Consider the following 57671-nt stretch of genomic DNA (forward strand, 5'->3'; position numbering starts at 1 on the left):
CGCACGATAAAGCGCCGCGTCGGCCTGGGCGAGCAGGACGTCCGGCGCTGCCAACTCGCTGTTCAGCGTGGTGGCGATACCCACCGACACCGTCACCCGGCCGGCCGGCGTAAACGGCGCCGCCACGCCTCGCTGCACCACCGCCACACGCAATCGTTCCGCCAGTTGGCTCGCCATCTGCGCGCCGCAATCCGGCAGCACCACGACGAACTCCTCCCCGCCGAAACGCGCGATGAAATCGCCGCTGCGTCGCAAGCTCGATTGCAATACGGTGGCCACGGCGGTCAGCGTGTCGTCGCCGCGCAGGTGGCCCAGGGTGTCGTTGAAGCGTTTGAAGTGGTCGATGTCCACCATCATCAGCGAAAGCGGGTACGCGGACGCCTGGGCGCGCGCGAGCGCTTCGGGATAACGCTCGTCGAAATAGCGGCGGTTGTACAGACCGGTGAGGCCGTCGCGCGCGGCGAATTCGCTCAGCCGCGCGTTGGCGGTGTGCAATTCGCGGTACAGGTGGCTGATTTCCCAGATCAGCACGCCGAGCACGGTGCTCGACGCCAGCACCGACGCGACCCGCGCGACATACCAGCCGATGCTGAAGCGCGAATTCGCCGCCAGCGTGATGACGATATCGCCGAGACCGGCCAGCATCGCGACGCCGAGCCACAGGTCGAGCATGGTGCGCAGGCGTGTCGTGGCGACGAGGCAAAGCAGCGCCGCCGCGCTGACGAGCGCGATGCCGATCCCGGACGGACTATGCGGTAGCCGCGTATACAATGTTTCGATGTTTCGCTGACCAGAGCGGGCAGCGCGTCCGCGTGGCGGATCGCGACGTAGCAGGCCAGCATCGACAGTAGTAGCGGTCCGCCGAAGAGCAGGCCGCCCGCCCGAGCGGCCGCGCCCGGTGCGACCAGCGGTGTCGGAAAACGCCGCCGTACCCCCAGCGCAACCACCACCAGCAGCGGCGAACCGCCGTGCCAGAACGCCCAGATCCAGACCGCGCTTTGCGGACTCGCGCCGAGCAGGCCGGTGGCCGAGAACACGCCCGGAAACGCCAGCAACTGCACGGCGACGGTGAAGGCCGTGTACAGATAGGCGCCGGCCAGCGCAGCCAGAAAGGCTGCCCGCGTAATCATGAACTGCGTCCACAGCAGATAGGCGGTGAGGCCTTCCGTCGCGATGACGGCCATCGTGAAGAGTGGCAGGAACGGTGCGATCGTCGTGGCCGGCAGACGCGCGACCGGCAGCACCGCGAGCACCGTGCCCAGAATCAATCCGGAAACCGCGAGCGCAGCAAGACGGTGGCGGCGGTTGACCGCCAGGCTCATGATGCTGCTTTTCATGCGACGAATAGGGTGGGGTGAAAGGACTGCGAAAGGGTTTGAGCGGTCAGGCCGGACCGCCGTCTTTCATGCAAGGGCGCATTTTATCGGCTGATCGCGAGTTGGTCATGGAGAAATATGAACCGTGACGTCGGCGCTGGTATGAAGATTGATACCGATCAGCGCGGATTTTAGGGGGAATTCGACGGAAAAGGCGCCTGCGCGGGGAAGCTAGGATCGCTAACTTTTCTTCAGCCTATTGCGGATTGTTGGGTGCTCAACCTGGCGCCGCGTCTGACTCGACTGCCGGCTCGACTTCCCGCTTCCCGCTCAACGCCGCCCGCCCGCGAGCCGCCGCGCGTCAGGCAAGCCCCGCAGACGCAGCATCGCGACACAGCCGAGCAGCGGACCGATCGCCAGCATGCTGAACGCACCGCGCCAACCGGCGAGCGCGACCACGTCCGGCACCAGATGGATGCTGACTAGCGTCAGCAGAAACCCCGCGCAGGTTTGCGCGGTGAGCAGCGTGCCGATCGACGCCGGCTCCGCCAGTTCCGCGATACTCGCCGAAAATTGCGCCGAATCGGCGATCACCGAGACTCCCCAGCAAAGCGCGACCGCTGCGATCAGCCACACCGGCGCGCCGGGCAGCCAGCCCATCAGCGCCGCGCAGGCGCCGCTGATCGCCATGGCGCCAATTGTCAGCGTGGTGCGGCCGAGGCGATCCGCCAGCACGCCACCGAGCCATGCGCCGAGCGCGCCGGCCGCGACCGCGCCGAAGGTCAGCCATTCGGCGGCCACGCGCGGCTGTTGCAGGCCGGCCGCCGCGAAGCTCGCCTGCAGGAACACGGCGAGCCAGGCCCACATTGCATAAAGCTCCCACATGTGGCCGAGATAGCCGAGATTCGCGAGCCGCAGCGCGGGATTGCGCCACGCGGCGGCGAGCGCGGTCCAGTCGATGCGCACCGCGCGCGCCATGCCCGGCCCGACGCCGCACAACAGAATCGCGACGCCGGCCAGCAATGCACAGCCCGCCGAGATGCCGTAAATCGCGCGCCAGTTCGAGCCGCCGAGCGCCGCTAGCAGGTGTGGGCTCGCCGAACCGAAGGTAAGGGCGCCGACCAGCAGCCCGATCAGCAGGCCGAGATCGCCTTTCGCCCAGGTGGCGGCGAGCCGCATGCCGACCGGATAAACACCCGCCATGCAGATGCCCGTGACAAAGCGCAGCAGAATCGCGAGCGGACTCGCCGGCGCGATGAACGCGAGCGACGCCGTGACCCCGCCCGCCGTCAACGCGCTGGCCATGAAGAGTCGTCGCGGATCGAAGCGGTCGGCGAGCGACAGCAGCGCGCTCGTCACCGTGCCCGCGACGAAGCCGGCCTGCACCGCGCTGGTCAACAAGGTGGCTTGCAGCGCGGAGAGCCCTTGCGCCTGTTTGACGATCGCCACGACGGCCGACGACGAAAACCACACGCTCATCGCGCCGACCTGGCAGAGCAGGAGGATGACAAGCGAACGTGTTTTGCCCGCCATCGCGGCGAGCGGCGGGGACGGGCTTGCCGGTGCGTTTTTCATGCGGATCGAGGGCCGGGTGGCATGATTCTGAGCGCTGTGTCGTGGCGCTTTCGCGGGGCTTCGTTCATGCCGCCGGAGCCGTATTCAACATTCAGCGGCATGCGCTGCATGAACCGAGCGCGCGCCGACCCGATGGTAACGGCGGCCGTAATAGATCAGCGCATCGCCGGCGTCTTGCGTCCGCGCGGCCTTCACCGCGCAAAAGAATACGGTGTGCGTACCGATCTCCGTCACCGATTCGATCTCGCAGTCCAGCGACGCGAGCGCGCCATTCAGCACCGGCGCGCCGGTCGCGAGCGTATTCCATTGCGCGGCGGCGAAGCGTGCCTCGACCGGCAACGCGCTGCTGGCGAAATGCGCCGCGAGCGTCTGCTGTTCGGCGCTCAGCACGTTGACGCAAAGTTTGCCGTTGGCACGAAACGCCGCGTTGTTACGGCTGCTGCGATTGATGCAGACCAGCAGCGTGGGCGGCTCGTCCGTCACGCCGCACACCGCCGACGCGGTGCAGCCGGCGCGACCCGCCGCGCCGTCGCTGGTGACGATGTTGACGGCCGTGCCGAGTCCGGCCATGGCGTCGCGGAAACCGAGCTTGTCAAGCATGAGCGCCTCCCTCGGAGACCGGCTGCGCCACCGCGCAGGCCGGCGAGCGAAAGCGCGCCGCTGTGTGCGTGGCGGGCAAACGCGCGTGACCGAACAGCTTCTCACGCAACGTGCCGTTGCGATACGCGCGCTTATACGCCCCCCGTTCCTGCAATATCGGCACGACCAGTTCGATGAAATCCTCGAAGCATTCCGGCGCGACCGTGCGCGATAGATTGAAGCCGTCCACGCCGGTTTCCTCGGTCCACGCGATCAGTTCGTCGGCGATCCGTTCGGCCGAGCCGACCAGCGGCGCCTGGCGGCTGCCCAGCACCATCTGTTCGAGCAGCTTGCGTTTGGTCCATTGCGGCCCGGCGGCGCGCGTCATCGCTTCAACGTTCGAGACGATCGCCTGGCTCTTGCCGGTCTCGATCGGTTCGTCGAGGTCGTAGCGCGCGAAGTCGATGCCGAGCGACGCCGCCGCATGCACGAGTGCGGCTTCCGAACTGACGTAAAGCCGATAGTCCGCGTACTTGTCCTGCGCGTCGCGGTCCGTGCGACCCGTGATGATGGTTTGCCCGAGCAGCACCTTGATATCGTCCGCGCGGCGGCCGGCGGCCACGGCATGCGCGCGGATGTCGTCGACGATCGCCTTCACCGCGGGCTTCGCCTGGCCGTTGACGAACACGCATTCCGCGTGCGCCGCGGCGAACTGCTTGCCGCGCGTGGAGGAGCCCGCCTGATACAGCACGGGCGTGCGCTGCGGCGAGGGTTCGCAGAGATGCATCGCGTCCACCCGGTACTGCTTGCCGTGATGATGGATCACATGCACTTTCGACGCGTCCGCATACAGGCGTTGCTCGCGGTCGCGCAGCACGGCGTCGTCTTCCCAGCTGCATTCCCACAGTTTGTAGACCAGTTCCATATATTCGTCGGCGAGGTCGTAGCGGTCGTCGTGCGCCATCTGGCCGGTCAGGCCGATGGCGCGCGAAGCGCTGTCCAGATAGCCGGTGACGATGTTCCAGCCGACCCGGCCGCGCGTCAGATGATCGAGCGTCGACATGCGGCGCGCGAACAGATAGGGCTGCTCGACCGAGAGATTCGACGTGACGCCGAACGACAGATGCTGCGTGACCGCTGCCATGGCCGGGATCAGCAGCGTCGGATCGTTGACCGGCACTTGCACCGCGCCGCGAATGGCCGCCTCGGGATTGCCGCCGTAGACGTCGTAGACGCCCGCCACGTCGGCGAAAAAGATGCCGTCGAACAGGCCGGCTTCCAGCGTGCGGGCATAGTCGGTCCAGTATTGCAGGTCGAGATAGCGGGTGGACTGATCGCGCGGATGCGTCCACAGGCCTTGCTGGATGTGTCCGACGCAGTTCATGTCGAATGCGTTGAGTACGATTTCCTTCGGCATGGTGTCTTCCGGTTCGGGGGACGGGAATGCGGGCGGGTGCAATGCTTCGTTTAATATAGTGGACGAAAAATCACTATGCAAGACAATCATTCCGGGCTTTAATTGAGCCCGATGCGTGGCAATGCGAGTGGCCCATATGGCGCTTCACGCCCACGCCTGAATGCTGCAAAACACGTCGCTATAATCCGCCGGTGCTCACTTTGTCGAACTCTTCGCTGCCATGTCCGAATCCGTTGCCGTCGATCTGACCCAAGCGATCTCGTCGCGCGTGAAGACCGAGCGCGAGGCGCGTAACTGGTCGTTGAGCGAACTGGCGGAGCGCTCCGGCGTCTCGAAGGCGATGATCAGCAAGATCGAGCGCGGCGAGGCGAGTCCCACCGCAACGGTGCTCGGGCGGTTGTCGGGCGCGTTCGGTTTGACCTTGTCGACCTTGCTCGCGCTTGCCGAGCAGACCGGCGAGCGGCTCGCACGCCGCGCGCTGCAACCGGTCTGGCAAGATCCGGAAACGGGTTATATCCGGCGGCGCATATCGCCGCCCACCGGCGGCGTGCTCGAGTTGCTGGAGATCGAATTGCCCGTGGGCGTGAAAGTCCCGTATCCGTCGGATGCGTTTGTGTTTCAGCATCAGCAGATCTGGGTCACGCAGGGCGTGTTGACGTTTCGGGAGGGCCGCCAGATTTACCGGCTCGAAGCGGGGGACTGCCTGCAACTCGGCGCGCCGGCCGAGTGCGAATTCTTCAATGCGGGCGACGAGGTGTGCCGCTACCTCGTCGGCCTCGTTCGACGTTAGTACCTCGGCTAGCGCCCCGGCGTTTAACCGCCGCCGCCGCCTTGCGTGCCAATGGTGAGTTTGTTGTTCACCGACTTCACGCCCGCCACCCCCTTGGCGACTTCTTCCGCTTGCGGAATCTGCGCGCCGTCAGGCACCGATCCAGTCAACGTCACCGCACCGCCGCGAGCCCGCACGAACACGTTCGAGATGTCGAAGCCCTGGGCTTTGGCCAGTGCCTTGCGCACTTGCAGGCCCAGCGTGCGGTCCGTCTTCTTCATGGATTTTGCACTCGGCGCCGCCATGCCCATATCGCCGGACGCCATCGCATCGCTTGCCTGGGCGTAGGCGCTGGACGCGGTCGCCACACACAATGCAATGCCGAGCGCCTTCAAAAGATTGACTGTTTTCACGTTTTCTCCATCCTCGAAAAGTTGATGTCGCTTCGTTGCATGCAAAAAACCTCGCGCTTGCGAGCACGTTTCCGCCCACGAGGAGCACCCTGTCTTGTAGAAGAGTGATGCCGCGGCGCTCCCGGCGCGCTTAAACAATACTCCAGCCAACGCGCTCATGCTGGAAAAACTGGCCTCGGTGTGGCGTGTTTCAATGCGCCCGCCGCGCTGCTTCCGACGTGCCAGGGCAACCGTTCAGAGCGCTCAAAGTTTCAGACTATAATTCCGCGACCCGGATCGCCGACGATCCCTGGGCGCGGTTTGTCCTTCAAATACAGCCGTTTCGCGGGAGCGCGTTCCGTTTTGAGCAAAACCCATCACAGCCCGGCCGAGCGTCCTGCCGACAGTCACGATGCCGCCGATCCTGCGCGCGCGTCGGCGGCCTCCGTCGGCGCTCAGGCGCCGCTCGCCAGCCGCACCGCGCACGAAGCGCATAAGGACGATCGGCACTTCGTCACGGCGCTCGCGCGCGGACTCGAAGTGCTCGCGTGTTTTCGTTCAGGCGACAAGTCGCTGAGCAATCAGGAGCTCGCGTTGCGTTGCCGGCTGCCGAAGTCCACCGTCTCGCGGCTGACCCATACGCTCACGTTGCTCGGTTATCTGATCCATCTGAAAGAGAGCGGTAAATACCGGCTCGGTACGGCTTCGCTGGCATTGGGCAGCGCGATGCTGGCGCGTCTCGACGTGCGCAAGATCGCGCGGCCGGTCATGCAGGAGCTGGCCGACATCTCCGGCGCGACGGTGTCGCTGGGCACGCGCGATAGGCTCTCAATGATCTACGTGGAGAACTGCCGGGGCTCGGTCGCGCTCACATTGACGCTCGAAGTCGGCTCGCGCATTCCGGTCGCCACCTCCGCGATCGGGCGTGCCTGGCTGGCGGCGATTCCCGAGCACGATCGTTTGAGCTTCATGGAGCAGGTGCGCGAACTCGATCATGTCGCGTGGCCTAAAACCCGCCGTGGCATTGAAAAAGCGCTCGACGATTACAGCACGCTCGGCGTGACGACGTCGTTCGGCGACTGGCAGAAAGACGTGAACGGCATCGCGCGCGCATTCCAGCCGGGCGGCGAGCTGCCCATCATGGCGATCAATGTGGGCGGCCCGTCGTTCAAGCTCTCCAAAGAGTTTCTGCTCGAAGAAGTGCGGCCGCGCCTGATCGATGTCGTGACGCAACTGGAAACGGCGCTGTCGCATTGAGCGGCAGCTTGTCGGGGCACATCTGCATCAGAACCACTGCGGCGCCATGCTGAGCGTGGTGTCGTCCAGACCGCGCAACGTGGTGAGCATCAGCGAGACACGCGGCAATTCCCAACGGAAGAACCATTGGCACGCATGCAGCTTGCCGCGATAGAAGTCCATGTCCGCCGTGTTGTTCGCCTTCGGCAGCGCGGCACTCGCAACGACCGCCTGCCGCAACCACGTCCACGCCATCACGATATGGCCGAATGCTTCGAGAAAAGCATTCGCATTGGCGAGCGCGCGTTCGCTTTCGTGAGCGAGCGTGGGCAGTAAGGCTTCCACTGTGCCAGTCAATTCGCGCCATGCTTCGCCCAATGCGTCCGCATGGGCTTGCAGCGGCGCGTGAGCGTGCGCGGCCTTCAGTGTGCTTTGAATCTCGCGTTCCAGTTGCTTGAGCGCGGCGCCCTGTTTCATCACCACTTTGCGGCCCAGCAGATCGATGGCCTGAATGCCGTGCGTGCCCTCGTGAATCATGTTCAGACGGTTGTCGCGATAGAACTGCTCGACCGGATATTCCCGCGTATAACCGTAGCCGCCGTGAATCTGGATCGCGAGGCTATTCGCTTCGAGACACCATTGCGACGGCCAGGATTTCACCACCGGTGTCAGCAGATCGAGCAGCAGGCCCGCTTCGGCGCGTGCGCTTTCGCTCTCGCCGGTGTTCTGTTCGTCGACCAGACGCGCCGCATACAGACACAGCGCATACGCGCCTTCCACATAGGCTTTCTGCGCCAGCAGCATGCGGCGCACGTCCGCATGCTCGATCAGGGGCAGTTGCGGATCGAGCGGATTCTTGTTGTCCGGGCGACGTCCTTGCGGCCGCTCGCGCGCATAGTCGAGCGACGCCAGATAGCCGCGATAGCCGAGCATCACCGCGCCGAGTCCGACGCCGATACGCGCCTCGTTCATCATGTGGAACATATAAGCGAGACCGTGATGCGGTTCGCCCACCAGTTCGCCGATGCACGCGCCACGCTCGCCAAACGACAGCAGGGTCGAGGTCGTGCCACGCCAGCCCATCTTGTGAATCAGCCCGGCCAGCGCGACGTCGTTGCGCGCGCCGCGGCTGCCGTCTTCATTGACGTGGTACTTCGGCACCGTGAAGAGCGAAATGCCCTTGACGCCCGGCGGCCCGCCGGGAATGCGCGCGAGCACGAGATGCACGATGTTCTCGCTCAACTCGTGGTCGCCGCCCGATATGAAAATTTTGTTGCCGCGAATCGAATAGGTGCCGTCCGCGTTGAGCGTGGCGCTGGTGACGAGATCGGACAGGCTTGAGCCGGCTTGCGGTTCGGTGAGCGCCATGGTGCCGAACGCGCGGCCTTCGAAGAGCGCCTGCAGGTACTTGCGTTGCTGCACCGCGCTACCGAAACGCTCGATGACATTCGCATTCGCCGTGGTCAGCATTGCGTAAGACGCGGTGGCGATGTTGGCGCTCTTGAAAAGCGACAGGCAGGCAAATGAAATCACCGAGGGCAATTGCATGCCGCCCCATTCGTAGTCTTTACCCGCGGCGAGAAAACCGGTGGCGCGCAATGCGTCCAGCGCCTCTTTCACTTCGTTCGGCACGCTGACCCGCTCACCGTCGAATTGCGGTTCGTGTTCGTCGGACAGCCGGTTGTGGGTGGCGAACTTTTCGGCGGCGACCGCGTGCGCGGTGTCGAGCGCCGCGTTGAAGGTTTCGCGGCTGTGGTCCGCGTGCCGCGCGCGACGTGTGAGCGTCTCGGCCTCGAGCACCTCGAACAGCTGGAACGCCAGATCTCGCGAGTTGATGATAAGCGCTTCTTGCATGAAAGAAGACCCGTTCGAAGATAAGCCGCTATGCAGAACAGCTAGACATGGCGTGCGAAAAACACACCTTAAACCATCCGCACAGCGCGATGGAAAAGCGCGGTATTCGGGTAAGTCCCGATCCTCCGCCGATCAAAGATCGCATGCCAGTCTATAACAAAAGTGAATGGGCGTGCTTTTATTTACAGGCCGAATTCCGGCACGTATGATGGTCGAAAAAAACTGGAATTCAAATCTGCATTGCAGAACAAATGGAGGAGCACCGCATGTCTGTGAAAGACCTGTTTCAACTGGACGGCAAGGTTGCACTGATCACCGGCGGTTCGCGTGGACTCGGTTTGCAAATGGCCGAAGCGCTCGGCGAAATGGGCTGCCGTGTGGCCATCACCGCGCGCAAGACGGATGAGTTGGCGGAAGCGAAAACCCATCTGCAAAGCCGCGGTATCGAAGTAAAAACGGTGGTCAACGATCTGCAGCGTTTCGAGGGCATTCCGGGGCTGGTCGATGAAGTACTAGGGGTGCATGGCCGCATCGATATTCTGGTGAACAACGCGGGCGCCACGTGGGGCGCACCCGCCGAAGACTATCCCGACGAAGCGTGGCACAAGGTGATGAACCTGAACGTCAACGCGCCGTTTTTCCTCGCGCGCGAAGTCGGCAAACGCAGCATGATTCCGCGGCGCGCGGGCAAGGTCGTCAATATCGCTTCGGTGGCGGGATTGAAGGGGTCGCCGCCGGGCATGAATACGATTGCGTACAACACGTCGAAGGCCGCGGCGATCAATTTCACGCGAGCGCTCGCGGCGGAATGGGGCAAGTACAACATCAACGTCAACGCGATCTGCCCGGGATTTTTCCCGTCGAAGATGTCGGCGGGATTGCTCGATCAACTCGAGGACACCATCGTCTCGCGCACGCCGTTGCAGCGTCTGGGTGGCGACGAAGATCTCAAGGGCCCGATTGTGTTCCTCGCGAGTGAAGCGTCGCGTCATATCACCGGCCAGTATTTCGCGGTGGATGGTGGGTCTATCGTCGTTTGAACGCGGGTTCGCCAGGAGAGGTCATGAATCAGCTTCATCATCCGCATTGGCCGCCGCAAGTGCCGTTGCATCTGACGCTGCCGGAAACCAATCTGTTCTATAACGCCGAGGTATCGGCGGCGCGCTTTCCCGACAAGCCGTTCATCATTTTCTACGACACCCCGATCACGTTCGCCGAGTTCAAGGACGAGGCCGAACGGGTCGCGGGTTTTCTGCAGCACGAGTGCCATGTCGAGGCGGGCGATCGCGTGTTGCTGTATATGCAGAACAGTCCGCAATGGATCGTCGCGTATTACGGCATTCTGCGGGCGAATGCCGTCGTGGTGCCGGTCAACCCGATGAACCTGAGCGCCGAGCTGGCGCATTACGTCGAGGACAGCGGCGCGACCACCCTCATCGCGCCGCAGTGTCTGTTTCCGAATGTCGAGCCGTTGATCGGCAACGGGCCGGGGCAGGGCATCGAGCACGCTATCGTCGCGACGTATAGCGATTATCTGAAGCGGCCGTCGCCGATTGCCGTGCCGGAATTCGTCGCGGCGCCGCGCAAGACGTTCACCACGCTCGGCGTCACAGCCTGGCAGGACGTACTCGATCGACGCCTGACGCCCGGGCCGCTCACGAGCCGCGCCGACGATCTGTGCGTGATGCCGTACACGTCCGGCACGACAGGCAAACCGAAGGGCTGCATGCATACGCATCGCAGCGTGATGAGCACGCTGCTGGGCGGCTGCGTGTGGTTCGCGTCGCCGTCGGATGGGGTGTATCTGTCCGTGTTGCCGCTGTTCCATGTGACCGGCATGCAGGGCGGCATGAACGCCGCGATTTATTCCGGCGCCACCATCGTGCTGATGCCGCGCTGGGATCGCGAAGCCGCCGCACAATGCATGCAGCGCTATCGCGTGACTGCGTGGCAATCGATCTCCACGATGATGGTCGACTTTCTGTCGAACCCGAAACTCGGGGACTACGATCTGTCGAGCCTGAGCGGCGCGCGCGGCGGCGGCGCGGCCATGCCCGACGCGATCGCGAGGAAACTCAAGGCGCTGACCGGGCTCGATTACGTCGAAGGCTACGGCATGACCGAAACGATTGCGGGCACGCACATCAATCCGCCGCATCGTCCAAAAGCGCAATGCCTCGGTATTCCCGTGTTCGACGTGGATTCGCGCGTGATCGATCCGGCTTCGCTGCAGGAATTGCCGCAAGGCGAAACCGGCGAGATCGTCGTGAATGCGCCGCAGGTCATGCAAGGCTATTGGCGCAATCCGAAGGCCACCGACGAAGCGTTCGTCGAACTCGACGGCAAGCGCTTTCTGCGCACCGGCGACCTGGGTCATATCGACGAAGACGGTTACTTCTTCATGACCGACCGCCTGAAGCGGATGATCAACGCGTCCGGCTACAAGGTGTGGCCGGCGGAAGTGGAGGCGCTGATGTACCGGCATCCGGCGATTCACGAGGTGTGCGTGATCGGCGTGAAAGACGAGAAACGCGGCGAGACGGTCAAGGCGTTGGTGGTCCCCGACGAAGCGCACGCGGGCACGCTCACCGAGCAGGAAATCATCGACTGGTCGCATGAGCAGATGGCGCCGTACAAAGCGCCGCGTATCGTCGAATTCGTGACGTCGTTGCCGAAATCCGGTAGCGGCAAGATTCTGTGGCGCAAGTTGCAGGAAGAAGACGCGGCGCGTACGGCGGCGGCCCGTGGTGACAACGGTGACGGTCATGGAGGCGCGTCGCAATGACATGGCGCGATGCGTTACTCGATGAACCGCTCGTCTGCGTCACGGATTGGCGGCGCCGTTTCGCACGCTAGCGCGTCGGTGAATTGCGCGGCGGCTGTTTCTCCACGCCGACGTGAAGCGCCCACGAAAAAGCGGCGTTTGAATGAACTTCAAACGTCGCCTTTCTTTTCGCGCGGGCCCAGCGCTTCATTATTTCGCCGCCGTCAGCGTGCTTAATGTCGCCGACTTCAACCGTCCGCCCTGAACCACTACCGCGAGCGGATTGCCGATCACGAAACCGCCGTGATCGTCGACACCGGTCACGCTCTGCGGATTGTTCCGTGGCGGTGCAGTCCTGTTGGTTCAGAGGGGCCGCCGATAAACATCACGTCCGGTTTCTGTTGCTGTCCGCCTGGCGGCTCCGGCCCGCGCCTCGCCGCCACGCTAGAACATATGGCGGATACCGACGTTCACGCCGGCCGCGGTGCCTGTCGCTTCGTTCAAGGCGTTGTTGACGGAAATCCCCGTGTGCATCGCGCCGTGATTGGTCACGAAGCCGACCTGGCCGTACACCGCAGTCGCCTTGGAGAGCGAGTATTCGAGCCCGCTCGACGCCAGAATCGAATTGTTCGCCGAACTGTTGCCGTCGCGCGTGACGTACACGCCGGCGTCGATGTTGAGCGCCGGGGTGATGTGGTAACTGGCGCCGCCCGAATACACGCGATCGTTGAACGAGCCGGCGATCTTGTACTGCACGTACGACGCCTTGACGATCAGATTGTTGAACGTGTAACTCGCGCCGAGCGCGCGGCCGTTGAATTCGACCACGCTGGGAATCGCGATCGACGCGGCGCTGCCGCCCGCATTGCCGCTGTACAGCGCGGCGTCGACTGTCAGCGAACCGAGGTGATAGCGCAGACTCGCCGAATACTGTCGGCCCGCCTGAAAGTCGCCCGCGCTGCCGCCCAGGGCCATCATCGCGCTCGCCTGCAGACCGGCGATTTCTGGCGACGTGTACGACACCGCATTCGGATTGAACAGACCGGTCACGTAGACGTTGTTCAGATAGGTCACCAGACCGCTGCCGAAATACGACATCTGACGCGGATCGAAGTCGTACACCGCAAGAAAGAACGGCGAGAACTGCAGGCCGGCCTTGATCGTGCCGAAGCTGCCGTCCATGCCGACCCACGCCTGGCGGCCGAATTCGTTGCCGTTGGAATTGTTGAGCGAGCCGTTCGCGATGCTGATACCGCTTTCGATTTCGAAAATCGCCCGTGTGTTGCCGCCCAGATCTTCCGTGCCGCGCATGCCGAAGCGCGAACCGGACAGGCCGCTGTCGGTGAACGAGTATTGATGACCGGCGCTTTGCCCGGTCGCCGGGTTGAGCGTTTTGCTGGTGTAAAGAAGCGAGCCGTCGACGATGCCGTACAACGTGACGCTGCTTTGAGCCCGCGCGCACGGGATCGATCCCAGCGCGCAGGCACCCATGATGCCGAGAACGACTCCAACTCGATTGCGATGATGTGCCGGCATGCTTCGTGTCTCCCTGGTTTTGGAATCGAGTGAACTGGCGAAGTAATGCTTGTATTGCAACGTGCGGGCGATCTGCGGCGCGAATCGTTTTCAACAGGCGACAGCGAGCCCTCCCAGGCTCATCAGGGATGCGAACTATCGACTTGGCTGGTCAGCGCCTCGGGTGAGCTTGCCTGACGTCCTGGCGCTGGCTCCGTTGTGCGGGCCGGCGTGGCGGGGGGCTCACCGATTACGTGTTTCCGTGCAGGATGCAGGCGCAATTTCGCACGACCGTTCGTGCGATGTCAACGAGGGATTTTGCTGGTTGGACTGCAATGCAGGCCTAAATAGGGAAAACACCTGGCGCAAGGCTCACGCTTGATTTTCCCTGTAATACATTGTGAGCAATGGCTCGGGCGGCTTTATCCCGTTTGAATCCGTGCATCTACCACCATTCCGTTAGTTCTGCATTGCAGAACTAAAATCGGCTGCGTACGGTAGCCGCCTACTTCGACTCGCGCGCGCCGAGCGTCTCGACCAGCATGTCGACGAACGCCTTGACGCGCGCGGTCATCTGCAACTGCTGCGGGTACACCGCGTAGATATCCGCGCCGGGCGTGCGGTAGTCGGGCAGCACGTGAACAAGCCGGCCGTCGGCGAGATAGTCGGCGATATCCCACTCCGCGCGCATCAGAATGCCCTGGCCGTCGAGCGCCCATTTCACGGCGATTTCGCCGTCGTTGGTGGTGAGGTTGCCGCGCACGCGCACCGTTTCGGTTTTCTCCGTCGCGCCGCGTCCGCTGGTAAGCCGCCACAGGCCGTAGCCGTCGTCGCCCTGACGGATGCCGATGCAGTTGTGCTGCGCCAGTTCGGCCGGGCTGCGCGGCGCGCGCCGCTCGGCCAGATAAGCGGGCGAAGCACACAGCAGACGACGATTGCGCGCCACCTTGCGCGCGATCACGCGCGCGTCGGGCGGTTCGCCGAAACGCACGCAGACATCGAACGCGTCTTCGCTTATAGGCGGCGGGTCGACCGACAGTTGCAGCTGCACGTCCACTTGCGGAAAACGCCGCACGAAACGCGAGATCAGCGGCGCGACGTGGCTGCGGCCGAAACCGAGCGTCGCGTTCACGCGCAGCAGACCCTTGGGCGCCGCCTGCGAGCCGCCGAGCAACTGCGCGAGGTCGTCCATTTCGCTGAGAATGCGCCGCGCGCGGGTCAGGTACAGCTCGCCTTCAGGCGTGAGGCTCATGCGCCGCGTGGTGCGGTTCACCAGCGAGACGCCCGCGCGCAGTTCCATTTGCGCCAGATGCTTGCTGACGGCCGCCGTGCTCAGGCCGAGTTCGCGTGCCGCCGCGGTTAGACTGCCGCTGGCGGCCAGCGTGGAGAAGAAGGCGAGGTCGTCCGGTTGTATCGAGGCGGTCATACGCTGCGACCCATTATTAACCTGAAGTTAAGGATGCTTTGAGTCTAGCAGCGTTTGCACGGACCGTCGCCGATCTACGATGCGGCTCATACCCTCACAACAGACGGAGACGCTCATGAAAACCTATCGCATCGCCACCATTCCCGGCGACGGCATTGGCAAGGAAGTCGTGCCTGCGGGGCAACGCGTGCTCGAGGCGATCGCCGCGCGTAGCGACACGTTCGGCTTCGCATTCGAGAATTTCGACTGGGGCGGTGACTACTACCGTGAGCATGGCGTGATGATGCCGGCCGACGGACTCGACGCGTTGCGCGACAAGGACGCGATCCTGTTCGGTTCGGCGGGCGATCCGCATATTCCCGATCACATCACGCTGTGGGGGTTGCGCCTGAAGATCTGCCAGGGCTTCGATCAATACGCGAACGTGCGTCCGACGCGAATCCTGCCCGGCATCGACGCGCCGTTGAAACGCTGCGCGCCGCAAGACCTCGACTGGGTCATCGTCCGCGAGAATTCGGAAGGGGAGTACGCGGGCGTCGGCGGCCGGGCGCATCAGGGGCATCCGATCGAAGTCGCCACCGACGTGTCGATGATGACGCGCGCCGGCGTCGAACGGATTCTGCGGTTCGCGTTCCGGCTCGCGCAGTCACGGCCGCGCAAGCTGCTGACGGTGATCACCAAGAGCAATGCGCAGCGCCACGCCATGGTCATGTGGGACGAGATCGCCGTGCAGATCTCACAGGAGTTTCCGGACGTGCGCTGGGACAAGGAACTGGTCGACGCGGCCACCGCGCGCATGGTCAACCGTCCCGCCACGCTCGACACGATCGTCGCGACCAATCTGCACGCGGACATTCTGAGCGACCTCGCCGCCGCGCTGGCCGGCAGCCTCGGCATTGCGCCGACCGCCAACCTCGATCCCGAGCGGCGTTATCCGTCGATGTTCGAGCCGATCCACGGTTCCGCGTTCGACATCATGGGCAAAGGGCTCGCCAATCCGGTCGGCACGTTCTGGTCGGTGGTGATGATGCTCGAGCATCTCGGCGAAGACGCCGCCGCGCGGCAATTGATGGCCGCGATCGAACGCATCACAGCGGACCCGTCGCTGCATACCGGCGACCTGGGCGGCAGCGCGACCACGGCGCAGGTAACGGACGCGGTGTGTGCCTTGCTGGCGTCGGAGGCGGCGGGCAAGACGACGGCCGCCGACGTCAAGGCCGCCTGAAGCAGCGGCAACGTCGGCAGCACCTGAAGCACCGCGCGCCTCCGGGCGCGCGATACGAGAACATAACGCCCGGGCGCGGCCCGTCACGGGCGATCTCGCTGCACCCTGCAGAGATAGAGCGGAGACAGAGACATGAACACCGAATTGCAAGCCCGTGTGGTTCGCAAGCTCACCTGGCGCATTTTGCCTTTCGTGATGCTGCTGTACTTTGTGAGCTTCCTCGACCGCGTCAACGTCGGCTTTGCGGCGATCACGATGAACAAGGACCTCGGCCTCACGCCGACCATGTTCGGCCTCGGCGGCGGCATCTTCTTTCTCGGCTACTTTCTGTGCGAAGTGCCGTCGAACCTGATTCTGAACAAGGTCGGCGCGCGTCTGTGGATTGCCCGTGTCATGGTGACGTGGGGACTGGTGTCGGCGGCGTCGGCGTTCGTGAGCGGCCCGACTTCCTTCTATACGCTGCGCTTTCTGCTCGGTGTCGCGGAGGCCGGTTTCTTTCCCGGCATCATTCTCTATCTGAGCCAGTGGTTTCCGGCCCGTCAGCGTGCGGTGGCCGCGGCCGCGTTCATGGCTGCCGCGCCGTTGTCGACGGCGATCGGTTCGCCGATTTCCGGCGCGATCATGCAGATGCCCGCGTTGTTGGGTCTGAAGGACTGGCAGTGGCTGTTCATCATCGAAGCGATTCCCGCAATCGTGCTCGGCTTCGTGGTGCTGAAAGCGCTCACCGATTCGCCGGACAAAGCCAGCTGGCTCGCCGACGATGAAAAAGCCTGGCTGATCGGCACGCTGCGCGATGAGCGCATGGGTCGCGAATCGCAGGCCGGCCATGCGGCCGGCGCGCTCGCGGCACTGCGCGACGGCCGTGTGTGGATCATGGCGATGATTTATTTCGGCACCTCGGCGGGCTTGTACACGCTCGGTTTGTGGGCGCCGTTGATCATCCGCCAGTTCGGTTTCAGTGCGTTGGGCACCGGAGCGTTGAACGCGATTCCGAGCGTGCTGGCGGTGCTCGGCATGGTCGGGTGGGCGCGGCATTCCGACCGGCGTGGCGAGCGGACCTGGCACGTGGTGATTCCGTGCGTCGCGGCGGCCATTGGACTGGCGTGGGCCGGCGTCGCGGACACGGCGGTGGCGGTGGTGCTGGCGCTGGTTCTCGTGAATGTCGGGATTAGCGCGGCGAAGGCGCCGTTGTGGGCGATGCCGAGTACGTTTCTGTCCGGTGCGGGCGCCGCCGCCGGGATTGCGATGATCAACTCGATCGGCAATCTGGGCGGGTTTGTCGGGCCGTTCGCGATTGGTTGGTTGAAAAGCGTGACGGGGGGTTATGCGGCGGGGTTGTACGTCGTCGCGGCGAGTCTCGCGGTGTCGGCATTGCTCGCGTTGGTGGTGGGACGGCGCGGTTTTCGGGCGGCGCACGCGCCGCAGTGATGGCGTTGCGAGGCGGCCCGTTGCTGGACAACGGACGGGTTCCGCGCGCGCCATGAGTTACCGTACCTGTCTGCGCGTTCCGCGCGCGGAACCCGACGACTCGCGACATACGGCTTGCTTGCCGCGCGCGAGTCCGCGGCATTCGGGCGCACGCCGTCAATGATTGAACACTGGCGAGTGCTTGCCGATGAAAGGCGTGGCCGACGGCACCGACGATTGCGTCGATCCTGCCGTCGACGAGCCGTAGCCGGTGTTGTCGCCATACTCCGAGCCGTTGCGCAACGCCTGTTGCGACGTGGATGCCGTCGCGGGCTGATTGGCGTGCGTAGCGAACCCCGAGACGGCCGGCAGGTTTGCGCCGGTATGGCCTTGCGCGTCCACAGGCTGCGCGAACGACAAGGTCGGGAGGATGGCGATCGACGCGACGATCATGAGTTGCTTCAGCGATTTCATGGTGATTCTCCGGGAGTGGGGTGGCGTTGCGCTGATCGGGTTGATCGGCGCGCACAAACAGAATAAGCAGCCGCTCCTTAAGTCCGCCTTAGCCGGGCGACCGTGCGCCGTGCGCGGAAAGTAGTAGCGCCGCTGCGTGCCCTCGTCCGTGCTGCATCGCCGCAACCCGCACGGCGCATCCGCCCGACTGCGGGTTTTTTCGCATTCGGCGCCATCACTTGCTCTGGCGCGACACGCCGCCCGATCCCTCCAGACCCTCGTCAAACCCTTATCCAGCAGGGCTCCGGCCGTCCAGCGCCGACTCTCGCGCGAGCTGGGTGTCGCATTTCCACATGTGCCTGTCGCAAATAGTCGGCAACGCGTACTTTTTTCTGGCAACTATGTATGCACAGCGCGGACGGACGTCCGCCACTGCAGCAATAGGAGAGGAGAGCATTCAATGAATTCCCCCAAGGTCGTGGTCGAAGGGCTGTGCAAGGTGTTCGGCACGAACCCGAAACAGGCACTCAACATGCTGGCCGGCGGCGCGACGAAAGAAGACGTGTTCGCGCAAACCGGTCAGATCGTCGGCGTGCATAACGTGTCGTTCGAGGTTAAGGAAGGCGAGATCTTCGTGCTGATGGGGCTGTCCGGCTCCGGCAAGTCGACGCTGATCCGCCTGATCAACCGGCTCGTCGAGCCGAGCGCCGGCAAGGTGCTGATCGACGGTCGCGACGTGGCCGCCGTGCCGCGCGCCGAATTGACGGCGCTGCGCCGCAAGGACATGAGCATGGTGTTCCAGTCCTTCGCGCTGATGCCGCAGCGCACCGTGCTGTCCAACGCGGCCTTCGGCCTCGAAGTGGCGGGTGTGAGCCGCAAGGAGCGTGAACAGCGCGCCATGACCGTGCTGGAACAGGTCGGCCTCGCGCCGTTCGCGGAGAAGTTGCCCGCGCAACTGTCGGGCGGCATGCAGCAGCGCGTGGGGCTGGCGCGTGCGCTGGCGGTCAACCCGTCGCTGATGATCATGGACGAGGCGTTCTCCGCGCTCGATCCGCTCAAGCGCAAGGAAATGCAGAACGTGCTGCTCGATCTGCAGCGCGAGCAGCAACGCACCATCCTGTTCGTGTCGCACGATCTGGAAGAGGCGATGCGCATCGGCACCCGCATCGCGATCATGGAGGGCGGCAAGGTCGTGCAGGTCGGCACGCCGCAGCAAATCATCACCAACCCCGCCGACGACTACGTGCGGGCGTTCTTCGAAGGCATCGACACCAGCCGCTATCTGACGGCCGGCGACCTGATGCAGACCGACGCCGTGCCGCTGATGCAGCACTCGCAACCGATCGACGCGTCGAGCGTGGCCGCCACGCTGAACGGCAGCGCCGACTACGCGTTCGTGCTCGACGGCGAGCGCAAGTTTCGCGGCTTCGTGTGCCGCGATGCGATGGGCAGCGCGTCGCCGCAACTCAATCACATCGAATGCATCCGCCGCACCACGCCGCTCGACGACGTGGTCGAACGCGTGGTGGCGAGTCGCGCGCCGCTGCCGGTCGTCGAGGCGGACGGCTCCTATTGCGGTTCGGTCAACAAGACGAACGTGCTGAACGTTCTCACGCGTCATCGAGGTTCCCATGTCTGAAGTCATTCCACTTGGCGCCTGGGTCGATCACGGCGTTCACTACCTGCTCGATCACGACGCCAAAACGTTCGATTCCATCGGCAAGGTGATCGAGAGCTTCGCCGCGCTGGTCGAACACGGCCTGCAGGCCGTGCCGATGTGGGCGCTGATGGCGTTTTTCGTGGGCATCGGTTTGTGGCGGGTCGGCTGGCGTTTCGCCACGTTCACGCTGCTCGCGTTGCTGCTGATCTACGGCACCGGCTTCTGGGATCAGATGGTGATCACGCTCGGGCTGACGTTGTCGTCGACCTTGATCAGTCTGCTGCTCGGCGTGCCGCTCGGCATCTGGACCGCGAAAAGCCGCACCGTCGAAATGATCGTGCGCCCCGTGCTCGATCTGATGCAGACCATGCCGGCCTTCGTCTACCTGATTCCGGCCGCGATGCTGTTCGGCCTCGGCCGTGTGCCGGGGATTCTCTCCACGGTGATCTTCGCGATGCCGCCGGCGGTGCGCCTTACGTCGCTCGGCATCAAGCACGTGAACCGCGAAATCGTCGAAGCCGGGCAGGCGTTCGGCTGCACGCCGTGGCAACTGCTCTACAAGGTGCAGTTTCCGAACGCGCTGCCGTCCATCATGACCGGTGTGAACCAGACCATCATGATGGCGCTCTCCATGGTGATCATTGCGTCGATGGTGGGCGCGGGCGGTCTCGGCAACGACGTGCTGGCGAGTATTCAACGGCTCGACATTGGGCTCGGTTTCGAAAGCGGGCTTTCCGTGGTGATGCTCGCGATCATTCTCGACCGGATTACCGAAAGCTTCGGCCGTGCGCCGGGCATGGCGCGCGCACCGCTGCTTTCAGGCTTGCGCGGTCTGATGAAAGTGCGCCGCGAGCCGGCGGCGCAACACGGCTGAGCCGCCGATGAAGCGCGACGCGATCACGCCGGTTGACGCCCCCGCCGATTCGCCGTTGTCCGGGCTCGCGCACGTCGGCTTTCTGACGCTGCCGAACTTTTCGATGATCGCGTTCACCAGCGCGGTCGAGGTGCTGCGCATGGCCAACTACGTGGGCCGCGCGGAGCACTACCGCTGGTCGGTGATCACGCCGGACGGCGAGCCGGCGCGCGCCAGCAACGGCATTACCGTGAAGCCCACCACGACGCTGGCCGAAGCCGGCCTGCCGGATGTGCTGTTCGTGTGCGCCGGCTGGCACGTGCGCGAATACGTGGACGAGACGGTGATCGCGCTGCTGCGCGATGTCGCCGCCAAAGGCATTCCGCTCGGCGGCATTTGCACCGGGCCGTATGCGCTGCTGGCGGCGGGCCTGCTCGACGGTTATCGCGCCACCGTGCATTGGGAGGACATGTCGCCGCTGAACAAAAGTTATCCGCACGTGCGTTTCGCCGACGAACTGTTCGTGATCGATCGCGACCGGATGACCTGCACCGGCGGCACGGCGCCGCTCGATCTGATGCTGAACCTCGTCGGCATGCGGCTGGGACACGCGGTGGCGGCGCAGGTGTCGGAGCAGTTTATCGTCGAGCGGATTCGCGGTTCGACCGACTACCAGCACATTCCGGTCGACGCACGGGTCGGATTTTCGCGCGCGGAATTGATCGAAGTGGTGCGGCTGATGGAAGCGAACATCGAGGAGCCGCTTTCGCTCGACGAACTCGCGCGGCTCGTGCATCTGTCGCAACGTCATTTGCAGCGCATGTTCAAGATGTTCCTGAGTGTGTCGCCCACGCATTACTACCTGACGCTGCGGCTGCGTCGCGCGCGCGAGTTGCTGCGCAATACGGACGCATCGATCGGACGTGTCACCGCGGTCTGCGGGTTTCATTCGCCGTGCCATTTCAGCAAGGCGTATCGCGCGCAGTTCGGGCATGCGCCGAGTGTCGAGCGGCGACTTTCCGCGTGAAAACGTCGGCATGAAAACGCCGGCTTCCACAAAGTCTCACTGACAGAATCCGTTTAATAAAACCAGTCGAGCATCAACTACTCTGAGGGAATGCCATGAAACGTTTGTGGGCTGCGTCGTTGTGTGCGCTGTCTGTGTCGTCTGTGTTCGCTGCGGATCCCGCCACCTGCCGCGACGTGCGGTTCGCCGACGTCGGCTGGACCGATATCGCGGCCACCACCGGGTTGGCGTCGACGGTGCTCGAAGGGCTCGGCTACAAGCCGACCAGGACGATCGCCTCGGTGCCGATCACGTTCGCCGGCGTGAAGAGCAAACAGATCGACGTGTTCCTCGGCTACTGGTCGCCCACCATGGACCCGATGATCGATCCGTTCAGGAAGGCCGGTCAGCTCACCGTGCTGCCCGCGCCGAACCTGACCGGCGCGAAATACACGCTGGCGGTGCCGGATTACGAGTATCAGGCGGGCATCAAGAACTTTAGCGACATCGCGAAGAACTACGACAAGCTCGACGGCAAGATCTACGGGATCGAGCCGGGCAACGACGGCAATGCGCTGATCAAGAAGATGATAGACAGCAACCAGTACGGGCTGGGTAAATTCAAACTGGTGGAATCGAGCGAAGCCGGCATGCTGGTCGAGGTGAATCGCGCGATTCGCGAGAAGAAGCCGATCGTGTTCCTCGGCTGGGAACCGCATCCGATGAACGTGCAGATGAAGATCGATTATCTGTCCGGCGGCGACGACGTATTCGGTCCGAACTACGGTGAAGCGCGCGTGTTGACGGTGGTGCCGAACGATTACTCGACGCGTTGCCCGAACGTCGCGAAGCTGGTGTCGAATCTGCACTTCACGACCGATATCGAGAACCACGTGATGCTGCCGATCATGAACAAGACCGACCCGAACAAGGCCGCGAAGGATTGGCTGAAGGCGAACCCGGCGGTGCTGGACAAGTGGCTCGCGGGCGTGAAGACGTTTGACGGCAAGGATGGACTGCCGGCGGTGAAGGCTTATGTAGCGGGGCAGTGAAATTGACTTGAACGGCTTTCGCGCCGCATGAGTGGCGCGAAAGCCGTTTTTGCTTTAAATCGCCTGAGCGCGGCCCGGGAACGTTTCGTCGTAACCGGCGCCGTCGTCCACGGCTTCCGCCGTGCCGCGTTGCTCGCGGTACATCATGGGCGGCAAACCGAATTGTTTGCGGAATTCGCGGCCCAGATGCGATGCATCGGAGAAGCCGCAACTCGACGCGATATCGGCGACCGTTTTATCCGAACTGGTCAGCAGCCACGCGGCGGTGCGCAAACGCACCTGCTTCGCGTAGGCCTGCGGCGCCTTGCCGGTTTCGGCCTTGAACAGACGTTCGAGTTGGCGCGGTGAGAGGTCGAGCTTGCCGGCCAGCTCGTCGAGCGATAGCGAGCGGCCTACGTGCTGTTCCATCAGCAGGATGGCGCGTTTTACTTTCGGATGCGTGGCGGGCGCGAGACCAGGGGGATGCGGTTGCGGTGCGTTGCCTTTCTGCATGTCGTCGACCAGCAGGATGCGCAGCGCTTTTTGCACCGTGGCGGTTTCGAAATGACGCAGCAGGATTGCGGCGGCGACGTCGATCGAGGCGCGGCCACCGGAGCAGGTAATGCGTCTGCGGTCGATGACGAAGAGTCTATCGGCGACTAACGTTTTTTCGTCGACGGACGGAAAGCGTTCGATGAAATCCCAGTAGTGGAACCAGCTCACGCAGATGCGATGACCTTCCAGCACGCCTGCGCGCATCAGTGAGAACACGCCGGTGCACATGCCGACCAAGGTGGCGTCGGTTGCGGCGGCGCGGCGGATGAAGGCCAGGGTTGCGTCGTTGGCCGCCGGGCCGGAGTGCAGCAGGCCGCCTACCACGACGACGTAGTCAAAGGGTTCCGCGTTATCGAAGGTTTCCCAAGGGGTGATCTGGATGCCGCAGCTTGCGCGCACGGGGGCCAGCGTTTCGCCTATCACGCTCCATGAGCAACGGACCGGTTTGCTGAAGTCGCCTTCGTCGGCGGATAGGCGTAGCAGGTCGACGAAGCCAGAGAACGCCGTCAGCGTGAAGTTGGGAAGCAGGATGATGCCGAAACGGATGCGTTGTTTGGACGTCGTCTCGGTGGAGGGGAGTGGGTGCATGCGTGCTGCTTTAGGGGTTGCTCTGTTGTGGCTAGCATAGCATCTGGGGGTTTTTGTTCGTGTGCCGAGTTTGAGGTTGCCTGAGCTGCCAACACCTCCGAAACAACCGCCAACTGTCCACCATCCCAAACCCGCCCAAAACCATAAAAAACCCGCCGGGCGCGGCCACGGAAGGCGCCCGCTGACGACCCCATCCCACGCCAATGGCGCTTTTATTCTATCGACCAAAACCAACGTGAGTTGCAATACACCTACCCCAACCGCGCCCGTCTATCAGCGCAAACCAAGGCCCAAAAAATGAACGTCAGCGTCTTCGATCTGTTCAAGATCGGCATAGGCCCGTCGAGCTCCCACACCGTGGGCCCGATGATCGCCGCGTGCCGCTTCGCCTCGCACATCGAAGACGCCAACCTGCTGGCTTTTGTGCGCAGCGTCAAAATCGAACTGTTCGGCTCCCTCGGCGCGACCGGCAAAGGTCACGGCACCGACAAGGCAGTCCTGCTAGGCCTGGAAGGCAACCTCCCCGACCTGATCGACCCGGACCTGATCGAGCCGCGCCTCGCGGCCATCCGCGAAACGAAACAGCTCACGCTACTCGGCAAACACCCCGTCAAATTCGACGAACGCGACCACCTTGGCTTCTTCCGCAAGCTGATGCCGGGCGCGCCGGGCTCAGGCATCGTGCATCCGAACGGCATGCGTTTCCAGGCCTTCGACGAAAACGCGCAACTGCTCGTCGAGAAAGAGTATTACTCGATCGGCGGCGGCTTCGTGGTGAATCGCGAAGGCGATCGCGTCAACGGACTGCGCGCCGGATCGGACGTCCCGCATCCGTTTCGCACCGGCGACGACCTGATGCGCGTGTGCCGCGAAACCGGTCTGTCGATCGCCCAGATCACGCTGCGCAACGAATCCGCGTCGCGCCCCGAACACGAAGTGCGCGAAGGCCTGCTGGCGATCTGGCGCACCATGTCCGCCTGCGTCGAACGCGGCTGCAAGGTGCGCGGCGAATTGCCCGGTCCGATGCACGTGAAGCGCCGCGCCGCCGACCTGTGCGCGCAATTGCGCGCGCGTTCGGAAGAATCGTTGCGCGATCCCCTTTCCATGCTCGACTGGGTCAATCTGTACGCCATGGCCGTCAACGAGGAAAACGCAGCGGGCGGCCGGGTCGTCACGGCGCCGACCAACGGCGCGGCCGGCGTGATTCCCGCGGTACTGCATTACTACGTGAAGTTCATGCACGCATCGAACGACGCGGGCATCGTCGACTTCCTGCTGACGGCCGCCGCGATCGGCATCATCTACAAGGAAACCGCCTCGATCTCCGGCGCCGAAGTGGGCTGTCAGGGCGAGGTCGGCGTGGCCTGTTCGATGGCCGCCGCGGCGCTCGCCGCCGTGATGGGCGGCACGCCCACGCAGGTCGAAAACGCCGCCGAAATCGGCATGGAACACAACCTCGGCATGACCTGCGATCCGGTCGGCGGTCTCGTGCAGATTCCGTGCATCGAACGTAACGCGATGGGGGCGATCAAGGCGCTCAACGCGGCGCGCATGGCGATGAAGGGCGACGGCCAGCATTACGTGTCGCTCGACAACGTGATCAAGACCATGCGCGAAACCGGCGCGGATATGAAGACCAAATACAAGGAGACGTCGCGCGGCGGCCTGGCCGTGAACGTCATCGAATGTTGAAGCATGCACCGAAGCACGCATTGAAAGACAGCACCCACAAGGATCAACGATGAGCCGCTATTCGATATTCAGCCTCTTGCGCAACGGGATGTCGTATCACGAGAACTGGGAGCGTCAGTGGAAGAGCCCCGAGCCAAAACGTGAATACGACGTGGTGATCGTCGGCGGCGGCGGGCATGGTCTCGCCACGGCGTACTACCTCGCGAAGGAGCACGGCGTGCGCAATATCGCCGTGCTGGAAAAAGGCTGGATCGGCGGCGGCAACACGGCGCGCAACACGACGATCGTGCGTTCCAACTACCTGTGGGACGAATCCGCCGCGCTCTACGAAAAAGCAATGAAACTGTGGGAAGGGCTCTCGCAAGACCTGAACTACAACGTGATGTTCAGCCAGCGCGGCGTGATGAATCTCGCGCACACGTTGCAGGACGTGCGCGACACGGAGCGTCGTGTGAATGCGAACCGGCTGAACGGCGTGGACGCCGAATTCCTCACGCCGGCGCAGATCAAGGAAATCGAGCCGACCATCAATCTGAATAGCCGCTATCCGGTGCTCGGCGCGTCGATCCAGCGGCGCGGCGGCGTGGCGCGTCACGATGCGGTCGCGTGGGGTTTCGCGCGAGGCGCGGATCAGGCCGGTGTGGATATCGTGCAGAACTGTCAGGTGACGGGCATTCGCCGCGACGGCAGCCAGGTGACGGGCGTGGATACCACCAAGGGCTTCATCAAGGCGAAGAAAGTCGCGGTGGTGGCGGCGGGCAATACGTCGACGCTCGCGGATATGGCCGGCATACGTCTGCCGCTGGAAAGCCATCCGCTGCAGGCGTTGGTGTCCGAGCCGATCAAGCCGGTGGTCAACACCGTGGTGATGTCGAACGCGGTGCACGCGTATATCAGTCAGTCCGACAAGGGCGATCTGGTGATCGGCGCGGGCGTGGATCAATACACCGGGTTCGGTCAGCGCGGCAGCTTCCAGATCATCGAAGGCACGCTCGAAGCGATCGTGGAAATGTTCCCGGTGTTCTCGCGAGTGCGGATGAATCGCCAGTGGGGCGGCATCGTGGATGTGTCGCCGGACGCGTGCCCGATTATCAGCAAGACCGACGTGAAGGGCCTGTACTTCAATTGCGGCTGGGGCACCGGCGGCTTCAAGGCGACGCCCGGTTCGGGCTGGGCGTATGCGCACACCATCGCGCGCGACGAACCGCATCCTTTGAATGCGCCGTTCTCGCTGGACCGCTTTTATACCGGCCATCTGATCGACGAGCACGGCGCCGCCGCCGTCGCCCACTAACCGACATTGGAGAGAATCAGATGCTACTGATCGAATGCCCATGGTGCGGGCCGCGCGCCGAAACCGAATTTTCCTGCGGCGGCGAGGCGGACATTGCCCGTCCGCTCGACACCGAAAAACTCACCGACAAGGAATGGGGCGACTACCTGTTCATGCGTAAAAACCCGCGCGGCGTGCATCGCGAACAATGGATGCATGCGCAAGGATGCCGCCGCTGGTTCATGGCGCAACGCGATACGGTGAGCTACGAGATCCAGGGCTACGACACGTTCGAACGTCCGCTGCTCGCGCTGGATAGCAATGAAGGCAAGGCACAAGAGGGTAAGACGCAATGAGCCAGACAGACCGACTCCCCAACGGCGGCCGCATCAATCGCGCCATGCCGCTGACGTTCACGTTCAACGGCCGCCAGTATCAGGGCTATCAGGGCGACACGCTGGCCTCGGCGCTGCTCGCCAACGGCGTGCATTTCGTGGCGCGCAGCTGGAAATACCATCGGCCGCGCGGCATCGTGACGGCGGGCGTGGAAGAGCCGAACGCGGTCGTGCAACTGGAAACCGGCGCCTACACGGTGCCGAATGCTCGCGCCACCGAAGTCGAGTTGTATCAGGGGCTCGTCGCCAGCAGCGTCAACGCGAAGCCGAGCATCGAGAAAGATCGCATGGCGGTCAATCAGAAGTTCGCGCGCTTCATTCCGGCCGGCTTCTACTACAAGACCTTCATGTGGCCGCGCAAGTTCTGGCCGAAGTACGAAGAAGTGATTCGCGACGCCGCCGGTCTCGGCAAGGCGCCCGAACACCTCGACGCGGACCGCTACGACAAGTGCTTTGCGCATTGCGACGTGCTGGTGGTGGGCGGCGGCCCGACCGGGCTCGCGGCGGCGCATGCGGCGGCGTTGTCCGGCGCACGCGTGACGCTGATCGACGATCAGCCTGAACTGGGCGGCTCGCTGCTGTCGTGCCGCGCGGAGATCGACGGCAAGCCCGCGCTGCAGTGGGTGCATAAGATCGAAGACGAACTGCGGCAGATGCCCGACGTGAAGATCCTGTCCCGCAGCACCGCATTCGGCTATCAGGACCACAACCTGATCACGGTGACGCAGCGGCTCACCGAACATTTGCCGGTGACGCAACGCAAGGGCACGCGCGAACTGATGTGGAAGATCCGCGCGAAGCGCGTGATTCTCGCGACGGGCGCGCACGAACGGCCGATCGTGTTCGGCAATAACGATCTGCCGGGCGTGATGCTGGCGTCGGCGGTGTCGACCTATCTGCATCGTTACGCGGTACTGCCGGGCCGCAACGCGGTGGTGTTCACGAACAACGACGACGGCTATCAATGCGCGCTCGACCTGAAAGCGGCCGGCGCGCAGGTGACGGTGGTCGATCCGCGCGCGGGCGAATCGAAAGGCACGTTGCCGGCGCTCGCACGGCGCTACGGCGTGAAGGTGATGAACGGCGTCGCGATCACGGCGGCGCACGGCAAATTGCGGGTGGCGTCGGTCGAACTGGCGTCGTATGCGAAGGGCCAGCTCGGCGCTAAACAGGGTGACTTGCCGTGCGATCTGCTGGCCATGTCGGGCGGCTGGAGCCCCGTGCTGCACCTGTTCGCGCAATCGGGCGGCAAGGCGCATTGGCATGACGACAAGGCCTGTTTCGTGCCGGGCAAGGCGATGCAACCGGAAACCAGCGTCGGCGCCTGCGCGGGCGACTTCACGCTGGGCCAGGGCATCCGCTTTGCGATGGATGCGGGTATCGAGGCCGCGCGCGCCGCAGGCTTCATCGTGACGCGGCCGAATCCGGTGCAGGTGGCCGAGATCGCCGAAGCGAAGATGCTGCCGCTGTGGCTGGTCGGCGGTCGTGAGCTGGCCACGCGCGGGCCGAAGCAGTTCATCGATTTCCAGAACGACGTGTCGGCCGCGGATATTTTCCTGGCCGCGCGCGAAGGCTTCGAATCGGTCGAACATGTGAAGCGTTATACGGCAATGGGTTTCGGCACCGACCAGGGCAAGCTCGGCAACATCAATGGGATGGCGATTCTCGCGCAGGCGCTCGGCAAGACGATTCCCGAGACCGGCACGACCACCTTCCGTCCGAACTACACGCCAGTCACGTTCGGCACGTTCGCCGGCCGCGAGCTGGGCGAGTTTCTCGATCCGGTACGCAAGACGGCGGTGCATGAGTGGCATGTGGAAAACGGCGCGGCCTTCGAGGACGTCGGCAACTGGAAGCGTCCGTGGTATTTCCCGAAAGCGGGCGAGGACATGCACACTGCGGTAGCGCGCGAATCGCTCGCGGTGCGCACCAGCGTCGGCATACTCGACGCGTCGACGCTCGGCAAGATCGACATTCAGGGCCCCGATTCGGCGAAGCTGCTGAACTGGGTCTATACCAATCCGTGGAGCAAGCTGGAAGTCGGCAAATGTCGTTACGGCCTGATGCTCGACGAAAACGGCATGATTTTCGACGACGGCGTGACGGTGCGCCTCGCCGACCAGCACTACATGATGACGACCACGACCGGCGGCGCCGCGCGCGTGCTGACGTGGCTCGAAAGCTGGCTGCAGACGGAATGGCCGGATATGCGGGTCAGGCTCGCATCGGTCACCGATCACTGGGCCACCTTCGCCGTGGTCGGTCCGAATAGCCGCAAGGTGTTGCAGAAAGTGTGCGAGGACATCGACTTCGCGAACGCGGCGTTCCCGTTCATGAGCTATCGCGAAGGCACGGTGGCCGGCGCGGCGTCGCGAGTCATGCGCATCAGCTTCTCGGGCGAACTCGCCTATGAAGTGAACGTGCCGGCGAACGTCGGACGCGCGGTGTGGGAAGCGTTGATGGCGGCGGGCGCCGAGTACGACATCACGCCGTACGGCACCGAAACCATGCACGTCCTGCGCGCGGAGAAGGGCTACATCATCGTCGGTCAGGATACGGACGGCTCGATGACGCCGTACGACGTCGGCATGGGTGGGCTGGTCGCGAAGTCGAAAGACTTTCTCGGCAAGCGCTCGCTGACGCGTTCGGACACCGCGAAGGCGGGGCGCAAGCAACTGGTCGGGCTGCTGCCGGACGATCCGTCGTTCGTGATTCCCGAAGGCTCGCAGATCGTCGCCGGGCCGTTCCAGGGCGAGACCGCGGCGATGCTCGGTCACGTCACGTCGAGCTATTACAGCCCGATCCTGAAGCGTTCGATCGCGATGGCGGTCGTCAAGGGCGGTCTCGACAAGATCGGCGAAACGGTCACGATTCCGCTTGCGAGCGGTAAACAGATTGCGGCGAAGATCGCCAGCTCGGTGTTCTATGACAGCGAAGGAGCACGTCAACATGTGGAATGAAACTCGAGGCACGGGCTCGGTCGTGGATCGCGCGGTCGGCAAGCAAACCGGCGTGTGGCAGGAGTCCCCGCTGGTCGGCACGGATGCGTTGCTGAAGAAGCATCTGGCAACGGCCAACGCGGCGTTCAGATTGAACGAGCGGCCGTTTCTGGAATTGGTGAACGTGCGCGGCGATACACGCGACGCGGCCTTCATGCAGGCAATGGAGAGCGTGCTCGGCTGCCGTCCGCCGGAAAAGGCCAACACGATTGCACGCGGCAATGGCTACGACCTGCTGTGGCTCGGCCCGGACGAATGGCTGGTGCGCTCGGCCACCGCGCACGACGCGAGCCGCAGCGCGCCGTTGCAGGCGAAACTCGGCGCTGCGTTCGCGGGCGTGTTCGCGGCGGTGGTGGATATCGGCAGCGGCTATACGGTGCTTGAAATTAGCGGCACACGCACGCGTGAGGTGCTGGCGCGCGGCTGTCCGCTCGATCTGCATCCCAAACTGTTCGGCGAAGGGCAGTGCGCGCAGAGCCACTATTTCAAGGCATCGATGACGCTCGTGCCGACCGGCGCGAACAGCTTCGATATCGTCGTGCGTCGCAGTTTTGCCGATTACTTCGTCAAGATGATGCTCGACGCGGCCGAGCCGCTGATGTCGTAACGCGGCTTCAGTCCGACATGACCGCGACGCGTCTGGCCACCGCGCGTCTCACCGAGCGCGCCTGCCATGAAGGCGATGCGCATGCCGCGCTCGCGCTACTCGATCAGAGCATCATGCTGCGGCACCGGCGCATCGCGCTGATCCGCTATCTGCTCGCGCAGCAGCTCGGCGCGCCGCTGGAGGCGCGTCATCATCAATACGTCGAACGGATTGCCGCGCGGCTGAGCGCGGAGGCGCTTGCGCGCATCGCAGGCGCGGCGCGTGCGCGGCTGCGGGTGTGATGCCGCCGAACGCGATCTGAACGATGCCCCCGGCGGTTCCACGAACGACGCCCCCGTTCCACTCCGATGACGGTTTCTTTCTATGTGGCCGATTTATGTCGGCGTCTACTGAAAAGACACTGAACGGAGTACTCACGCGGCTGCCGCCGCATCAACGAGGGGATGCCATGTCCATCGCTATCCAGTCGCGCGCGAGCGCTGCCGCCCGGCTCGAACGACTGCCGTTTTCCGGTTATCACCGGACCATCTTCATCATCATTGCCGTCGCGTTCTTCTTCGATTCGGTCGATCTCGGCACGATGACCTTCGTGCTCGGTTCGATCAAATCGGAGTTTCATCTATCGACCGCGACGGCGGGGCTGGTCGCGAGCGCGAGTTTCTTCGGCATGGTGATCGGCGCGGCGGTGGCGGGCTTGCTCGCCGATCGTTTCGGCCGCCGTCCGATATTCCAATGGAGCATGGTGTTGTGGGGCGCGGCGTCGTATCTCTGTTCGACCGCGCAGAGTGTCGATGCGCTGATTTTTTATCGCGTGCTGCTCGGCTTCGGCATGGGGATGGAGTTTCCGATCGCGCAGACCTTGTTGTCGGAATTCGTGCCGGCGGCATCGCGCGGACGGCTGATCGCGCTGATGGATGGGTTCTGGCCGCTCGGTTTCATCACGGCGGGCGTGGTGTCGTATTTCGTCCTGCCGACGCTAGGCTGGCGCACGGAGTTTGCGTTGCTGGCGATTCCGGCGGTATTCGTGCTGATCGTGCGACGCGTGGTGCCGGAGTCGCCGCGCTGGCTCGAACATCGCGGACGCGTCGAGGAAGCGGATCGCGTGCTCGCCGACGTCGAGGCGAAGGTGATGAAGGCGACGGGGCTGCGTGACTTGCCCGCGCCGGCGATGCTTGCCGAGCCGGCGGCGCAGCAGGGCATGGGGGCGTTCCGGGAGATCTGGAGCGGCATCTATCGGCGCCGCACGGTGATGGTCTGGACGTTGTGGTTTTTTGCGCTGCTCGGGTTTTACGGATTGACGTCGTGGCTGGGTGCATTGATGCAGCAGGCGGGTTTTGCCGTGACTAAATCGGTGCTGTATACGGTGCTGATTTCGCTCGGGGGAATTCCGGGGTTTATTTGCGCGGCCTGGCTCGTGGAGCGGTGGGGGCGTAAGCCGACTTGCATCGCCTCCCTGTTGGGCAGTGCGGTGATGGCTTATCTCTACGGGCAGACCGCCTTGCATGCGCAGACGCCGACGCTGCTGATCTGTGCCGGGCTCGCGATGCAGTTCTTTCTGTTTGCGATGTGGGCTGTGCTCTATACCTACACGCCGGAGCTTTACGGGACCGGCGCGAGAGCGACGGGGTCGGGATTTGCGTCGGCGATTGGGCGGGTCGGGTCGTTGATCGGGCCTTATGTGGTGGGCGTCGTGCTGCCGGTGTTTGGGCAAGGCGGGGTGTTTTCGCTGGGCGCGGCGTGTTTTGTGGTGGCGGGCGCGGCGGTGTGGGTGCTCGGGGTCGAGACGCGCGGCGTGGTGCTGGAGGCGTTGGTGGAGGCGGGCGACACAGGCGACGCGCGGGGTGTGTTGGGGGTGGCGCAAGAGTGAGCCGACGTGGCGCGCATTCGGGCAAAGGGGTTAAGTCGTGCCGTGAGCCTTTTTTCTTCTTGAATGCGCGCTGTCCGCCACTGCCGTGACGGTTTTGAATTAATAACACGCCCGTTCATATTTCTAATTGTTACAAGCGCGACGTTTAACTTAAACAGACAAATCGGCAAGATTTCCCGCAACTCACTGATTAAGCGCCGCTCCCAATCAAACCTCAATAATCGACGCCCCGCGAAAACTGTCTGCAATCCGGGAAATCCCTTCCCGCAATCTCCTGAATAATCGATTGCACGCTTATTAACAACCCGTTACGATCCGATCCCATACGCATCTCATAAATCCCTGCAAGAGCATCGAGCGCATGACAGCAATGCCGGATCTGGCCGCACCGATCGCGGAATCCGCGGTTTCCCTGCGCGCATCGACGCCCGCCGACCGGGAGTTTCTGAAAAGCGTTTTCGTCAGCACGCGTGCCGCCGAATTTGCCGCCACCGGTTGGACGGCAGGACAGATCGACGCGCTGCTCGCGCAGCAGTTCGATATGCAGGACGTCTATTACCGGCGCCATTATCCGGCTGGCCGCTTCGACGTCGTGATGGCCGGCGATCAGCCCGCGGGCCGCCTGTATCACAACTGGCACCGGGAACGCGGGGTCAACGTGATCGACATCGCCTTGCTGCCGGCGTTTCGCGGCGTGGGTATCGGCACTCGCCTGATGCATGCGGTGGTCGGGAGGGCGGCGCAGGCCGGGTTGCCGATCACGTTGCACGTCGAAGCGAACAATCCGGTGCAATCGCTTTATCGCCGGTTAGGCTTCGCGAAAAGCGGAGAAAATGGCATTTATGAATCGATGCGGCGTGAAATCATGCCGTTCGATTTTTCCGGTGAGCCATTGCGGGGTTTGCAGTCCGGTTTTTGAGTCGCTGTGTCAAAAATGCGGCGCGCATATAAAGCGCTTCGTATAACGACAATATTTTAAAGCCAGGTTTGAAGCGCGCCGTTAACCCTTGCATCGAGCCACATCGAAACAAGGAACGGTGTTTAAAAAGCTGTCCGGTAAATGCGCCGTGCATCGCCATAAAAGGCGGCCGGCCATTATCGGGCGAACGGCGCGCGACCAATTCACTGCCGGGGGGCGGGTTGTCTGCAATTCCTACACATGCCGAGCTGACTGAGTCGCTTGGCGGTCTCTTCACGCTGACGTCGCAACAGGGCACGGCGGTGCAGGCGCGGTTGATCGGCGCGCCCGCCGGCGTTCCGATGGACGACGACTACGTCTGCTACCACGCACTTTTCGAATTGCCGTTGGGCGTGCAACTTCCCCAGGACAACTACCGCGTCGACGCACCGGATGGTCGTGCGTGGATGCTGTTCGCCACGCCGACACGTCCGCAGAAAAACGGCGCCGCGACACTGTGCATCGTGATCCACACCGTGAAACCGGCGGCCCAACAGCCGGTCGAGTCCCCGCAATGACGCCGGCCGTCGTGCTCGCGACCCGGCGTTTCATCCGTCCTCTCTCCAGGAGAAGTTCATGAGCGATCCGTATCTCGGCGAAATTCGTATGGTCGGCTTCAACTTTGCGCCGGTCGGCTGGGCGTTGTGCCAGGGGCAGATCGTGTCGATCGCCCAGAATAATGCGTTGTTCGCGCTGCTCGGCACGACGTTCGGCGGCACCGGCACGACTACCTTCGGTTTGCCGAATTTCAGCGGCCGCGCGCCGGTCGGCATGGGCCAGGGGCCGGGCCTGTCGCCGGTCGTTTGGGGTGAAATCGGCGGCACGGAAACCACCACGATTCTGCAAACGCAGATGCCGATCCACACGCACGTCGCCACCGCCAGCGGCGGCGGCACCGGCAACGTCCAGATCAGCGTGCCGGCGACCACCACGACGACCGGTACCACGGCGACGCCCGCCAGCAATACGGTGCTCGCTCCTGGCGCGTCGGCCGGCCATCCCGCCACGATCTACAGCACGGCGGCGGCGAACACGAGTCTCGCGCCGTTCAGTGCGCCGGTGACGACGACGCCGCCGACCATCGTGAACCAGCCCGCCGGGGGCAGCCAGCCGGTTAGCCTGCGCAATCCGTACCTCGGCACGACCTTCATCATCGCGTTGCAAGGCATTTACCCGACGCGGCAGTAAGACGCGTGGTTCGGCCGCCGCAGCGCGGCGGCCATCGATAGTTACCGGTAGTTATCGGGCGCGGTAAGCGGCGCCCCGCGGAGCGAGTGTCATGAAAATCGTCAAGCAACTTCTGAAGCGTCTGAGCGACACCGGCGACTCGACCGGCGCGCGTGCGCCCGTTGCACCGGCGCCGCTGATCATGGCACTCGAACCGCGCGTCGTGTATGACGCATCGGTCGCGGCGGTTGCGCCGCATCCGCATGGCGCGGAAGGCGACTCGCACGCGAACGCGACCAGCTCGCTGTCTGCCACGCCGAAGCCGGTCGCCGAACACGACGTCAAACCGGATCACGCGGCGAAGTCCGACCCGAACAAGGACAGCACGGCGCCGAAGGCGACGGAGTCCGGCGCGGCCAGCCACGGCGGCGGGGCGGCGCACCAGGTGGTGTTCATCGACCCGAGCGTCGCGAACTACCAGGCGCTGATTGCCGGTTTGCCGGCCGGCACGCAATACGTGGTGCTGAATGCGAACACCGACGGCTTTGAGCAGATCGCGCAGTACCTGCAAACCCACAAGGGCGTCGAATCGATCCATCTGATCTCGCATGGCGCGGACGGCGAGATCCAGGCCGGCTCGAGCTGGCTGAACGCCGGCGACCTGTCGGCCTACAGCGCGGAGCTTGCGCAGATCGGCGCGGAAATGAGGCCGGGCGGCGATTTCCTGATCTACGGTTGCGACGTCGCGCAGAACGCGGACGGCAAGTCGCTAGTACAGAACATCGCGGCGCTCACGCATCTGAACGTGGCCGCCTCGACAGACCCGACCGGCCTCGCCGCGCTCGGCGGCAACTGGACGCTCGAATACACGGTTGGCGACGTGCACACGCCGGTGATCGAATCGGCGGCGGCGCAGGCGCAATACAACGCGCTGCTCGGCGTGACGGTGGAGAGCTACGACAACCACGTGTCGCCGGCCTTCGACACCACGGGCACGAGTTTCACGCTCGACGGCATCACCTACACGACCGATCAGGCCGTCGAGAGCGACGTCTACACGCAGACGACCGACCCGTTCGGCGCGCCGCCGTTGTCCACCAGTTCGACGGACGGCGTGCTGATGGTCAACTTCAACGGCACGCAAATGTCGTCGCTGACCATCACGCTCGCGAGCGGCCAGCATTTCGCGCTGCAAAGCTTCGACATCGACGCGTTCAGCGACGGCTCGATCTACATCATCCCGAACGGCGATACGTCGAAGGAAGTCCTGCTGGTGTCGGGCGGACTGTACTCGGCCACCAAGAGTCTCGCCAGCAATCCGGACTTCCAGAACCTCACGTCGGTCACGATCAAGGACGTCGGCGACGACGGCTACCTGACGCCGACGCTGAACAACTTCACGTACACCGTGCTCGGCACGACGGCCACCGCGAGCGGCGGCAGCGCCGCGTTTACGGCGGGCGACAACGTCACGTCGACGCCGGTCGCGGTGGACAACGGCATCACCCTGTCCGACCCGCAAGCCACTACCGCGCAGAGCGCGACGGTGTCGATCACCGGCAACCTGCATTCGGGCGAAGACGTGCTGGCGTTCGTCAATACCAACACGACGCTCTACGGCAACATCACGGCGACGTACAGCGCGGGCACCGGCATCCTGTCGATGAGTTCGTCGGGCGGCACGGCGACCATCGCGCAATGGCAGAGCGCATTGCGGGCCGTGACCTACACCGACACGGCCATCACGCCGAACTCGGCTACCCGCACCGTTACCTTCAGCGTCAACGACGGCGTGTCCGCCGGCGTCAGCGCGAGCCGTACCGTCACCGTTGCCGACACCGACCAGACGCCGACGCTCACCAGCACCAGCACCGGCGCGTCCTATCTGGCCGGCTCAGCCTCCACGCCGGTGTTCAGCGGCGTCACGATCGGCGATCGCGACAACACTACGATGGCGTCCGCGACCGTGTCGTTCAACAGTGGTTTTCAAGCCGGCGACGTGCTGTCGTTCACCAACGACGGCGCGACGATGGGCAACATCACCGCCCTGTATAACTCGACCACCGGCGTGATGACGATGAGTTCTTCAGGCGCGACCGCGACGCTCGCGCAGTGGGACAACGCGCTCGACGCGGTCCGTTTCGCCGACGCATCGAACGCGCCGCCGGGTGCGCGCACCGTGGCATTCACCGTGAGCGACGGCCCGAAGAGCAGCGCGGCGATCAGCAATACCGTGACCGTGACGTCCGGCCCGAACCTCACGCTGGACAGCGGCTCGGCCGGATTCGTCGCAGGCGACAACGCGGTGTCCACGCCGGTCGCGGTCGACTCCGGGTTGACCGTCTCCGACGCTTCCAGCCCGACGCTGGCGAGCGCCATCGTGTCGATCACCGGCAACTTCCACGGCAGTGAAGACATGCTGCTCTACGTCAACAACCCGGCGACGATGGGCGACATCAGCGGCTCGTACGACTCGGGCACCGGCATCCTGACGCTGACCTCGGCGAGCGGTACGGCGTCGCTCGCGCAATGGCAGTCGGCGTTGCGCTCGATCACGTACACCGACACGGCGGTCACGCCGAACAGCGCGACCCGTACGATCAGCTTCAGCGTCAACGACGGCGCGCACACCAGCGCCACGGCCACGCGCACGGTCACGGTCACCGATACGGATCAGACGCCGACGCTCAGCACGTCCAGCAGCGGCATTGCGTACGTGGCGGGCACGGCCGCCACGCAGGTGTTCAGCGGCGTGAGCATCGCCGATCGCGACAACACGACGATGTCGCAGGCGACCGTCTCGATCGGCAGCGGCTTCGCGACGGGCCAGGACGTGCTGTCGTTCGTCAACGACGGCGCGACGATGGGCAACATCGCCGCCTCGTACAACGCGAGCACCGGGGTGATGATGCTGAGTTCATCGGGCGGTACGGCGACGCTCGCGCAGTGGGACAGCGCGCTCAATGCGGTGCGTTTCTCCGACGCGGCGAACGGCTCGCCGGGCGCGCGCACGATTTCGCTGTCCGTGAGCGACGGCAGCAAGAGCAGCCTCGCCGTCACCAACACGGTGACGGTGACCGCCGTGCCGGTCGTCACAACGGACAGCGGCTCGGCCGCTTTCGTGGCGGCCGACAATGCGCCGTCCACGCCGGTCGTGATCGACTCGGGCTTGACCGTGACCGACGCCGGCAGCCCGACGCTGCAGAGCGCGACCGTTTCGGTCAGCGGCAATTACCATAACGACCAGGACGTGCTGAGTTTCACCAACAACGGCATCACGATGGGCGACATCACGGCCTCGTACAACGCCACGACTGGCGTGATGACGCTGACCTCGGCGAGTGGCACGGCGACGCTCGCGCAGTGGCAGTCGGCGTTGCGCTCGGTCACGTATACCGACACGGCGGTCACGCCGAACAGCGCGACCCGCACGATCAGCTTCACTGTCAACGACGGCGCGCAGGGCAGCGCGATCGCGACGCGCACCGTGACCGTCGCGGATACCGACCAGACGCCGATCATCGCCACGACGGTCGGCTCGACCGCCTTCGTCGCAGGCAACAACACCACGTCGACGCCGGTTGCGATCGACGGCGGCATCACGGTATCGGACCTCGACAATACGACGCTCGCCTCCGCGACCGTGGCGATCACCGGTAATCTGCACAGCGGCGAGGACGTGCTGGGGTTCAATAACACCAGCTCGACGTTGTTTGGCAACATCAGCGGGTCGTACAACAGTCTCACCGGCGTGATGGTCCTGAGCTCGTCCGGCGGGACCGCGACCCTCGCGCAGTGGCAGAACGCGCTGGACGCCGTCACCTACACGAGCACCGCGATCACGCCGAACGCCGCGAATCGCACGATCAGCTTCGTGGTGAACGACGGCACGAAAGACAGCGCGGTGGTCACCAAGGTCGTGACCGTTGCGGACGTCGATCAGACGCCGGTGGTGACGACCAGCGGCGGCAGCGCGGCGTTTACCGCGGGCGACAATGCGCCCTCCGCGCCGGTGGCGGTGGACGGCGGCATCACCGTATCGGACCGCGATAACACCACGCTAGCGTCGGCCACCGTGTCGATCGGCGCGGGTTTTCACGCGGGCGAGGACGTGCTGTCGTTCATCAACAACGGCGCGACGATGGGCAACATCGTTGCCAGCTACAACGCCGCGAACGGCGTGCTGACGCTGAGTTCGCTGGGCGCCTCGGCGACCCTCGCGCAATGGCAGGCGGCGCTGCGTTCGGTCACCTACACCGACACGGCGGTCACGCCGGACAACACGACCCGCACGATCAGCTTCACGGTCAACGACGGCACGCAGAACAGCGCGCTGGCCTCGCGCAACGTCACCGTCGCCGATACCGATCAGACGCCGATCCTCAGCACCAGCGGCGGATCGTCCGCGTTCGTCGCGGGCGACAACGTGACCTCGACGCCGGTGACGGTGGATACGGGCGTCACCGTGTCCGATCTCGACAATGCGACGCTCGCCTCCGCGACCGTGGCGATCACCGGCAACTTCCACAGCGGCGAAGACATCTTGTCGTTCACCAACGACGGCGTGACGATGGGCAACATCGTGGCCACGTACAACGCGTCGACCGGTGTGCTGACGCTGAATTCACTGAGCGCCTCGGCGACGCTCGCGCAATGGCAGGCGGCGCTGCGCGCGGTGACTTATACCGACACGGCGATCACGCCGACCAACTCGACCCGCACGGTGTCGTTCTCCGTCAACGACGGCACCAGGACCAGCGTAGCCGGCACGAAAAACGTCACCGTGACGGATACGGATCAGACGCCCGTTACCTCGATTGGCGGCGGTACGGTCGACTACGTGGCGGGCACCAGCGCACAGACCGTATTTAGCGGCGTGACGGTCAGCGATCGCGACAACCCCACGCTTTCCTCGGGCGTCGTCGCAATCACGTCGGGATTCCAGTCCGGCGACACGCTCTCGTACCTGAACACCAGTTCGACTCAGTTCGGCAACATCACGGCGTCGTATAACGCGGCAACGGGCGTGTTGACGCTGACGTCCTCGGGAGCAACGGCAACCGACGCGCAATGGCAGAACGCAATCGCAGCGGTGACGTTCTCGAACAACCCGGCGTCGCCGCTCGGCAACCGTACGGTGTCGGTCACCGTCAACGACGGCGTGAAGAACAGCGTGGCGGTGTCCAGCACCGTCGACGTGCTGAGCTCGTCGCCGAGCGTGACGCTCAGCGGCAGCGCGCCGGCATTCACGGCGGGCGATAACACGGCGTCGACGCCGGTCACGCTGGACGGGGGCCTGACGATTATCGACCCCGAGGCCGGCACGCTGGCCTCGGCCACCGTATCGATCGGCGCGGGCTTCCATGCCGGCCAAGACGTGCTGAACTACATCAACGACGGCGCGACGATGGGCAACATCGTCGCCACTTACGACGCCGCGACCGGCGTGCTGACGCTAAGTTCGGCCGGGCAGACGGCGACGCTGGCGCAATGGCAGGCGGCGCTGCGGACGGTGTCCTACACCGATACGGCGATCACGCCCGACACGACGTCACGCACGGTCAACTTCCAGATCTACGACGGCATTCAGTCCAGCACGGTGGCCAGCAAAACCGTCACCGTGGCGGACGTCGATCAGACGCCGATCCTGACGACTTCGGGCGGCAGCGCGGCGTTCACGGCGGGCGACAATACGGCTTCGACGCCGGTGGCGGTGGACGCTGGCGTGACGGTGACGGACCTCGACAATACGACGCTGGCCTCGGCGACCGTCTCGATCACAGGCGGCTTCCATGCCGGCCAGGACGTGCTGTCGTTCAATAATGACGGCGCGACGATGGGCAACATCACTGTCACCGGCTACGACGCGTCGACCGGTGTACTGACGCTGACGTCGTCGGGCGCAACCGCGACGCTTGCACAGTGGCAGGCCGCGCTGCAATCAGTGACCTACACCGACACGGCGGTGACGCCGGCCACCGCCACGCGCACGATCAGTTTCACGGTCAACGACGGCACGAAAGACAGCGCCGCGGGCACCAAACAGGTTACGGTTGCGGACGTCGATCAAACGCCGATCCTGACCACTTCGGGCGGCGGCACGGCGTTCACGGCGGGCGACAACACGGCTTCGACGCCGGTGGCGGTGGACGCTGGTGTGACGGTGACGGACCTCGACAACGCGACGCTGGCCTCGGCGACCGTCTCGATCACAGGGGGCTTCCATGCCGGCCAGGACGTGTTGTCGTTCAACAATGACGGCGCGACGATGGGCAACATCACTGTCACCGGCTACGACGCGTCGACCGGCGTGCTGACGCTGACGTCGTCGGGCGCAACCGCGACGCTTGCACAGTGGCAGGCCGCGCTGCAATCAGTGACCTACACCGACACGGCGGTGACGCCGGACAACACGACCCGCACGATCAGTTTCACGGTCAACGACGGCACGAAAGATAGCGCCGCGGGCACCAAACAGGTTACGGTTGCGGACGTCGATCAAACACCGATCCTGACCACGTCGAACGGCAAGACGTCGTTCGTCTCGGGCGACAATACGGCCTCGACGCCGGTGGTGGTGGACGCTGGCGTGACGGTGACAGACCTCGACAATACGACGCTCGCCTCGGCGACCGTCTCGATCACTAGCGGCTTCCATGCCGGCCAGGACGTGCTGTCGTTCAACAACGACGGCGCGACGATGGGTAACATCACCGTCACCGGCTACGACGCGTCGACCGGTGTGCTGACGCTGACGTCGTCGGGCGCAACCGCGACGCTCGCCCAATGGCAGGCTGCGCTGCGTTCCGTGACCTACACCGACACGGCCGTCGTGCCCGATGTCACCCAGCGCACGATCAGCTTCAGCGTCAACGACGGCACCCAGGACAGCGCCGCCGGCACGAAGGCGATCACGATTACCGCCACAGATCAGACACCGATGATCTCGATCGGCAACGACGGCACGCCGACCTTCGCGAGCGGACCGAACGCGAACCCGGTCACGATCGCGCCGCAGATCAACGTGACGGACGCCAACAGCGGCGCCACGCTCGACTCGGCGACGGTCTCGATCACCGGCGGTTTCCAGCCAGATCGCGACGTGCTCGCGTTCCAACCGAGCGCTGCGACGGGCAATATCACCGCGCTTTACAACGCGGCGACCGGCGTGCTGACGTTGAGTTCGTTCAATGACACGGCGACGCTCGCGCAATGGCAAGCCGCGCTCGCCAGCGTCACCTACGCGGACCGCGCGAGCGAAACCAGTGCGACCAGCCGCACGATCAGCTTCTCGGTGAATGACGGCCACAAGACCAGCGAGGCTTCCACGCGCACGGTGAATATCGCCGCCGCGCCCAGAGTGGTGTCGCCGCCGCCCGCGCCGCAGTCGGGCCAACCGGCGCCGGCCACGCCGACCACGCTGCCGCCCAAGGGCAACGGCGTGAGCGTGGCGGTTCCGTCGATCGCGGGCCCCGCCACGCCGAGCGCATTCAACCCACCCGCGCCCGACATCGTCCCCGCGTTCCCGTTCAACCTGACCGACAGCATTTCGAACCCGCTGATCGTGCTCGACGCATTCGCCGACGCGCCGGAAGTCGGCTCGATCCCAGCCACCCACACGGCCACCTTCACCGCCGACGAAATCGGTACGAGCAGCTACGCGAACAGCGGCAGCAGCGACGGCTCGCAGCATCACGGCTCGCTGAGCGACACCTCGGTCGGCCCAATCGAAACGACGCCCGCGCCGACCAGCGCGCCGCTCTCGCTCGATCTGCCCGCGCTCGCGTTGCGTCTGAACGTCGCGCCGGATCAAGCGTTCGTCGTCTCGCTGCCGATCATGCTCGGTTCGAGCGAAGGTTTGCCGGTCGGCGCCGACGCGCACGTCGAACTGCGCCTCGCCGACGGCCGTCCGTTGCCGAACTGGCTGCATTACGACCCGGTGCGCGGCACGCTGAGCGGCAAGGTGCCCGCGAATCAGCGCAGCTTGCAGATCGCGATCATCGCGCACGACGCGCAAGGTCATCAGACGCGCCGCGACGTGGCGATCGAATTCGGCGGTGCGGCCCGCTCCACGCACTCGGGGCAGACCGGACACGACGCACCGCACGGCGCGGCCCGTCCGCCCGCCGCAGGACCGACTGCCACGCCGGTCACGACGCCGCACGCGGCGCTGCCGTTCAATAGTCCGCCGCTCGCCAAACCCTCGCTCGCCGAACAGTTCGTGCGCGCGCATGCGACGCTGCACGTGGCCCGTCCAGTCAACGCGGCCGCCGCCACCGTCGCACCCGAAGCCGTCTCGCGAGGTCACGCATGAGCGTCCGCCGTGTTCCGCATCCTGTCATCTTTAGAAAGAGAGCCGCTGAATTGAACTCCTCGTCCGTAGCGGTGCGTGCACCGCGTCCCGCCTTGCTGGCGCTGTCGCTCGCCGTCATCTGGTTGTCGGGCTGCGCGATCAAACCCACGCCGTTCACCGAAGCCGAACGCACGCAGACCGCGCAAACCGACCGCACGTCGATGTTCGCGCAGCAGCAGGCCGTCAGCGGCCCGATCACGCTCGACGAAGCGATGGCGCGCGCGATCCGCTACAACCTGGATCATCGGCTGAAGATGATGGAAGAAGCGCTCGCGCAGAAACAGCTCGATCTGTCGAACTTCGATCTGCTGCCCAAGCTAACCGCGCAGGCCGGTTATACGACGCGCAATCATGAACTCGCATCGTCGTCGACCAACGTGTTCACCAACGAGCAGTCGCTCGCGCCGTCCTATTCGACCGACAAGAACGACCGCACCGCGGACCTGTCGTTCTCCTGGAATCTGCTGGATTTCGGCGTCAGCTACTACGAAGCGAAAGAGCAGGCCGACCACGTGCTGGTGCTCGAACAGCGCCGCCGCAAGGTCGTGCAGTTGATGATGCAACAGGTGCGCGAAGCGTACTGGCAAGCGACGGGCGCGCAACGTCTGCGTGATCGCATCGGACCGCTGCTCGATCAGGCGCGCTCCGCGCTGAACGATTCGCGGCAGGCGCAGCGCGAAAACCTGCGTGCGCCGCTCGATACGCTGAACTACCAGCACGCGCTGCTCGATCTGATGCGTCAGCTCGAAGAAATCCGCGATCAGCTCGAGGAAGCGAAGCCGCGTCTGGCCGCGCTGATGAATCTCGAACCGGGCAAGGACTACACGCTCGCGCCGCCGGAAGGCTTCGCGGTGCCGACCTTCGACATGCCGATGGACCGCATGGAAGAGACCGCGCTGGAGCGCCGTCCGGAACTGGTCGAGGCGAGCTATAACGAACGGATCAGCGTCAACGAAACCCATAAGGCGATGGCGAAGATGCTGCCCGGCATCGAATTCAGTCTGGGCACGCATTACGACAGCAACAGCTTCCTCGTCTATAACGCGTGGCGCGCGGCAGGCATCAGCGTGAGCTGGAACCTGCTGAACCTGATCAACGTGAAGAACATCAAGGGCATGGCCGACGCGCAACTCGAAGTAGCGAAGACGCAGCGTCTCGCGCTTAGCATGGCGGTGCTCACGCAAGTGCACGTGGCCACCAGCGAGCTGAGCGCGAAGCGTCGCCAGTTCGATCTGCTCAAGCAGATGAACGACGTCGATCAGCAGATTCTCGAACACACGCATAACGCGACGCAGGCGAACGCACAGGGCAAGCTCGAGGAAATCCGCGCGGCGACCGGTGCGATGATGTCCGAGCTGCGGCTGTATCAGAGCTACGGCGAACTCGAAAACGCGTACGGGCAGTTGCTCGCCACGCTCGGGCTCGATCCGGTGCCGGACACGGTCAAGGGTCACGACCTGGCGTCGTTGCAGCAGTCGATCAATCAGGAGCAGCAGCGCTGGGTCGCGCTCGGGCATGGCATGACCACTAGCGCACCGGCCACCATTCAGGCAACCGGTCCGGCAACCGGCGGAGTCAAGACGCAATGAAGTTTTCGCAGTGTGCGGCGTGGTGCGCAGTCGCAGTGATGTTGTCCGCACAACCGGTCTGGAGCGCGCAGCCTAGCGCCCAGCCGGACGTAAAACCCGTCGCGAAGCCGGCGGTCAAGCCGGTTTCCGTGCAAGCCCCGGCGCTCGCGCCGCAAGCGGCGTCGGCGCAAACCGATGCATCCGGCGACGCGGGCAAGATTCGCATCCAGCTGGTGTCGCGCGATCAGGTGGATCTGTCGAGCGAAATCGCCGCCAAGATCGCGACGCTGCCGTTGCGTGACGGCGACGCGTTCCGCACCGGTCAGACGCTGGTGTCGCTGGATTGCTCGCTGTACACGGCGCAATTGCGCAAGGCGCAGGCCGAAGCCGGCGCCGCCAGCGATCTGCTGAACGTGGACCAGCGGCTCGCGCAACTGCATTCGGTCGGTGAGCTCGAAGTGCAGCAGGCCGCCGCCAAGCTGAAGGCGAGCAACGCCGAGGTCGCGTACATGCAGGCGACCGTGCGCAAATGCGTCATTACCGCGCCGTTCGACGGCCGCGTCTCGAAGCGCTCGGCCGCGCCGCAACAGTTCGCGGAACCGGGCAAGCCGCTGCTGACCATCGTCGACACCAGCCGCCTCGAACTGAAAATGATCGTGCCGTCGAAGTGGCTCGTCTGGCTGAAGCCCGGCCATGCGCTCAGCGTGCAGGTCGACGAGGTCGGCAAGACCTATCCGGCGCAGGTGGCGCGCATCGGCGCGCGCGTCGATCCGGTGACGCAGACCGTCGACGTGACGGCCGCACTGACCGGCTCGGTGCCCGAGCTGCTGCCCGGCATGAGCGGCTGGGCTACCTTCGCCAGCCGATGACGGCGATGCATCCGGCGCCCGGCGGCCCGTCGCCCGGGAATCACGCGAACCACGTGCGGATCGATCCGCAGCAACTGGCCATGCTGTGGCAACTCGCGGCCCGCGCGCGCGACGCCCAGACCGAAGCGACGCTCGGTTTTACCGTGGTCAACGAAACGCTGTCGCTGCTACCGTACCGCCAGGCCGCCTGGTGGCGCGGCACCGCGCCCGGCACGGTGGCGGCGGTGTCCGGTTTGCCGGAGAGCGATCCGAACGCGCCATACGTGCAGTGGCTCGGCGCGCTGTGCCGGGTGCTGGCGCGCGCGCCCGAAACCGCTGCACCGGCTGCCGCCGACGCGACCGTGGCGCCGCCCACGGAGCGCGCGCGCGCCTTCACTGCGGCGGATCTCGCCGTCGATCCCGCAGCCGCGCACGTCGTCCAGGACTGGCAGGCGTGGTGGCCCGAGCATGGTCTTTGGCTGCCGCTGGCCGATCGCGGCGGGCGTCCGCTCGGCGGCGTGGTGTTCGCGCGCGACGCCGCCTGGACCGCGGTGGATTGCGCGTTGCTCGGCGAACTCGCGCAGGTCTGGGCGCACGCGTTCGCGGCGTTCGGTCCGCGGCCTTCGTGGTTCGAACGGGCGCGTGTCATTCTGAAGCCGGGGCGGCAGCAGCGTCGCGTGCTGATTGCGCTGGCGGTTGCGTGTCTGATTCCCGTCCGGCTGACGGTGCTCGCGCCAGCCGAAGTCACGCCGAAAGATCCGTTCGTGGTGCGTGCGCCGCTCGACGGCGTGATCGACCGTTTATACGTGCAGCCGAACCAGCCGGTTGCGGCCGGCACGCCGCTGCTCGGCCTCGACGCGACGACGCTGCAGTCGCGCTATGCGCTCGCGCGCAAGGACTTCGATACGGCGCAGGAAGAGTATCGCCAGACCGCGCAACTCGCCGTGACCGACGACCGCAACCGCCTCGACATGGCCGAGCGCAAGGGCAAGCTCGACCAGAGCGCCGTGCAGCTCGACTACACCGCCCAGCAACTCGCGCGCGTACGGGTGAATGCGGCGCGCGCGGGCGTCGCGGTGTTCGCCGATCCGAACGAATGGACCGGCAAGGCCGTCGCTGTCGGCGAAAAGATTCTGTTGCTGGCCGACCCGGCGCATGTCGAACTGAGCGCCTATGTGCCGGTTGCCGACAATGTCGACGTGAAAGCAGGCGCGACGATCACGCTGTATCCGAAGAGCTCGCCGCTCGCCACTTACGAAGCGCGCATCGATTCGGTCGCGTATCGCGCCGAGCCGACGCCCGACGGTGTGCTCGCGTACCGCATCCGCGCGACCTTTCGCGATGGCACGGCGCAGCCGCCGCTCGGCGCGATGGGCACCGCGCGGATTCACGGCAACTGGGTGCCGTTGTTCTACTACGTGTTGCGTCGTCCGTTGACGCTCGCGCGTCAGTGGCTCGGCTGGTAACGCCATGTGCCGCGCCCGTATAAGTGTGAGTGTGACTGTGACTGGGACCGCAGGATGAGCCGGCTGCCGCAACTTCGCCAGGAGCTGACGCTCAGCGCCGGCGCGCCCACCTCCGAAGGCGCGCCGACGTGGATGCTGCACGACCCCGCCGCGAACCGTTTTTTCCAGCTCGGCTGGCCGGCCTTCGAGTTGCTGTCGCGCTGGCCGCTCGACGACGCGCAGGCCATCGTCGCCAGTGTGAATCGCGACACGACGCTCACCGTCACGATCGACGACATGGAAGCGCTGGTGCGCATGTTGCATCAGCAGAACCTGCTGGTCGCGCGCACCGCGAGCGACGCCGACCGGCTCGCCGCACGCGCCGAGGCAGGGCGGCTCGGCCAGGCAATGTGGCTGCTCAAGCACTACCTGATGATCCGTATTCCGCTGTGGCATCCCATGGCGTTTCTGCGGCGAACCGCGCGCTATGCGTCGTTCGCGTTTCGGCCGGTGTTCTGGATGATGATCGCCGCCTGCGCGGCGCTCGGTCTGTTTCTCGTATCGCGCCGCTGGGACGAATTCCTGCATACGTTCCACTCGTACGCGGACCTGCAAGGGCTCGTCGCGGTCGGTATCGCGATCGGCTGCGCCAAGGTCTTGCATGAATTCGCGCACGCGTTCACCGCGCAGCGTTACGGCTGCCGGGTGCCGACCATGGGCGTGGCGTTTCTCGTGATGCTGCCGGTGCTGTACACGGATACCACCGAAGCCTGGAAAGTGCCGAGCCGCGCGAGCCGTTTGCGGATCGGTGCGGCGGGCATGCTGAGCGAACTCGCGCTCGCCGCCGTCGCGACGCTCGCGTGGAGTCTGCTGCCCGACGGTCCGCTGCGCGCCGGCGCGTTTCTGCTCGCCACCACCACCTGGATCGGAACACTGGCGATCAACGCGAGCCCGTTCATGCGCTTCGACGGCTATTTTCTGCTGTCGGACTGGCTCAACATGCCGAATCTGCATGACCGCGCGTTCGCGCTGGGCCGCTGGTGGCTGCGCGAGTGGCTATTCGGTTTCGGCGAACCGCAGCCGGAGCCGTGCTCGCCGTCGCGGCGGCGGTTTCTGGTCGGCTTTGCATTTGCGACCTGGGTTTATCGGCTCGCGGTGTTTTTCTCGATCGCGCTGGTCGTGTATCACGCGTTTTTCAAGGTGCTGGGGCTGATGCTGTTTTGCATCGAGTTCGGCTGGTTTATCGTGCGGCCGATGTGGCGCGAAACGCTCGCGTGCTGGCAGCGTCGCGCGGAATTGCGCTGGCGGTGGCAGACCCGGCGCAGCGCGTTGCTCGGTGCTTTGCTGGTCGGCTTTCTGGTGTTGCCGTGGCACGCGGGCGTGAATGCGCCGGCGGTGTTCGGGCCGCGGCATGCGCAGGGTTTGTACACGGTCGCGGCCGGCTATGTGGCGGCGACGCCGCCGCCTGCACGGGACGGACAGACGGTGCGAGCGGGCGACGTGCTCGCCACCATCGTCTCGCCCGACCTCGAATTCAAGCTCAAGGCCGCGCAGGCCGATGAAGCCTTGCTGCGCTGGCAGGTCGAACAGCAGGCGTTCGACGACCGTCTGCGCGAGCAGGGTGTCGCACTGACGCGGCGCTGGGATGCGGCACGCCAGACGATCGCCGGTCTGCAGGCGGAGATCGAGCAGTTGACGATCCGCGCGCCGTTTGCCGGCACGCTGGATGTGCCGGGCGACGCGCTCGTGGCCGGCACATGGCTGCCGCGCGGCGAGCGGCTATACGACGTAATCGGGCCGGGCGGTATCAAGGGCGATGCGTTCGTCGGCGAGAACGACGTAGGCCGCGTGCGGACCGGTGAGCCGGCCGTGTTCGTCGCGACGCTCGCGGAAATGCGGCCGGTGCATTGCCGTGTGCAGGCGGTCGACAAGGTGAATATCGGTGTGCTCGATGAGCCATCGGTCGCGAGCCAGTACGGCGGTCCGATTCCCGCCGAGCAGGACGCGAAGACGCATCAGCTGGTGCCGTTGCAGGCCACCTGGCGAGTGCGGATCGGCGACTGCGATAGCGGCAGGGCGCTGACGCGCGAGTTGAGCGGAAGCGCATCGCTGGATGGCGGGCGGGAGAGTTATGCGGGCCAGGGGCTGCGCGCGCTCGTCGCGGTCATGCAGCGGGAAGGCGGCTTTTAAACGCGCCTTCGCCGCGTGGCGACCGTTCAGTTCGGCGCGGCCACGTTAAAAGGCTTGCCTGGCGTCCACGCCCAGGTGGCCAGCACTTTCGCCCCTGCCGGGCCGGCCTTCGTGACATGGACGACGTTCGCCGGCATCCGGTAACTCTCGCCGGCATGCACGATTTGGTCGGGCTGGCCGTCTACCTGCACGGTGACTTCCCCTTCGAGCACGTACGCGACCTCCGGGCCGGTCGCTTTGTGCCGCGGCTTAGCCGCGTTCGGCGGGAATTCGGCGATGCCCATGCCCATCTCGCGATGGGTGCCTGCCACGGGGACGCGTTGCAGGACGACGGTGTCTTTGGCGGGCGGCGGCGTGCCGGCTGTCCTGCCGCCGTTGGCGAGATTGACTGCGCTGGCGGCATGGGTGGCGTCAGCCGCCTTGGCCGATTGCAGTGGCGCGCTCAATGTCATGGCCGCCGTCAAGATCGACGCGAGGCGAAACACGCGATTCATGGCGATTCCCCTTTTCATCAATGTGCGCCAGCGGCGGCAAGCGCCGACAGAATGCGATGCGCGACGGTGACGCGGTCCTCGATCGACACGTTCTTGTTCGCGAGCATCACGATCCCGAGCTGCTTGCCCGGAATAAATGCCACGTACGTGCCGAAGCCGTTCGTCGAACCGGTCTTGTTGATCCAGACGTCTTGCCGTGGCGCTAACGGCGGCTGGATCGCGGTGACGGGCGTCGCTTTCATCGTCATCGCTGTCGAGTTGCATTCGAGCAGGGTCTTCAACGCCACCGGATACGGGTACTGCTCCCAGATCAGATCCTGTGTCATCACGCCCGCCGTGAAGTAACCGGTGTGCGTCGCGGTGACCGCGCGTTGCCAGCTGCCGTCGATCGGCACCAGAGTCATGTTCGCTTGCAGAAAGCGCGTCAGGTCGGCCGCCGTCGTCTTGACGCCGTACGCCTCGGCGGACAACACGCCCGGCGCGACGCGGATCGGCGAGCCGTCTTTTTTGTAGCCTTGCGCGTAGTCCGGCATGCGGGCCGAAGGCACGTCGATATAGCTATTCTTCAGGCCGAGCGCGGGGAACAGGCGCTGTTCCATCAACGGCGTGAACGCCTCGCCCATGCTTTTGGCCGTAATCAGGCCGAGCGTGCCGATGCCGGGATTCGAATACGTCCGGCACGTGCCCGGCGCGCAGCCCGGCTTCCACGCCTTCAGGTAGCGCAGAAACTGCTCGTCGTTCTGGATCTCGTCGGGCACTTGCAGCGGCAGCACGCCGGGCGTATGCGTGCCCAGATTGACGAGACTCACCTGTCCGAACGGACTGCCTTGCAGCGACGGCAGGTATTGGCTCGTCCTGTCCGACAGCGATAGTTTGCCGCTGACCTGCGCATACGATGCCAGCGTCGCGGTGAAGGTCTTGCTCACGGAGCCGATTTCGAACAGCGTGTCTTGCGTGACCGGCTTGCCGGTTTCCGTCGACGCCACGCCGTAGTTGAACACGTAAGGCTGGCCCGCGACGATCACGCCGACCGCCATGCCGTGTACGCCATCTTTGGCCATGAGCGGTCGAATGGCGGCGTCGACCGTGCGTTGGATGCTGGCTTGCGGGCTGGTGTTGTTTTTGTTGTTGTCGGCGGCGCGCGTTGCCGGGGCGATGGCGCACAGCGCGGCGAATGCGATCGTCGCGAGGGGGGAGAGGGGGCGGAGTTTCATCTAAGTCGTTTCCTTGAATATCGGCCAGGCCGCACTATCCGATATTTACGGTTAGCTGACAATCGACGATATGTTGCGCGAGGGTAAAGAAAATCTTGTGGGCGGCCCGCGGCATCAAGTCCGGTGGGCCTGCTCGATCGCGAGCGGTCACCATGGCCCGAATGGCCCGCTTTTACCTCCCAATATGAGCAGTTGTTGGGCTCACCAGGCCATTGCTAACCTGCGTGCGGGCCATTTCAGCGTATCCCGGACGAGCGGGACTTCACAGAACAAATCCCTGGCAAAAATGGCTCAACCATCGATGCTCACTCAGGAGATAACCGTGAAAGTCAAAGCTATAAAAGTCGTCGCAGCCGGATTGTTATGCGCCGTGATCGCGGCGTGCGGCGGTGGCACGTCGGACCCGGTCAGTGCCGTTCGAAACAAAATGTCGGTTGCCTCGGCGTTGCCGGCGGGATTTATTTTCAGCCCGTACAAAGACCTCACGATCAATATGAACTGGAACACGAATGTGATTTCCACCAACGTGACGGGCTCTTTGCAACCCATTCTGAATGTGATGCCGGGCAAGCTCAACACGCTGACCTGGGCGTTCGCCACCGGTGAATGCGGCAGTGAAAACTGGGCGGGGCTGACGCCTTCCCAGGTGGCCGGTGCGAATGTTCAGGCCGCCGTTAATGCGGGCAAGAGCTACATCATTTCCACCGGCGGCGCGGCAGGTTCGTTCACCTGCGGCTCGGATGCCGGATTCAGTAAATTTATCCAGACCTATTACTCGGCCAATATGCTCGGTGTCGATTTCGATATTGAAGCGGGCCAAAGTCAGGACGACATCAACAACCTGATCCAGCGTGTGATTGTCGCGCAGAGAACTTATCCCAACCTGCGGTTCAGCTTCACGCTCGCGACCTTGGGCGGCAATTCGCCGCAAAGCCTGGGCGGCTCGGGCGTGATGGTCATGAACGCGATTCAGGCGGCTGGACTGAAGAATTACACGATCAACCTGATGACAATGGACTACGGCAGTTCCATTCCCGGCAATTGCGTGATCGGCAGTAGCGGTTCGTGCGATATGGGTTTATCAGCGGTGCAGGCGGCGAAAAATCTGCGCAACTATTATGGCGTGCCTTATAGCCAGATCGAACTCACGCCGATGATAGGCGGCAACGATACGCAAGACGAAACCTTCACCACCGCCGACGTCGCCACCGTCTCGGCCTTCGCGATCCAGAACGGTCTGGCCGGCGTGCATTTCTGGTCGTTCGATCGCGACAACGACTGCGCGCCGGGCTACGCCTCGCCCACCTGCAATAGTTATGGCCAGGCGGGCACGCTGGGCTTCACCAATCAATTCATCGCCCAGTTGGGTCTTTGATCGGTGTAAGCGCGACCACCATGGCCGCGCTTACACCGCCGCGGTGGCCGCGCGTTTTCTCGAAGGCGCGCCGTTCGCGACGAAGTAGGGCGTTTCGACGCGCGCCAACGCCGGTCGTCCGCGAATCCGGTCCGCGATTTTCTCCGCGAGCATGATGGTCGGCGCGTTCAGATTGCCGGTGGTAATGAGCGGCATGATCGACGCATCGACCACGCGCAGCGCTTCCATGCCGTGTACGCGCCCCTCGTTGTCCACGACCGCCATGTCGTCATAGCCCATCTTGCACGAGCACGACGGATGGAACGCCGTCTCCGCGCGCATGCGCACGAAGGCGTCGAGTTGTTCGTCGGTGCTCAGGTCGGCGCCGGGGTTCAACTCGCGGCCGCGATAACGGTCGAGCGCCGGTTGCCGCATGATGTCGCGTGTGATGCGGATGCCGTCGCGGAACTCGCGCCAGTCGAGCGGATCGGCCATGTAGTTGAACAGAATGCTCGGATGCGCATTCGGATCGCGCGAGGTGAGCTTCACGCGACCCCGGCTCGGCGAGCGCATCGAGCCGACGTGCGCCTGGAAACCGTGCATCCTGATCGCGTTCGAGCCGTTGTAATTGATCGCGACCGGCAGAAAGTGATACTGGATGTTCGGCCACAAATCGTCGTCGCGGGTGCGGATGAAACCGCCCGCCTCGAACTGGTTGCTCGCGCCGATACCCGTGCCGTTCAGCATCCATTCGAGGCCTATGCCGGGCTGGTTCCACCATTGCAGCGCAGGGTAGAGCGAGACCGGCTCCTTGCACTCGTACTGGATATACATCTCCAGATGGTCCTGCAGGTTTTCGCCGACGCCGGGCAGATCGTGCACGAGCGGCACGTCGAGCTCGCGCAGCCACGTCGAACGACCCACGCCGGAGCGTTGCAACAGTTGCGGAGATGCGATCGCGCCGCTGCACACCAGCACCTCGCGGCGCGCCTGCGCATTCACGGTCTGGCCATGATGCAGATACGCGACGCCGACCGCGCGCTTGCCGGAGAACAGGACGCGATCAGTCACCGCATGCGTGACGATGGTCAGATTCGGCCGCGTTTTCGCGCGATCCAGATAGCCGCGCGCCGTGCTCGAACGGCGGCCGTTGGCCGTGACCGTGCGGTCCATCGGGCCGAAGCCTTCCTGCTGGTAGCCGTTCAGATCGTCGGTGCGCGCAAAGCCGGCCTGCACGCCGGCTTCGACCATCGCGGCGAACAGCGGATTGTTGCCGGGCTTGCTGGTGGTCACGTGCACGGGGCCATCGCCGCCGTGGTACGCGTTCGCGCCCGCGTCGCGCGTTTCGGCCTTGCGGAAATACGGCAGGCAATCCAGATAGGTCCAGTTTTCCAGACCCGCGCGCGTGGCCCAGCCGTCGTAATCGAGCGCATTGCCGCGGATATAGCACATGCCGTTGATCAGCGAGGAGCCGCCGAGACCTTTGCCGCGCCCGCATTCCATGCGCCGGTTGTTCATATGCGGTTCGGGGTCGGTTTCGTAGGCCCAGTTGTAGCGCCTTCCCTGCAACGGATAAGCGAGCGCGGCCGGCATTTGCGTGCGGAAATCGAAGCGGTAGTCCGGGCCGCCTGCTTCGAGCAGCAGCACGCTCACGTCCGCGTCTTCGGTGAGGCGCGATGCGAGCACGTTGCCCGCCGAACCCGCACCCACGACGATGTAGTCGTATTCGTTCGAAGCCATCGCGTTTCTCCTCGTCAGAACACCGGTTGATAGGGGCCGAGTTCGACCTGTACGGACTTGATGCGCGTGTAGTGTTCGAGTGTGGTGAGGCCGTTTTCGCGGCCGACGCCCGACTGTTTATAGCCGCCCACCGGCATTTCCGCGGGCGACTCGCCCCACGTGTTGATCCAGCAGATACCCGCTTCGAGCCGATGAATCACGCGATGCGCGCGCGCCAGGTTCTCGGTGACGACGCCGGCGGCGAGTCCATACGCGGTGTGGTTCGCGCGGTCGACGGCTTCGTCTTCCGCGTCGAAAACGAGCAGGCTCATCACAGGCCCGAAGATTTCCTCGCGCACGATGCGCATCTCGTCGCGGCAGTCGGCGAACACCGTGGGCTCGACGTACTGGCCGTTGCCGAAATGCCCGTGGGTGAGGCGCTTGCCGCCTGCGATCAGCCGCGCGCCTTCCTGCACGCCGCTTTCAATGTAGGCCAGTACCTTCTGCAATTGCGCGGCGCTGACGAGCGGGCCGAAGTTGGTGCGCGCCTCGTTCGGTGCGCCGACCCGAATGCGTTTCACCCGCTCCAGCACGAGCGCTTCGAAGCGGTCCATGACGCTGCGTTGCACGAACACGCGCGTGCCGTTGGTGCAGACCTGGCCGGAGCTGAAGAAGTTGGCGCTCATCGCGATGTCGGCGGCGCGTTCGAGGTTGGCGTCGTCGAACACGAGCAGGGGCGACTTGCCGCCGAGTTCCATCGTCACTTCTTTCAGCGACGAGGCGCCGGCCACGGACATGACTTTCTTGCCGGTTTCCACGCCGCCCGTAAACGAAATCTTCTCGATGTCCGGATGCGCGGCGAGCATCGCGCCTACCCGGCCATCGCCTTGCACGACGTTGAATACGCCGGCGGGCACGCCGGCTTCGGTGTAGATCTCGGCCAGTTTCAACGCCGAAAGCGGCGTGATTTCGCTCGGCTTGAAAATCATCGCATTGCCGGCAGCGAGGGCGGGCGCCGACTTCCAGCAGGCAATCTGGATCGGGTAATTCCATGCACCGATACCCGCGCACACGCCCAACGGTTCGCGCCGCGTATAAACGAACGACGACGGCCGCAACGGGATCTGCTGCCCCTCGATCGCGGTGGCGAGGCCCGCGTAGTACTCGATCACGTCCGCGCCGGTGACGATGTCCACCGCCTGCGTCTCCGCGATCGACTTGCCGGTGTCGCGTGTTTCGAGCGCCGCGAGTTCATCGTTGCGCTCGCGGAGTAACTCGACCGCGCGGCGCAGAATGCGCGAACGCTGCATGGCCGTGAGCGCGGCCCACTCGCGCTGACCGTCGCGCGCGGACTGCACCGCACGGTCGACGTCCGCCGCCGATGCCTGTTGCACCGTGGCGAGCGTTTCGCCGGTGGCGGGGTCGAGCGTGTCGAAGGTTTCTCCGCCGGTTGCGTCGACGTAGCCGCCGCCGATGTAGAGACGTTGGGTTGCGAATGCCGCCATGACTTGCTCCTTGCTGAAGAGTGGACCGGTCTAGCCGCGTGCCGCCAGCACCAGATCGATATATTCGTTGGCCACGCGCAGCGCCGCTTTGGTGTCGAAAGGTTCGCCCGACAACGCGCCGCGCAGCCACAGGCCGTCGATCAACGCCGCGAGACCGCTGGCCGCGCGGCGCGCCGCTGGGCGCGGCAGCGCTTTCGAAAAATCCGCGCACAGATTCGAGTTCAGCCGACGCGTGTTCACGTATTGCAAACGCCGCAATGGCGGCTTGTGCATGCTCTCGGACCAGAACGCGAGCCAGGTTTTCATTACCGGAGCGCTGGTTTGTTCCGGGTCGAAATTGGCGGCGACGACCGCGCGCAATTTCGAGCGCGGGTCGGCCTTGGCCGCGCGACGGCGGCGCGACGTGGCTTGCCACAGATCGCGCAGCACGTGGCGCATGGTGGCTTCGAGCAAGCCGTCCTTGTCGCCGAAATAATGACTGACGATGCCGGTGGAAATGCTCGCGCGCTGCGCCACGGAAGCGAGCGTGGCGCCCGCGAGACCGGTCTGGTCGATCGTGAGCAGGGTGGCGTCGATCAGTTGCGCGCGACGGATTTCGCGCATTCCGAGTTTGGGCATGGCGCTCGTGGTAGTGGGGCAAAAGGCGGGCGCGTGTTGCTTCGCCCGTTTTTTCGAGGGTCCATGCTAGTTTTTTTATATTGAACAGTCAATCAATAAAAAACGGCTTGCCTCAACCGGGGCGCGGCTTGCGCGGGCCGTGTCGGTTCCGGCCAAACTCATGTCGCGTTGAAGCCAAGTACTTTGTTCAGCGGGCGCTACGCTCGTTGAACGGCGTGCCGCGCGAGAGTCGGTCACGCCGCTCACAAGACATGGAGACAGACAATGAGCAGTAATCGCGGCGTCGTGTATCTCGGGCAGGGCAAGGTTGAAGTGCAGTCGATCGACTTTCCGAAGATGGTCGATCCGCGTGGCCGGTCGATCGGCCACGGCGTGATCCTGAAGGTGGTGAGCACGAATATTTGCGGCTCCGATCAGCACATGGTGCGCGGCCGCACGACCGCCGAAGTCGGCCTCGTGCTCGGTCATGAGATTACCGGCGAGGTGGTCGAAGTGGGCCGCGACGTCGAGACGCTGAAGATCGGCGATCTGGTGTCGGTGCCGTTCAACGTGGCTTGCGGGCGCTGTCCGACCTGCAAGGCGCAGCACACCGGCGTATGCCTGAACGTGAACCCGTCGCGCGCGGGCGGCGCGTATGGGTACGTGGACATGGGCGGGTGGATCGGCGGGCAGGCCGAATATGTGCTCGTGCCGTACGCGGACTTCAACCTGCTGAAATTCCCTGACTACGCGCAGGCGATGTCGAAAATCCGCGATCTCACCTGTCTGTCGGACATTTTGCCGACGGGTTATCACGGCGCGGTGATGGCGGGCGTGAAGCCGGGTGCGACCGTTTATATCGCGGGCGCGGGGCCGGTGGGCATGGCGGCGGCCGCGTCGGCGCGACTGTTGGGCGCGGCCTGCACGATCGTCGGCGATATGAACGAGGAGCGGCTCGCGCATGCTCGCAAGATGGGTTTCCAGACCGTCGATCTGTCGAAAGACGCGACGCTGGCGGAGCAGATCGAGCAGATTCTCGGCAAGCCGGAAGTGGATTGCGCGGTGGACTGCGTGGGCTTCGAAGCGCACGGTCACGGCAGCAGCGGGTCGCATGAGGAAGCGCCGGCTACCGTGCTCAATTCGCTGATGGAAATCACGCGGGCGGCGGGCGCGATCGGCATTCCCGGCCTCTATGTGACGGACGATCCAGGCGCGGTCGACGCCGCTGCACGCAAGGGCGCGCTGAGCATCCGCTTCGGACTAGGTTGGGCGAAGTCGCACTCGTTCCATACGGGGCAGACGCCCGTGATGAAGTACAACCACAATCTGATGCAGGCGATCTTGTGGGACCGTCTGCCGATCGCGGATATCGTTAACGTGACGGTGGTGTCGCTGGATGACGCGCCGGAAGGGTATCGGCAGTTCGACGGCGGCGCGCCGCGGAAATTCGTGATCGATCCGCATGGGTTGTTGAAGGCGGCTTGAGGCGGCCCTGAGTGCGCGTGGCAGAAACCTGAGAGTTGTCGACCCACCAAAACCAACGCGTTGAACGGTGTCCCGTTCAACGCGTTGGTTTGTCTCCTTCGGTTTCGCGACGCAAGCTGACTAAACCACCCTCAAGCGGCCATCACCGGCATCGCCGACAACGAAGGGGCCTGCTTGCGCCGCTCGCGCGTCGGTGCCGTCCCGAACGCATCGCGATAACTCTTCGAGAAATGGCAAGCCGACTGGAACCCGCAGGCCATCGTGATATGCATGATCGACATATCGGTCTGCAGCAGCAATTCACGAGCGCGCCGCAGGCG

General features: G+C 64.4%; 43 protein-coding genes and 1 pseudogene (2 of these 44 cut by a window edge). 27 read left to right on the plus strand and 17 right to left on the minus strand.

What is annotated here, in order from left to right:
* From B0G83_RS19230 to B0G83_RS19250, 5 genes and pseudogenes are all read right to left on the minus strand, one after another.
* On the minus strand, positions 1-771 hold the 5' portion of the coding sequence (locus tag B0G83_RS19230) for a sensor domain-containing diguanylate cyclase (protein WP_181156959.1). The gene continues 33 nt to the left of window position 1, outside the view; 771 of the gene's 804 nt are visible here — the first part of the coding sequence; it begins with the start codon at positions 769-771; its stop codon lies off the left edge, out of view.
* Positions 772-794: 23 nt separating this feature from the next.
* Positions 795-1337 (minus strand): annotated as a pseudogene (locus B0G83_RS39180) (MASE4 domain-containing protein); the annotation flags it as partial.
* 309 nt (positions 1338-1646) lie between these two features.
* Positions 1647-2891, minus strand: a complete 1245-nt coding sequence (locus B0G83_RS19240; RefSeq protein ID WP_105508996.1) for a nitrate/nitrite transporter — start codon at positions 2889-2891, stop codon at positions 1647-1649.
* A gap of 84 nt (positions 2892-2975) precedes the next feature.
* Positions 2976-3491: a flavin reductase gene (locus B0G83_RS19245; protein WP_105508997.1), complete on the minus strand. Its 516-nt coding sequence runs from the start codon at positions 3489-3491 to the stop codon at positions 2976-2978.
* Entirely contained in the window at positions 3484-4887 is a 1404-nt protein-coding gene (locus tag B0G83_RS19250) for an LLM class flavin-dependent oxidoreductase (RefSeq protein ID WP_105508998.1), read from the minus strand. The genes B0G83_RS19245 and B0G83_RS19250 overlap by 8 nt, the downstream gene beginning before the upstream one ends.
* 220 nt (positions 4888-5107) lie before the next feature.
* On the opposite strand from B0G83_RS19250, the gene B0G83_RS19255 reads away from it, so the two are divergent.
* On the plus strand, positions 5108-5677 hold the full coding sequence (locus B0G83_RS19255) for an XRE family transcriptional regulator (RefSeq protein WP_105508999.1): 570 nt from the start codon (positions 5108-5110) through the stop codon (positions 5675-5677).
* A gap of 23 nt (positions 5678-5700) precedes the next feature.
* Here B0G83_RS19255 and B0G83_RS19260 read toward each other — a convergent pair whose 3' ends face one another.
* Positions 5701-6069: a BON domain-containing protein gene (locus B0G83_RS19260; RefSeq protein WP_105509000.1), complete on the minus strand. Its 369-nt coding sequence runs from the start codon at positions 6067-6069 to the stop codon at positions 5701-5703.
* A gap of 342 nt (positions 6070-6411) precedes the next feature.
* Between B0G83_RS19260 and B0G83_RS19265 the strand changes: the two genes are divergently transcribed.
* Complete coding sequence (locus tag B0G83_RS19265) at positions 6412-7305, plus strand: IclR family transcriptional regulator (RefSeq protein WP_105509234.1); 894 nt, start codon at positions 6412-6414, stop codon at positions 7303-7305.
* 27 nt (positions 7306-7332) lie between these two features.
* Here B0G83_RS19265 and B0G83_RS19270 read toward each other — a convergent pair whose 3' ends face one another.
* On the minus strand, positions 7333-9138 hold the full coding sequence (locus tag B0G83_RS19270) for an acyl-CoA dehydrogenase (protein WP_105509001.1): 1806 nt from the start codon (positions 9136-9138) through the stop codon (positions 7333-7335).
* A 266-nt stretch (positions 9139-9404) separates the two neighbouring features.
* Between B0G83_RS19270 and B0G83_RS19275 the strand changes: the two genes are divergently transcribed.
* Both B0G83_RS19275 and B0G83_RS19280 read left to right on the plus strand, forming a co-directional pair.
* Entirely contained in the window at positions 9405-10178 is a 774-nt protein-coding gene (locus tag B0G83_RS19275) for an SDR family oxidoreductase (RefSeq protein WP_105509235.1), read from the plus strand.
* Positions 10179-10201: 23 nt separating this feature from the next.
* Complete coding sequence (locus B0G83_RS19280) at positions 10202-11923, plus strand: long-chain fatty acid--CoA ligase (protein ID WP_105509002.1); 1722 nt, start codon at positions 10202-10204, stop codon at positions 11921-11923.
* Positions 11924-12346: 423 nt separating this feature from the next.
* Here the strand turns inward: B0G83_RS19280 and B0G83_RS19285 are convergent, their stop codons facing one another.
* Positions 12347-13438 carry a porin gene (locus tag B0G83_RS19285; protein ID WP_374954926.1) on the minus strand — a complete coding sequence of 364 codons (1092 nt, stop codon included), beginning with the start codon at positions 13436-13438 and terminating at the stop codon, positions 12347-12349.
* 484 nt (positions 13439-13922) lie between these two features.
* The gene (locus tag B0G83_RS19290; RefSeq protein ID WP_105509004.1) at positions 13923-14843 is read right to left on the minus strand and encodes a LysR family transcriptional regulator; all 921 of its coding nucleotides are present in this window, start codon (positions 14841-14843) and stop codon (positions 13923-13925) included.
* A gap of 115 nt (positions 14844-14958) precedes the next feature.
* Between B0G83_RS19290 and B0G83_RS19295 the strand changes: the two genes are divergently transcribed.
* Both B0G83_RS19295 and B0G83_RS19305 read left to right on the plus strand, forming a co-directional pair.
* The gene (locus tag B0G83_RS19295) at positions 14959-16068 is read left to right on the plus strand and encodes a tartrate dehydrogenase (RefSeq protein WP_105509005.1); all 1110 of its coding nucleotides are present in this window, start codon (positions 14959-14961) and stop codon (positions 16066-16068) included.
* 132 nt (positions 16069-16200) lie between these two features.
* A complete protein-coding gene (locus B0G83_RS19305; protein ID WP_105509007.1) occupies positions 16201-17496 on the plus strand; it encodes an MFS transporter in 1296 nt (431 codons plus the stop codon).
* Positions 17497-17652: 156 nt separating this feature from the next.
* Here B0G83_RS19305 and B0G83_RS19310 read toward each other — a convergent pair whose 3' ends face one another.
* Entirely contained in the window at positions 17653-17949 is a 297-nt protein-coding gene (locus tag B0G83_RS19310) for a hypothetical protein (RefSeq protein WP_105509008.1), read from the minus strand.
* 439 nt (positions 17950-18388) lie between these two features.
* Between B0G83_RS19310 and B0G83_RS19315 the strand changes: the two genes are divergently transcribed.
* From B0G83_RS19315 to B0G83_RS19330, 4 genes are all read left to right on the plus strand, one after another.
* A complete protein-coding gene (locus B0G83_RS19315; protein WP_105509009.1) occupies positions 18389-19567 on the plus strand; it encodes a glycine betaine/L-proline ABC transporter ATP-binding protein in 1179 nt (392 codons plus the stop codon).
* Complete coding sequence (gene choW / locus B0G83_RS19320) at positions 19560-20462, plus strand: choline ABC transporter permease subunit (RefSeq protein WP_105509010.1); 903 nt, start codon at positions 19560-19562, stop codon at positions 20460-20462. Before B0G83_RS19315 ends, choW begins: the two co-directional genes overlap by 8 nt.
* A gap of 7 nt (positions 20463-20469) precedes the next feature.
* The gene (locus B0G83_RS19325) at positions 20470-21468 is read left to right on the plus strand and encodes a GlxA family transcriptional regulator (protein ID WP_105509011.1); all 999 of its coding nucleotides are present in this window, start codon (positions 20470-20472) and stop codon (positions 21466-21468) included.
* Between the two features lie 95 nt (positions 21469-21563).
* A complete protein-coding gene (locus tag B0G83_RS19330) occupies positions 21564-22499 on the plus strand; it encodes a choline ABC transporter substrate-binding protein (RefSeq protein ID WP_105509012.1) in 936 nt (311 codons plus the stop codon).
* 54 nt (positions 22500-22553) lie between these two features.
* Here B0G83_RS19330 and B0G83_RS19335 read toward each other — a convergent pair whose 3' ends face one another.
* Complete coding sequence (locus B0G83_RS19335; protein WP_105509013.1) at positions 22554-23621, minus strand: GlxA family transcriptional regulator; 1068 nt, start codon at positions 23619-23621, stop codon at positions 22554-22556.
* 297 nt (positions 23622-23918) lie between these two features.
* On the opposite strand from B0G83_RS19335, the gene B0G83_RS19340 reads away from it, so the two are divergent.
* The 15 genes from B0G83_RS19340 to B0G83_RS19410 all read left to right on the plus strand — a co-directional run bounded on the left by B0G83_RS19340 (position 23919) and on the right by B0G83_RS19410 (position 48983).
* Positions 23919-25313 carry an L-serine ammonia-lyase gene (locus tag B0G83_RS19340; protein ID WP_105509014.1) on the plus strand — a complete coding sequence of 465 codons (1395 nt, stop codon included), beginning with the start codon at positions 23919-23921 and terminating at the stop codon, positions 25311-25313.
* Positions 25314-25362: 49 nt separating this feature from the next.
* Positions 25363-26607, plus strand: coding sequence for a sarcosine oxidase subunit beta family protein (locus B0G83_RS19345; RefSeq protein WP_105509015.1), 1245 nt, complete (start codon positions 25363-25365; stop codon positions 26605-26607).
* A 20-nt stretch (positions 26608-26627) separates the two neighbouring features.
* Positions 26628-26942 (plus strand): sarcosine oxidase subunit delta, encoded by a 315-nt coding sequence (locus B0G83_RS19350; protein ID WP_105509016.1) that lies wholly within the window; start codon positions 26628-26630, stop codon positions 26940-26942.
* On the plus strand, positions 26939-29941 hold the full coding sequence (locus tag B0G83_RS19355; RefSeq protein WP_105509017.1) for a sarcosine oxidase subunit alpha family protein: 3003 nt from the start codon (positions 26939-26941) through the stop codon (positions 29939-29941). The genes B0G83_RS19350 and B0G83_RS19355 overlap by 4 nt, the downstream gene beginning before the upstream one ends.
* Positions 29931-30587, plus strand: a complete 657-nt coding sequence (locus B0G83_RS19360) for a sarcosine oxidase subunit gamma (RefSeq protein ID WP_105509018.1) — start codon at positions 29931-29933, stop codon at positions 30585-30587. The genes B0G83_RS19355 and B0G83_RS19360 overlap by 11 nt, the downstream gene beginning before the upstream one ends.
* A 17-nt stretch (positions 30588-30604) precedes the next feature.
* Entirely contained in the window at positions 30605-30868 is a 264-nt protein-coding gene (locus tag B0G83_RS19365) for a hypothetical protein (protein ID WP_105509019.1), read from the plus strand.
* Between the two features lie 167 nt (positions 30869-31035).
* Positions 31036-32454, plus strand: coding sequence for an MFS transporter (locus B0G83_RS19370; RefSeq protein ID WP_105509020.1), 1419 nt, complete (start codon positions 31036-31038; stop codon positions 32452-32454).
* A 361-nt stretch (positions 32455-32815) separates the two neighbouring features.
* Entirely contained in the window at positions 32816-33373 is a 558-nt protein-coding gene (locus tag B0G83_RS19375; RefSeq protein ID WP_105509021.1) for a GNAT family N-acetyltransferase, read from the plus strand.
* Between the two features lie 221 nt (positions 33374-33594).
* A complete protein-coding gene (locus B0G83_RS19380) occupies positions 33595-33930 on the plus strand; it encodes a DUF6916 family protein (RefSeq protein WP_105509022.1) in 336 nt (111 codons plus the stop codon).
* Between the two features lie 58 nt (positions 33931-33988).
* Positions 33989-34600 (plus strand): phage tail protein, encoded by a 612-nt coding sequence (locus B0G83_RS19385; protein ID WP_105509023.1) that lies wholly within the window; start codon positions 33989-33991, stop codon positions 34598-34600.
* 91 nt (positions 34601-34691) lie between these two features.
* Complete coding sequence (locus B0G83_RS19390) at positions 34692-42893, plus strand: DUF4347 domain-containing protein (protein WP_105509024.1); 8202 nt, start codon at positions 34692-34694, stop codon at positions 42891-42893.
* The gene (locus B0G83_RS19395) at positions 42890-44521 is read left to right on the plus strand and encodes a TolC family protein (RefSeq protein WP_105509025.1); all 1632 of its coding nucleotides are present in this window, start codon (positions 42890-42892) and stop codon (positions 44519-44521) included. The genes B0G83_RS19390 and B0G83_RS19395 overlap by 4 nt, the downstream gene beginning before the upstream one ends.
* Before the next feature lie 38 nt (positions 44522-44559).
* Positions 44560-45369 carry an efflux RND transporter periplasmic adaptor subunit gene (locus B0G83_RS19400; RefSeq protein WP_105509026.1) on the plus strand — a complete coding sequence of 270 codons (810 nt, stop codon included), beginning with the start codon at positions 44560-44562 and terminating at the stop codon, positions 45367-45369.
* Positions 45366-46814 (plus strand): efflux RND transporter periplasmic adaptor subunit, encoded by a 1449-nt coding sequence (locus B0G83_RS19405; protein WP_258167973.1) that lies wholly within the window; start codon positions 45366-45368, stop codon positions 46812-46814. Before B0G83_RS19400 ends, B0G83_RS19405 begins: the two co-directional genes overlap by 4 nt.
* 54 nt (positions 46815-46868) lie before the next feature.
* On the plus strand, positions 46869-48983 hold the full coding sequence (locus B0G83_RS19410) for a site-2 protease family protein (protein WP_105509027.1): 2115 nt from the start codon (positions 46869-46871) through the stop codon (positions 48981-48983).
* Between the two features lie 26 nt (positions 48984-49009).
* Here the strand turns inward: B0G83_RS19410 and B0G83_RS19415 are convergent, their stop codons facing one another.
* Both B0G83_RS19415 and ampC read right to left on the minus strand, forming a co-directional pair.
* Positions 49010-49477: a cupin domain-containing protein gene (locus B0G83_RS19415; protein ID WP_258167974.1), complete on the minus strand. Its 468-nt coding sequence runs from the start codon at positions 49475-49477 to the stop codon at positions 49010-49012.
* Between the two features lie 17 nt (positions 49478-49494).
* On the minus strand, positions 49495-50691 hold the full coding sequence (ampC, locus tag B0G83_RS19420; protein ID WP_105509028.1) for a class C beta-lactamase: 1197 nt from the start codon (positions 50689-50691) through the stop codon (positions 49495-49497).
* Between the two features lie 70 nt (positions 50692-50761).
* On the opposite strand from ampC, the gene B0G83_RS19425 reads away from it, so the two are divergent.
* The gene (locus tag B0G83_RS19425) at positions 50762-52066 is read left to right on the plus strand and encodes a glycosyl hydrolase (RefSeq protein WP_258167976.1); all 1305 of its coding nucleotides are present in this window, start codon (positions 50762-50764) and stop codon (positions 52064-52066) included.
* A gap of 30 nt (positions 52067-52096) precedes the next feature.
* Here B0G83_RS19425 and betA read toward each other — a convergent pair whose 3' ends face one another.
* The 3 genes from betA to betI are packed head-to-tail and all read right to left on the minus strand — an operon-like array spanning position 52097 to position 55887.
* Entirely contained in the window at positions 52097-53785 is a 1689-nt protein-coding gene (gene betA, locus B0G83_RS19430; protein ID WP_105509029.1) for a choline dehydrogenase, read from the minus strand.
* A gap of 14 nt (positions 53786-53799) precedes the next feature.
* Positions 53800-55269, minus strand: a complete 1470-nt coding sequence (betB, locus tag B0G83_RS19435; protein ID WP_105509030.1) for a betaine-aldehyde dehydrogenase — start codon at positions 55267-55269, stop codon at positions 53800-53802.
* 30 nt (positions 55270-55299) lie between these two features.
* Positions 55300-55887 carry a transcriptional regulator BetI gene (gene betI / locus B0G83_RS19440; RefSeq protein ID WP_105509031.1) on the minus strand — a complete coding sequence of 196 codons (588 nt, stop codon included), beginning with the start codon at positions 55885-55887 and terminating at the stop codon, positions 55300-55302.
* A gap of 264 nt (positions 55888-56151) precedes the next feature.
* On the opposite strand from betI, the gene fdhA reads away from it, so the two are divergent.
* The gene (fdhA, locus tag B0G83_RS19445; protein ID WP_105509032.1) at positions 56152-57351 is read left to right on the plus strand and encodes a formaldehyde dehydrogenase, glutathione-independent; all 1200 of its coding nucleotides are present in this window, start codon (positions 56152-56154) and stop codon (positions 57349-57351) included.
* A 131-nt stretch (positions 57352-57482) separates the two neighbouring features.
* On the opposite strand, the gene B0G83_RS19450 is transcribed toward fdhA, so the two are convergent.
* A protein-coding gene (locus B0G83_RS19450) for a GlxA family transcriptional regulator (RefSeq protein ID WP_105509033.1) crosses the window boundary here: on the minus strand, positions 57483-57671 show its end. It continues 807 nt past the right edge of the window; the window shows 189 of its 996 coding nt (coding positions 808-996); its start codon lies beyond the right edge, outside the window; its stop codon occupies positions 57483-57485.

Origin of the sequence: Paraburkholderia sp. BL21I4N1 (genome assembly GCF_002973525.1) — a bacterium.
In the GTDB taxonomy this organism is placed as follows: Bacteria; Pseudomonadota; Gammaproteobacteria; order Burkholderiales; family Burkholderiaceae; genus Paraburkholderia.

What these genes read in the sequence shown, in the direction of transcription:
- B0G83_RS19240 (WP_105508996.1), bottom strand. Translation starts at nt 2,891, where the DNA reads ATGAAAAACGCACCGGCAAGCCCGTCCCCGCCGCTCGCCGCGATGGCG.
- B0G83_RS19245 (WP_105508997.1), bottom strand. Translation starts at nt 3,491, where the DNA reads ATGCTTGACAAGCTCGGTTTCCGCGACGCCATGGCCGGACTCGGCACG.
- B0G83_RS19250 (WP_105508998.1), bottom strand. Translation starts at nt 4,887, where the DNA reads ATGCCGAAGGAAATCGTACTCAACGCATTCGACATGAACTGCGTCGGA.
- B0G83_RS19255 (WP_105508999.1), top strand. Translation starts at nt 5,108, where the DNA reads ATGTCCGAATCCGTTGCCGTCGATCTGACCCAAGCGATCTCGTCGCGC.
- B0G83_RS19270 (WP_105509001.1), bottom strand. Translation starts at nt 9,138, where the DNA reads ATGCAAGAAGCGCTTATCATCAACTCGCGAGATCTGGCGTTCCAGCTG.
- B0G83_RS19275 (WP_105509235.1), top strand. Translation starts at nt 9,405, where the DNA reads ATGTCTGTGAAAGACCTGTTTCAACTGGACGGCAAGGTTGCACTGATC.
- B0G83_RS19280 (WP_105509002.1), top strand. Translation starts at nt 10,202, where the DNA reads ATGAATCAGCTTCATCATCCGCATTGGCCGCCGCAAGTGCCGTTGCAT.
- B0G83_RS19285 (WP_374954926.1), bottom strand. Translation starts at nt 13,438, where the DNA reads ATGCCGGCACATCATCGCAATCGAGTTGGAGTCGTTCTCGGCATCATG.
- B0G83_RS19290 (WP_105509004.1), bottom strand. Translation starts at nt 14,843, where the DNA reads ATGACCGCCTCGATACAACCGGACGACCTCGCCTTCTTCTCCACGCTG.
- B0G83_RS19295 (WP_105509005.1), top strand. Translation starts at nt 14,959, where the DNA reads ATGAAAACCTATCGCATCGCCACCATTCCCGGCGACGGCATTGGCAAG.
- B0G83_RS19305 (WP_105509007.1), top strand. Translation starts at nt 16,201, where the DNA reads ATGAACACCGAATTGCAAGCCCGTGTGGTTCGCAAGCTCACCTGGCGC.
- B0G83_RS19310 (WP_105509008.1), bottom strand. Translation starts at nt 17,949, where the DNA reads ATGAAATCGCTGAAGCAACTCATGATCGTCGCGTCGATCGCCATCCTC.
- B0G83_RS19315 (WP_105509009.1), top strand. Translation starts at nt 18,389, where the DNA reads ATGAATTCCCCCAAGGTCGTGGTCGAAGGGCTGTGCAAGGTGTTCGGC.
- choW (WP_105509010.1), top strand. Translation starts at nt 19,560, where the DNA reads ATGTCTGAAGTCATTCCACTTGGCGCCTGGGTCGATCACGGCGTTCAC.
- B0G83_RS19325 (WP_105509011.1), top strand. Translation starts at nt 20,470, where the DNA reads ATGAAGCGCGACGCGATCACGCCGGTTGACGCCCCCGCCGATTCGCCG.
- B0G83_RS19330 (WP_105509012.1), top strand. Translation starts at nt 21,564, where the DNA reads ATGAAACGTTTGTGGGCTGCGTCGTTGTGTGCGCTGTCTGTGTCGTCT.
- B0G83_RS19335 (WP_105509013.1), bottom strand. Translation starts at nt 23,621, where the DNA reads ATGCACCCACTCCCCTCCACCGAGACGACGTCCAAACAACGCATCCGT.
- B0G83_RS19340 (WP_105509014.1), top strand. Translation starts at nt 23,919, where the DNA reads ATGAACGTCAGCGTCTTCGATCTGTTCAAGATCGGCATAGGCCCGTCG.
- B0G83_RS19345 (WP_105509015.1), top strand. Translation starts at nt 25,363, where the DNA reads ATGAGCCGCTATTCGATATTCAGCCTCTTGCGCAACGGGATGTCGTAT.
- B0G83_RS19350 (WP_105509016.1), top strand. Translation starts at nt 26,628, where the DNA reads ATGCTACTGATCGAATGCCCATGGTGCGGGCCGCGCGCCGAAACCGAA.
- B0G83_RS19355 (WP_105509017.1), top strand. Translation starts at nt 26,939, where the DNA reads ATGAGCCAGACAGACCGACTCCCCAACGGCGGCCGCATCAATCGCGCC.
- B0G83_RS19360 (WP_105509018.1), top strand. Translation starts at nt 29,931, where the DNA reads ATGTGGAATGAAACTCGAGGCACGGGCTCGGTCGTGGATCGCGCGGTC.
- B0G83_RS19365 (WP_105509019.1), top strand. Translation starts at nt 30,605, where the DNA reads ATGACCGCGACGCGTCTGGCCACCGCGCGTCTCACCGAGCGCGCCTGC.
- B0G83_RS19370 (WP_105509020.1), top strand. Translation starts at nt 31,036, where the DNA reads ATGTCCATCGCTATCCAGTCGCGCGCGAGCGCTGCCGCCCGGCTCGAA.
- B0G83_RS19375 (WP_105509021.1), top strand. Translation starts at nt 32,816, where the DNA reads ATGACAGCAATGCCGGATCTGGCCGCACCGATCGCGGAATCCGCGGTT.
- B0G83_RS19385 (WP_105509023.1), top strand. Translation starts at nt 33,989, where the DNA reads ATGAGCGATCCGTATCTCGGCGAAATTCGTATGGTCGGCTTCAACTTT.
- B0G83_RS19390 (WP_105509024.1), top strand. Translation starts at nt 34,692, where the DNA reads ATGAAAATCGTCAAGCAACTTCTGAAGCGTCTGAGCGACACCGGCGAC.
- B0G83_RS19395 (WP_105509025.1), top strand. Translation starts at nt 42,890, where the DNA reads ATGAGCGTCCGCCGTGTTCCGCATCCTGTCATCTTTAGAAAGAGAGCC.
- B0G83_RS19400 (WP_105509026.1), top strand. Translation starts at nt 44,560, where the DNA reads ATGTTGTCCGCACAACCGGTCTGGAGCGCGCAGCCTAGCGCCCAGCCG.
- B0G83_RS19405 (WP_258167973.1), top strand. Translation starts at nt 45,366, where the DNA reads ATGACGGCGATGCATCCGGCGCCCGGCGGCCCGTCGCCCGGGAATCAC.
- B0G83_RS19410 (WP_105509027.1), top strand. Translation starts at nt 46,869, where the DNA reads ATGAGCCGGCTGCCGCAACTTCGCCAGGAGCTGACGCTCAGCGCCGGC.
- B0G83_RS19415 (WP_258167974.1), bottom strand. Translation starts at nt 49,477, where the DNA reads ATGAATCGCGTGTTTCGCCTCGCGTCGATCTTGACGGCGGCCATGACA.
- ampC (WP_105509028.1), bottom strand. Translation starts at nt 50,691, where the DNA reads ATGAAACTCCGCCCCCTCTCCCCCCTCGCGACGATCGCATTCGCCGCG.
- B0G83_RS19425 (WP_258167976.1), top strand. Translation starts at nt 50,762, where the DNA reads ATGTTGCGCGAGGGTAAAGAAAATCTTGTGGGCGGCCCGCGGCATCAA.
- betA (WP_105509029.1), bottom strand. Translation starts at nt 53,785, where the DNA reads ATGGCTTCGAACGAATACGACTACATCGTCGTGGGTGCGGGTTCGGCG.
- betB (WP_105509030.1), bottom strand. Translation starts at nt 55,269, where the DNA reads ATGGCGGCATTCGCAACCCAACGTCTCTACATCGGCGGCGGCTACGTC.
- betI (WP_105509031.1), bottom strand. Translation starts at nt 55,887, where the DNA reads ATGCCCAAACTCGGAATGCGCGAAATCCGTCGCGCGCAACTGATCGAC.
- fdhA (WP_105509032.1), top strand. Translation starts at nt 56,152, where the DNA reads ATGAGCAGTAATCGCGGCGTCGTGTATCTCGGGCAGGGCAAGGTTGAA.